We start from the raw sequence: 55658 nt of genomic DNA, 5'->3' as shown, positions 1-55658 counted from the left end.
GGGCAACATCTCCGAGAAGGCGCTGGTGCGCGCCGCCATCACCTGCAACAAGAACGGCATTCCGTTCGATCCCGAGAAGCCGTTCGTGACCTCGGGCCTGCGGCTCGGTACGCCGGCTGCGACCACGCGCGGCTTCGGCGTCGCCGAGTTCAAGCAGGTCGGCGGCATGATCGCGGAAGTCCTGAACGCGCTGGCGCAGTCGCCGGACGGCAAGGCGCCGCTGGTCGAGGCCGCGATCAAGGAGCGCGTCAAGGCGCTGACCGATCGCTTCCCGATCTACCAGTAAGAAAGGGTCGCATGATCCGGAAAAGTGGATACCGGTATTCCGAATAGATCATGCGCAAATAAAATAAAGGTCCCGTCGGATGCGCTGCCCGAGCTGCAATTCTCTCGATACGCAGGTCAAGGACTCGCGTCCGACCGAGGACTCCGCCGTCATCCGCAGGCGGCGTGTGTGCATGGCCTGCAACTTCCGCTTCACGACCTTCGAGCGGGTGCAGCTGCGCGAGCTGACCGTGATCAAGCGCAACGGCCGCCGCGTGCCGTTCGATCGCGACAAGCTGGTGCGCTCGTTGCAGATCTCGCTGCGCAAGCGCCCGGTGGAGTCCGAGCGGGTGGAGAAGATGGTCTCGACCATCGTTCGCGAGCTCGAAAGCGGCGGCGAGGCGGAGGTCTCCTCGGAGGCGATCGGCGAGATCGTGATGGAGCATCTGCGCCAGCTCGACGACGTCGCCTATGTGCGCTTCGCCTCGGTCTATCGCAATTTCCGCGAGGCCAAGGATTTTGAGGCGGTGCTCGACGAGTTGACCGGCGAAGAGGATCCGCGGCTCGCAACGTTGCGAAAATGATCTTTCGCATTCTCGAAGACCAGTTCGCGCAGAAATCCAAAGAGGCCAAAGCCGCCGATCTGCGCTTCATGCAGCTTGCGCTGGCGCTCGGCCGCCGCGGACTCGGGCGCACCTGGCCCAATCCGGCGGTCGGCGCCGTGATCGTCAAGGACGGCGTGATCGTCGGCCGGGGATGGACGCAAGCAGGCGGCCGGCCGCATGCCGAGGTCGAGGCGCTCCGCCGCGCCGGTGACGCTGCCCGCGGCGCCACGCTCTATGTCACGCTCGAGCCCTGCTCGCATTTCGGCCGTTCGCCGCCCTGTGCGGATGCCGTGGTCGCGGCCGGGCTTGCCCGCGTGGTCTCGGCCATCGAGGACCCCAATCCGGACGTCGGCGGCAAGGGGCATGCGAAACTGCGCGCCGCCGGCATCGCGGTCGATGTCGGGCTGTGCCAGGCGGAGGCCGCGCACGACCATGCCGGACATTTCCGCCGCATCACGGACAAGCGCCCGCATGTGATCCTCAAGCTCGCGGTGTCCGCCGACGACAAGATTGCCGCTTACGGCCACAAGCCTGTTGCAATATCAGGCGAGGCCGCGCGGACCCGCGTGCATCTGCTGCGCGCGCAGTGCGATGCGATCCTGGTCGGCATCGGCACGGTCAAGGCCGACGATCCGCTGCTGACCTGCCGGCTGCCCGGCATGGCGGCGCGCTCGCCGGTGCGCGTGGTGCTGGATCGTGCGCTGCGGATCTCGGGCGACAGCCGAATGGTGCATTCCGCGCGCGAGACGCCGCTCTGGGTGATGACGTCTGACTTGGCGGAAGCACCCGCCGCGGTGAAGCTTGGCGCTGCCGGTGCGCAGGTGATCCGCGTCGCCGCCAGCACGCCTCAAGGGCTCGATCTGCCCGCCGTCTTGCATGCGCTGGCGGAGAAGGGGATCACGCGGCTCTTGGTCGAGGGCGGGTCTCGCGTGGCAAATTCTTTCGTGGCAGCGGGCCTTGTCGATGAAATCTGGCTGTTGCGCGGACCTGATGCGATCGGCGCCGATGGCGTTCCCGCGCTGGACGCAATGCCGCTCGACGCAATCAAGCAGTCGCCGGCCTTCCGCCTTCGTGCTAGCGAAGCCCTCGGCAAAGACAATCTCAATATCTACGAGCGTGCGTAATGTTTACCGGAATTGTCACCGATATCGGTGAGATCACCAGCCTGAAGCCCGTGGCGCAGGGGCAGCTGCATCGGATGCGGATCGCCTGCGACTACGACCAGACCACCATCGCCGACGGCGCCTCGATCGCCTGCAACGGCGTCTGCCTCACCGTGGTCGCCTCCGGCACCGCCGACGGCAAGACCTGGTTCGACGTCGACGCCGCGGCCGAGACGCTCGGCATGACCACCGCCAAGCATTGGGGGCAGGGCGGCAAGCTCAACCTCGAGCGCGCGCTCAAGATCGGCGATGAGCTCGGCGGTCACATCGTGGCCGGGCATGCCGACGGCATCGCCACCATCGTCAAGCGCGACGATCTGCCCGACATGGCGCGCTTTGAGCTCAGAACCACCCGCGAACTGGCGCGTTTCATCGCGGCAAAGGGCTCGGTCACGCTGGACGGCGTGTCGCTGACCGTGAACACGGTCGACGACGTGACATTTTCGGTGCTGATCATCCCGCATACGCTCAGCGTTACGACCCTGAGCGGCTGGAAGGCCGGCAGCGAGGTCAATATCGAGGTCGATCTGATGGCCCGCTACGCCGCGCGGCTGTCGGAGATGAAATAGCCTCGATCCGGACATTGCGGCCGAGCCGGACGTCCCTATGTGCCAATTCGGCCCGGGCAACTTCCGGCCGGATGTCCCATGCATTGCTGACGAAGCCGACTTGAAAAATCAGGCCGATCGCGGCGACATCCAGGCCAGTATTGCCCTTGGCTTTACCGCCTGCTGCGCCTAAAACGCTGCACAAATCCTCCCCAAGTTCCGATTGGTTATTGCAATGGCTGACGCGCGGCGCGCACCCCTGAAGGACCAGACCGACATCACAGGCGCTCGCGTGCTAATCGTCGAGGCCCGGTTTTATGACGACATCCAGGATGCGCTGCTGGAAGGCGCGCTGGCCGAGCTGAAGGCGGCCGGTGCCAGCCACGACGTTATCACGGTGCCCGGCGCGCTGGAGATTCCGGCCGCGATCGCGATTGCGATCGATGCGGCTGAAACGAACGGCAAGCCCTATGACGCGGCGATCGCGCTCGGTTGCGTGGTGCGCGGCGACACCATCCATTTCGAGATCGTCTCGATGGAGTCCTCGCGCGGCCTGATGGATCTGGCCGTGAGCCGGAAATTCCCGCTCGGCAACGGCATCATCACCGTCAATACCGAGGCGCAGGCCTGGGCGCGGGCGCGTGCCAGCGAATTGAACAAGGGCGGCGACGCCGCGCGCGCGGCGATCGCGATGCTGCGGATCAAACGCCGTCTGGCAAAGGCCTGACCATGGCTGACAGCAACAAACCCGGCAAAGCCCCTGAAAGAAAAGCCAACCGGCGCGGTGCGGCACGTCTCGCTGCCGTGCAGGCGCTGTACCAGATGGACATCGGCGGCGCCGGGATCAACGACATCTTCGCCGAGTTCGAGAGCCACTGGCTCGGCAACGAGGTCGAGGGCGACAAATATCTGCCGGCGGAAGCCGCGTTCTTCCGCGATGTCGTCTCCGGCGTGGTGCGCGATCAGGCCAAGCTCGATCCCTTGATCGACGAGGCGCTGTCGAAGGGCTGGCCGCTGAAGCGGATCGACGCGATCCTGCGGGCGGTGTTGCGGGCAGGGTCCTATGAGCTCGAACATCGCAAGGACGTGCCCGGCCGCGTCGTGGTTTCCGAATATGTCGACGTCGCACACGCCTTTGTCGAGAAGGACGAGACCGGGATGGTCAACGCCGTGCTCGACCAGATCGCACGCCAGTTCCGCGGCGACGAGTTTGTGCGGAACTGAACCACATATTCCGCCGTCATCACCCGCGAAAGCGGGTGATCCAGTACGCCGCGGCGGTCATTGGCAACAACAGCTGCCGCGGCGTACTGGATCGCCCGGTCAAGCCGGGCGATGACAGTTGAGGGTAAGGCGCACGATATGGCAGAGCGTCACGACAATCCCTCCGGCGAAGACTCCCTGATCGCGCGCTATTTCAAGCCGCTGGCGACCGATCCGGGCGCGTTCGGCCTTGACGACGACGCCGCCGCGCTGCGGGCGGCCGGCGAGGACATCGTGGTCACCACCGATGCCATCGTCGAGGGCGTGCATTTCCTCCCCAATGATCCGCCCGACACGCTGGCGCGCAAGGCGCTGCGGGTGAACCTCTCCGACATCGCGGCCAAGGGCGCGGCGCCAGCGGGCTTCGTGCTGACGCTGGCCGTGCGCAAGGTCGATGAGAACTGGCTGAAGCCGTTCGCCCGGGCGCTTGGCGAGGACGTTGCCGATTTTGGCTGTCCGCTGCTCGGTGGCGATACAGTCTCCACGCCCGGGCCGCTGATGATCTCCATCACCGCGTTCGGCCGGCTGCCGCAGGGCAAGATGGTGCATCGCGCGGGCGCGCAGGCGGGCGACCGCGTGTTCGTCACCGGCACGATCGGCGATGCCGCGCTCGGTCTCGATGTACTCCAAGGAGGTCCGGTCGCAGCGGCGCTGGCGGACGATGCCGCCGGGCGGGATTTTCTCGCCGCCCGCTACCGTGTTCCGCAGCCGCGCAACGCGCTTGCCCGCGCCGTCCGCGCCCACGCCAGCGCAGCGATGGATGTGTCCGACGGTCTCGCCGGCGATCTGGCCAAGCTTTGCGCAGCCAGCGGTGTGACGGCCGTGATCAACGTGCCGAGCATCCCGTTGTCATCAGCGGCCGCGGGGCTCGTCGCACGCAAGGCGATCGGGATCGAGACCCTGGTCGCCGGCGGCGACGACTACGAACTTCTGTGCGCGGTGCCCGGCGATCGCGCAGACGCCTTCCTGCGAGAAGCACGCCAGGCCAAGGTCAATGTGACCGCCATCGGCGGCCTCATTGCCGGTTCGTCGCCACCAAGCTTCCTCGACGGGCAGGGCAGGGAACTGAAGTTGCAGCGGCTGTCCTACAGCCATTTCTAGAATTCCCGGCCGGACGCGCCGATTTTCCTTCTAAATAGCTGCCGATATCGGCGTTTTCGGCCGCAGGTGGCGTTGCACAGCGGTAACGATTTTGGCAAGGTCGCGCCCGATTTGAGGCAATCCGTTTTTGGGGAGGGTTGTCCTCGCAAAATAAGCGCCTGCCGCCCCCTAGCGGCACAAGAAGGCGCGGGGGTTACATCAAGGATCTGAGGCAACATTCAATGACAGCTTTATGGTTGATTGTGCTCTGCGGGGCGCTTTCCATCGTCTACGCGATCTGGGCGACGCAGTCGGTCTTGAACGCGGATGCGGGTAATCCGCGCATGCAGGAAATCGCAGGCGCGGTGCGCGAGGGTGCGCAAGCCTATCTGCGGCGGCAGTACACGACGATCGGCATGGTCGGTATCGTGATCTTCGTGCTGCTGGCCTACTTCCTCGGCCTGCTGGTGGCCCTCGGATTTGCGATCGGCGCGATCCTGTCGGGCGCGGCCGGCTTCATCGGCATGAACGTCTCGGTGCGCGCCAACGTCCGCACCGCGCAGGCAGCGACCACCTCGCTCGCCGGCGGCCTCGAACTCGCCTTCAAGGCGGGTGCGATCACCGGCCTGCTGGTTGCCGGTCTCGCGCTGCTCGGCGTCACCATCTACTTCATGATCCTGGTCAAGTTCATGGGTCTGGAAGCGGGCAGCCGCACCGTGGTCGACGCCATGGTGGCGCTCGGCTTCGGCGCCTCGCTGATCTCGATCTTCGCCCGTCTCGGCGGCGGCATCTTCACCAAGGGTGCTGACGTCGGCGGCGACCTCGTCGGCAAGGTCGAGGCCGGCATCCCCGAGGACGATCCGCGCAACCCGGCCACGATTGCCGACAACGTCGGCGACAATGTCGGCGACTGCGCCGGCATGGCGGCCGACCTGTTCGAGACCTATGCGGTGACCGCGGTCGCCACCATGGTGCTCGCGGCGATCTTCTTCGCCAAGACCTCGATCCTGGTGAACATGATGACGCTGCCGCTCGCGATCGGCGGCGTCTGCATCATCACCTCGATCATCGGCACCTTCTTCGTCAAGCTCGGCGCCAGCCAGTCGATCATGGGCGCCCTGTACAAGGGCCTGATTGCCACCGGCATCCTGTCGCTGGTTGGCGTCGCGGCTGTCATCAACTGGTTGATCGGCTTCGGCACGCTCGAAGGCGCCAAGTTTACCGGCATGGCGCTGTTCGAGTGCGGCGTGGTCGGTCTCGTCGTCACCGGCCTGATCATCTGGATCACCGAATACTACACCGGCACCGACTATCGCCCGGTGAAGTCGATTGCGGCGGCCTCGGTCACCGGTCACGGTACCAACGTGATCCAGGGCCTCGCGGTATCGATGGAGGCGACCGCGCTGCCCGCGATCGTCATCATCGCCGGCATCCTGGTCACCTACAGCCTGGCCGGCCTGTTCGGCATCGCGATTGCGACCGCCACCATGCTGGCGCTGGCCGGCATGATCGTCGCGCTCGACGCCTTTGGCCCGGTCACCGACAACGCCGGCGGCATCGCCGAGATGGCGGGCCTGCCCAAGGAGGTGCGCAAGTCGACCGACGCGCTCGACGCGGTCGGCAACACCACCAAGGCGGTGACCAAGGGCTACGCGATCGGCTCCGCCGGTCTCGGCGCGCTGGTGCTGTTTGCTGCCTACAACGAGGACCTCAAATTCTTCATCAGCGACCCCAGCGCCCATGCCTACTTCCAGGGCGTCGAGCCGAACTTCTCTCTGAACAACCCGTACGTCGTGGTTGGCCTGCTGTTCGGCGGCCTGCTGCCGTATCTGTTCGGTGCGATGGGCATGACCGCGGTCGGCCGCGCCGCCGGTGCGATCGTCGAGGAGGTGCGCCGTCAGTTCCGCGAGAAGCCCGGCATCATGCAGGGCACCGACAAGCCGGACTACGGCAAGGCGGTCGACCTGCTGACCCGGGCGGCGATCAAGGAAATGATCATCCCCTCGCTGCTGCCGGTGCTGTCGCCGATCGTCGTCTACTTCCTGATCTACTTCATTGCGGGCGGCGGTGCGGTCGGCAAGTCGGCGGCATTCTCCGCGGTCGGCGCCATGCTGCTCGGCGTCATCGTCACCGGTCTCTTCGTCGCGATCTCGATGACCTCGGGCGGCGGCGCATGGGACAACGCCAAGAAGTACATCGAGGACGGCCACTACGGCGGCAAGGGCAGTGATGCCCACAAGTCCGCGGTGACCGGCGACACCGTCGGCGATCCCTACAAGGACACGGCGGGCCCGGCGGTCAACCCGATGATCAAGATCACCAACATCGTGGCGCTGCTGCTGCTGGCGATCCTCGCGCACTGAGCCGCGACACGAATAAACGTAACCCCCGCGGTGCAAGCCGCGGGGGTTTTGCTTTAGGGGGACGCGAGATATCGCAGCGTCATTGCGAGCGGAGCGAAGCAATCCATCCCTCCACATGTGGAGAAGTGGATTGCTTCGTCGCTGTCGCTCCTCGCAATGACGGTGGACGTGCCTTCCGCCAAACGATATCCGCCAAGAACCAGACGCCAGCACACGGAGATCAATCGATGTCGCTCTCATCCGCCCGCAACTATGCGCTCCGCGCCTCCAAGTCGCAGGATCAGAAGGAGGCCATCGAGCTGCTGTCGCAGGCAATCATGGAGCTGGCGATGTCGATCGAAGCGACCGACGCCAAGGTCAAGAAGATCAACAAGTCGTCGTAGCATTGAAGGCGGCCGCTACTTGACCTCCATCTGCAAGCCTTCCTTCTCGATGATGGCGGCGAACTTCTTGGTCTCCGCATCGACGAAATCGGAGAATTGCTGCGGCGTGCCGTAGTCGGCGCGGGCGCCCATGCCGGCGATGTTCTTCCTGACGTCGTCGCGTTCCAGCATCGCCTTGATCTGACGGTTCAGCTCGTCGACCACGGGCGCGGGCGCCGTCTTCGGCAGGAATACGCCGAACCATGAGGCGACGTCGAACTTCGCAAGCTCCGGCGCACCCTCGCGCATGACAGGCAGATTGGGCGCGGAGTCGCTGCGGTCGGCCGTGGTGACGCAGAGCCCATTCAGCTTGCCGTCCAGCACCTGCGGCAGCGACGGATAGAGATTGTCGAACAGGATCTGGATGTCGCCGGCGAGCCCGGCCTGCAGCGCGGGGCCGGCGCCGCGGAACGGCACATGCGTCATCTTCAACCCGGTGAGTTGCAGGAACCAGGCGCCGGTGAGGTGAGGGCTCTGGCCGGTGCCGGACGAGCCGTAGGTGAGCTTGTCGGGGTTCTTCTTCAGATAGGCGATCAGTTCGGGGATCGACTTGATGCCGGTCGACGGATGCGCCGAGACGATGTTCGGGATCCGGATCATGTTGGAGACCGCCTGCAACTGGTCGGCCTTGTAGGTCAGATTGCGGAAGATGCTGAAGGCGATCGCGTTGGGGCCGGGATTGCCGATCAGGATGGTGTGGCCGTCGCCCTTGCTGCGCGCGACCTCAGCGGTCCCGATGGTGCCGCCGGCGCCGGAGCGATTCTCCACCACCACCGACTGGCCCCAGAGCGGCTGCAAATGCGCCGCCAGCAGCCGTCCCATCACGTCGGTCGAGCCGCCGGCTGCCGCCGGCACGATGATCCGAACCGTCTCGGTCGGCCGCCAGTCGCCGGCCCCCAGGCTTGCGCGCGGCAGGATCGATGCGGCCGCCAACGCGGCCGTGCCTGACAATACCGTACGACGGGAAAAACTCTTGGCTCTCACGCGCTTACCCCCTGCTCAGGCTCTTGTTTGTGAGCAAGCCTAGGGGACCGCTTGCCGGTCGGGCAAGCGCGACAACTTGGCGCAGTTTCTTTCGCGCTAAAAGCGCGATGCGTCGCGCGCGCTAATTGAAGCTCAGCAGCTTGAACAGCGGTGTCAGGTAGGACATTTCCTGGCCCGACGTCGGCGTGGACCGGCTGACGAAGTCGAAGATCTTGCCGTCCTTCAGGCCGTAATTGGCGAGCCGGCGCACCTGCCGGTTCTTGTCGAAATAGACCGCGATGACGCGCTGGTCGACCACCCGCTGATTCATGAAGGCGACCGGGCGCGAGGTCCGCTGCGAGATGTAATAGAACACCTCGCCGTCCAGCGTTGCGACCGTCGAGGGCGTGCCCAGCACGATCAGCACCTGATCCTGGCTCGCGCCGATCGGAATCTGCTCGAGCGCGCCGTCGGGCAGGATGTAGCCCTTCTGGAATTGCTCACCGGCGCAGCCGCCGAGCGCGGCGGCGCAGAACAGGCCAACGACCGCGAAGGCGCGGAAGCGCGTGAAGAACCCGCGCGCGGAAGCCGCGCGAGACGGTTTGGGAAGAGTGTGGTTCATCGGCGGAACTGATCCGTCCCCTTGCATCGGCCGGAGCATTGACGTACCGGGCAGCTCAATGGATTGCAATCATGCCGAGCTCCAATGGGCGAGCCCTCAACAGGCGTCCTTTGGGGGGCCGGCAGCCGGAACCCGCTATGCTTTGGCCGTTCAATCACTTCAAAAGACCCCGGGTGCCCGCGCGCAGCACCATTGAGACCATCTATGGCATGATCGTGACGCAGGCGCGAGAACCGTTATTTTACCGTGACTTGGGCGTTCCGGACACGGTTAACGGCCGTTTTGACCTGCTTCTGATGCACCTGTGGATGGTGTTGCGGCGATTGAAATCCGTCGAGGGCGGAGCGGAGCTGTCGCAGGCCCTGTTCGACCACTTCTGCATCGACATGGACGACAATCTCAGGGAAATGGGCGTCGGCGACCTCACGGTGCCGAAGCGCATGCAGGCGTTCGGCGAGGCCTTTTATGGCCGCACCGCGGCCTATGACCTGGCGCTGACCGACAGCGACCAGGCCTTGGCCGAGTCGTTCTGCAAGAACATCCTTAATGGTCAGAACATCGACAAGGCCCGCGAACTGGCTGCCTATGCCCGGGCGGCGCTGGCCGAATTGGCTCGCGCCGACCGCGCGGCGCTGACCCAGGGTGAATGGCGCTTTCCGGCGCCACAGACTGTGGGGAGTGCAGCATGAGCGGCAGCACAGGGCGGCCCGAGCGTGATCGCGATCCCTGGCGGGTGCTCGTCAACGTCGCGCAGATTCCCGAGACCGGCCTGCATCGTGCGATCGTAGCCGACGAGGCGGCGCGCAAGGCGATGGCCGATGTCGGGGAGTTGCGGGAGGTCATCTCCGCGCAGGCGGAGTTCGACCTGCAGCCCAAGCGCGACGGCAGCTATCACGTCACCGGCCGAGTTCAGGCGAGGGTCGGGCAGACCTGCGTGGTGACGCTCGATCCGATCGAGAACGAGATCGATGAGCCGATCGACGTGGTGTTCGCGCCGCCCGAGCAGATCCCGCAAATGGCCGACCTGGTCGACGACGCCGAGGAGAGTGACGAGGAGACGCCGGATCCGCCGGAGCCGATCGTCGGCGGCTTGATCGACATCGGCCGGCTCGCCACCGACGCGCTTTTCCTCGGCATCGACCCGTATCCGCGCAAGGTGGATGCGGTCTTTGAACAAGAGGTTGAAGCGCCGGACCCGGAAAATCATCCCTTCGCCGCCCTGAAGGCGCTGAAGGACAAGGCGGACGGCAAGAAGCCCAAGGGCAGTTGAGGGCAGTTAAAGGCAGCCGAGGGGCGGCCGACGTCACATTTGCGGGGATGGCTTGCCTGCGGAACTGCGCGAACAGCGTCCGCGGGCACTTCGAATAAGTGTCACAATACATTGAAATACAATGTATTTCTGATATATCTTAATGCGTTGCGTGACGGTTCGGCCACTGCCTTGTTTGTGGTCAAGAGGTTGTGTCGGACCGCGGACACGCTATTGTCGCGGCCCGGCCGAGACCCGAGTTGGTGTTTCGCCAGGCGCCGTTGACGGCGGTGACTTCAAGCTCGCGGTCTTCGTCTGAAGGGCTGCGGGAGAGCAGGCTTCCGGGACGTTCATGCCTCATAAGGTTCGAATCGCGCTTGACGCCATGGGGGGCGACGTCGGCGCTTCCGTCGTCATTCCCGGCGCCGCGATCTCGTTGAGCCGTCATCCCGACAGCGAATTCCTGTTGGTCGGGGACCAGGCCCAGATCGAGCCGGAGCTCGCGAAACATCCTGCGCTGAAGGCGGTATCGAAGGTGATCCATACCGACGTCGCCGTGAAGAATGACGAGAAGCCGAGCCAGGCGCTGCGGCGGACTCGCCGTGCGTCCTCGATGTGGCTGGCGATCGACGCGGTGAAGCATGGCGAGGCCGATGTCGCGGTCTCCGCCGGCAATACCGGCGCGCTGATGGCGATGGGCGGGCTCAATCTGCGGACACTGCCCGGCGTCGACCGCCCGGCGCTCGCCGCGGTGTGGCCGACCTTGCGCGGCGATTCGGTCGTGCTCGACCTCGGCGCCTCGATCGGCGGCGACGCCCGCCATCTGGCGACGCTGGCGGTGATGGGCAGCGCCATGGCGAGTGTGCTGTTCAACCTCGAACGGCCGACCGTCGGCCTGCTCAATATCGGCTCCGAGGAGATCAAGGGCCACGGCGAAATTCGCGAGGCGGCCGAAATGCTGCGCGCGATGAACTCGAACCAGTTCAACTATATCGGTTTCGTCGAGGGCGACGCGATCGGCAAGGGGCTCGCCGACGTCATCGTCTCGGAAGGGTTCAGCGGCAATATCGCGCTCAAGGCCGCGGAGGGAACCGCGCGCCAGATGTTCACGCTGCTGCGCGAGGCAATGTCGTCGAGCTGGCTGGCGCGGATCGGTTACCTGTTTGCCCGCGGCGCGTTCCAGAAGCTGCGCGACAAGCTCGATCCCAACAAGTCGAATGGCGGCCTGCTGCTCGGCCTGAACGGCGTGGTGGTCAAGAGCCATGGCGGCATCAACGCGGAAGGCTTTGCCTATGCGGTGGATGTTGGCTATGAGATGGCCCACTACGATCTCCTCACCAAGATCAATCAGATGCTCAACCGCGACGGCAGCGCCCTGGTGCAGGCGCAGACCGCGCAGGAGGCTGTCTCGTGACTGCGATACGTTCGGTAGTGCTCGGCTGCGGCTCATATTTGCCGGAGCGGGTTTTGACCAATGCCGAACTGGCTCAGCGAATCGACACGTCGGATGACTGGATCGTGCAGCGCACCGGCATCAGCGAACGGCACATCGCCGCCGATGACGAGTTCACCTCGCATCTTGCGATTAACGCGGCGCGCGCGGCGCTCGCCGATGCCAAGATCGACGCCCAGTCGATCGACCTGATCGTGCTGGCGACCTCGACGCCCGACAACACGTTCCCCGCGACCGCGGTCGCGGTCCAGCACGCGCTCGGCATCAACCATGGCGTCGCCTTCGATCTGCAGGCGGTGTGCTCCGGCTTCGTCTTTGCGCTGACCACGGCCGACAATTTCCTGCGCGCCGGCCATCACAAGCGGGCGCTGGTGATCGGCGCCGAGACCTTCTCGCGCATCCTCGACTGGAACGACCGCGGCACCTGCGTGCTGTTCGGCGATGGCGCCGGCGCGTCGTGCTGGAGGCGCAGCAGCAGTCCGGCACGACCGACGATCGCGGCGTGCTGACGACGCATCTGCGCTCCGACGGGCGTCACAAGTCGAAGCTGTTCGTCGATGGCGGCCCCGGTTCGACCAAGACGGTCGGCTACCTCCGGATGGAGGGCCGCGAGGTGTTCAAGCACGCCGTCGGCATGATCACCGATGTGATCGTCGATGCGTTCAACGCCACCGGCTTCACGGCGGACGACATCACCTGGTTCATTCCGCACCAGGCCAACAAGCGAATCATCGATGCGTCGGCCCACAAGCTGCATATTGCGCCGCAGAAGGTGGTCTTGACGGTCGACAAGCACGGCAACACCTCGGCGGCCTCGATCCCGCTCGCGCTGTCGGTCGCCGTGAAGGACGGACGCGTCAAGAAGGGCGATCTGGTGCTGTTCGAGGCGATGGGCGGCGGCTTCACCTGGGGCTCGGCGCTCGTGCGCTGGTGAGCGCTTCGCTTAAAAGTACGGATATTTCGTAAGGTTCTTTTCCAGCGTGCATGCTGGACGCTGTTGACCATTGCGCGCTAAGCTTTTAATTTCAGTCAAGAAATTGTTCGCCGAGAGTGCGGGGCAGGCGATGACGACGGGAACCGGAAAAACAGTGACGCGCGTCGATTTGTGCGAGGCGGTCTACCAAAAGGTAGGTCTGTCGCGCACCGAATCGTCGGCGTTTGTCGAGTTGGTGCTGAAGGAGATCACCGATTGCCTGGAAAAGGGCGAGACGGTGAAGCTGTCCTCGTTCGGCTCCTTCATGGTGCGCAAGAAGGGCCAGCGTATCGGCCGCAATCCAAAGACCGGCACCGAGGTGCCGATCTCGCCGCGGCGTGTGATGGTGTTCAAGCCGTCGGCGATCCTGAAGCAGCGGATCAACGGCCACGTCGTCACCAATGGCGACGGCAGCAAGGCCGACTAGGGCGTTTTCAAGCGAAGTGGATACCCGGTTCGCGTGAAGAAGACGCGCCAGAACCAGAGTCTGGAGTCCCGTTCCGATTCAACCGGAACGGACGAGGCTCCAGGCATTGAAGCCAGAGGAGCTTGCATTTGGACAAGGCGCCGGATGCGTTCCGTACCATTAGCGAAGTCGCGGACGAGCTCGATATTCCCCAGCATGTGCTGAGATTCTGGGAAACGCGCTTCGCGCAGATCAAGCCGATGAAGCGCAGCGGCGGACGCCGCTATTATCGCCCCGACGACGTCGACCTGCTGAAGGGCATCCGCCGGCTGCTCTACGGCGAGGGCTACACCATCCGCGGCGTGCAGCGGATCCTGAAGGAGCACGGCATCAAGTCGGTGCAGGGCATCGCCGACCAGACCGCGGCCGTCTCGTTCGGCGCGGTCGAGGAGGCGGTCGGCAACAGCATGGCCGAGCCCGACGACCTCGAGAGCAGTGACGGCCTCGATTTCGACGGCGAGGAGGGCGACGGCGACGAGAAGGGGATCGACTACCGATTCGTCGATCCCGACGAGGATCCGATCCTGTCGACCTACAAGGCGCATGCCCAGCCGGGCAAGGCGTCCGCTGCGCCACCGGTGCGGCCTTCCGTTCCGGCCGCGGATCGGGAGCGGCTCGAACGCGTGCTGCAGGAGCTGGTCGCCTGCCGGCAGATGATCGATACGGCGATGAAGGACGGCTGATCCCGGGAACCGGTGCCCGGATTGCAGTCCTTAAGGGCCTGCTGCGCCTTGCGCGAACGCAGGATCGCAGCTAATGGAACGGCATCGGAGCGTGGCGCAGCCCGGTTAGCGCACTAGTCTGGGAGACTAGGGGTCGGAGGTTCAAATCCTCTCGCTCCGACCATTTTTCAAAGCATTCGGCTTTTCAAAACAGCCAGCGGCGTTGATATCGGCCCGATGCGGCCGGCCGTTTCAGGTCTCGAAATCCATCGCCGCGATCAGGCACGCCTTTTCCAGGCGGTTGTTGAGCATCGCGAGCTTGCCGGTGAACTCGGCCAGCTCGTGCTCGCTGAATTCCTCGAACACGGTCTTCTTGAACGCCTTGTGCTGCTCGGCGAGGCCCGCCAGATGCTTTCGGGTCTTGTCGGTCAGCGACAGGCGGACCACGCGCGCGTCGGCCGGCGAGGGCGAGCGGCGCAGCAATTCCTTCTGCTCGAGCAGCTTGGACTGCGTGGTCACGAACGATGGATCGACATGCAGCAGCTTCGACACCACGTTGATCGGCACACCGTCATCCTTGTCGAGATCCGAGGTCGCGATGAGGATCATCCATTGCGGACCGCTGACGCCGAGCGCCTTGCCCCAGAGCTGGCGGACCCGTTCGAGATGCGAGTTGATGGACGAGATCTCGAGCGTAAAGCGCTTGATGATGTCGAGATGCTCGATGGCGCGCAAACGCGCCTGATCCTTCCTGGTCACTGACACAGCTTCCCCTTCCCTAGGTGCCGACTCAGCTTTGTGCTGATTTATTTCTTGTTTCCCGCGTCGACGGGACGTTTTTTTCTAGTAATTCGCTCAGGAAGGCAAGTGAACGTAAAGCAATTATGATGCGTATGTGACGATTGGGCTAAGTTGGGTGCGGCAAATTTGCCCATGTGCGTGAGGCGGTTACGTCGAGCGTTGCTGGCGGGACACAGTGTGGCCGCATTCGCATTCCTGACTTTATAAACTATTTTGTTTGGCGAACTCGCCAATGCATATTGAACCCGGCGGTAGGGGAATCTCGATCGTCCCGTTGCGGTGATCGTTCAAGTCCGTCGCACTCCAGAGATTGGTCTGCGGGTGCGGGGTTTGGGGAAAACGGTCTTGGACAATGCGGGAGGATCACGGGGCGCTCGCGACCCGGACTCTACGCATATGAGCAACTTGGAGGTTTAATATGACATTGGCGAAGAGCCTTATTCTGGGCTCGGCCGCCGCGCTGGTCGCGGTCGGCGGGGCACAGGCGGCCGATCTTCCCGTTAAGGCCAAAGCGGTCGAATACGTGAAGGTTTGCTCGCTTTATGGTCCGGGCTTCTACTACATCCCCGGCACCGACACCTGCATCAAGTTGGGCGGCTTTGTGCGCGCTGACTTGGTTGTCAACGGCAACGGCGTCTACGGCCCGAATACCAACGGCGCCAGCGGCGCCAACAACCGTTTCACCAACGGCTACACTTGGCGTTCGCGTGAAGACCTGAACATCGATACGCGCACCGCGACCGAGTACGGCGTGGTCCGCACCTATTTCGATGCGGTGTTCACCTGGACCTCGGACAGCTACACCGGCCAGGGCAACGGCTCGAGCGTCTATTCGGCGATCGGCAGCTCTGCCGCTCCGAACAACGCTGGTTCGGGCAACGTCGCTGCCGGCACGGTCGGCGTCTACTACGCCTTCATTCAGTTCGCCGGCTTCACCATCGGTAAGTCGGTCTCGCAGTTCGCTGCGCCTTGGACCGCCTATCCGGGCAACAACTACGACGCCCTCGTCGGTGGCATCAACACCACCAACGGCATCAACCAGTTCACCTACACCGCGCAGTTCGGCAACGGCGTGTCGCTCGCTCTGTCGGCGCAGGACCAGGTTGCCTACATGCAGGCTGGCGTGAACAACCTCGGCGTCGGTGGTGCTTACGGCTCCAGCGACTACGCCGGCACGATCGCGCCGGACTTCGTCGCCGCCCTCAAGGTCGATCAGGCCTGGGGTATCTTCCAGGCGTCGGTCGCCGCGCATGACAACCACGCTGCCTACTACGGCGGCACCGAGTTGACCGGCCATCCCGACGACAAGTGGGGCTGGGCTGGTGCACTGGCCCTGTCGATCAAGAACATCCCGACCGGACCTGGTGACACCATCAACCTCCAGGGCGTCTACACCGACGGTGCGACCCGTTACAACATCCAGGATCTGGCCAGCGGCATCAGCTCGGCGACCATCTATGGCGGCTCGAACCTGCCGGGCGTCTACCAGAGCGTTGGCTTCGGCACGGCACCCGACACGGTGTTCGGCCCCGGCGGTCAGCAGCAGACGATCAAGACCTGGGGCTTCCGCGGCGCGTACACCCACAACTGGGATCCCTACTGGAACACCAGCTTGTACGGTGCCTACGCTGCGGTCATGTACAACGACACGGCGAAGTCGCTCATCTGCGGCGTCGGCGGCGTCGGTGGCACGTTCCGCACCGCCTTCGGTGGCGGTGCTGGCGTGACCAGCTGCAACCCCGACTACAACATCGGACAGATCGGCGTGATCACCCGTTGGACCCCGGTCAAGAACCTGACCTTCTCGGCCGACGTGACCTACGTCCATCTCGATCAGAAGTATGCCGGCACGATCACCACCTCGTCGGCTGGTATCGCCAAGCCGACCGCGATCTACGAGCTGAAGGATCAGGACACTGTCCAGATGCTCTTCCGCGCCCAGCGCAACTGGTAATACCGGTTGATCTGATCACGATCCCAGAACCCCGGCAGGCAACTGCCGGGGTTTTTTCTTCCGACCGGAAGAGGTGGTCGTGGAAGCTTGGCTGCGACATTTCGGTCTACGCGAAGAACGAAGACGAGCCATGCGATTCATTGGCGGCAATCTTATTTACTTAGCTGATCTACTAAACTATATACATTACGGCCAACACATTGAATGATGGCTCTTGGCTCCGTGCTAAGCCTCCCAAACCTCCGGCAATGCCCTGCCGGAGGTTTTTGATTCAAGGCCACGAACCGACGCCGGAGATCGCGATGCGCGCGGCACCGCAGATTGCCGCTCGCAAGCAGGCGCGCCCCGCCGCGTCGATTCGATGCCGTCAAGATTTGACGGAATCGATCCGCAGTGCATTCTCGTCATTCATGGGACGCTTCAAGAACAGCCGTCTGGCTCGGATGAGCAGTGGCCATTACTGCCTGATCCGGGATCTCGGGCTGGTGAAGGGCGGCAAGGGGTTGCGGCACCATGAGGTGGTGATCGACTTCTCGTGGCGCGGTCTGCTCAAGCTCATCATGAGCGCTGCCACTGCAGTCCTGCGCCGCGCGCGCCGGTGCGGATCGAAACCGCCGAATAGCGCAGATCAATCCCGGGAGTTGAGCCCGGTCATTCGTGGCGCCACGCACTGCGCGACCAGTGTCGTCGCGACCAATCTGTTCACGATGCGCACGATCATCGTCTCCCGTTGTCGATGTCAGATTGTTCGCAACGCGGAATGATTTCGTTACGTCATCGTCTGCCTCGATCTGCCACACGCGGCTCAACTGCGCGTGAGCAGCGGGCGCCGTTGCTGGGCGATAATTCGGTGATGTACAGTGCCGCAGTCAAACGGCCGGGACTGCGATCCGCGCTCCAGCCGAAAGCAAGAAAAAGCAGGGAAGGAACGGATCTCACATGAAGGATTTCGCCGGAAAGATTGCCGTCATCACGGGTGGCGGCACGGGCATGGGGCGCGAGCTCGCACGGCAGCTCGTTGCCGAGGGCTGCAACGTCGCGATGTGCGACGTCTCGATGGAAGCGATGGCCGAGACCAAGCGGCTCTGCGAGGTCGAGAAGCTGCCGCAGGGCCTGCGCATCACCACCCACGTTGCCGACGTCTCGATCGAGGATCACTACAAGCGCTTCCGCGACGAGCTGATCGAGCAGCAGGCGACCGACAAGATCCACCTGCTGTTCAACAATGCCGGCATCGGTGGCGGCGGCAGCCTGTTCACCAACACCCGCGAGCAATGGGAGCGCACCTTCAACATCTGCTGGGGCGGCGTCTATCTCGGCGTGCGCACCTTCCTGCCGCTGCTGGTGAAGGCCGACGAGGCGCATATCGTCAACACGTCGAGCGTCAACGGCTTCTGGGCCTCGGTCGGCCTCGGCGTGTCGCACACCGCCTACAGCGCCGCGAAATTCGCCGTGAAGGGATTCACCGAGGCGATGATCAACGATCTCCGCCTCAACGCACCGCATGTCAAATGTTCGGTCGTGATGCCCGGTCACATCGGCACCTCGATCGTGTCGAACTCGCGCAAGGTGCAGAACGGCTCCGAGCAGCTCAATCCCGACGAGCTCAAGCAGGCTCGCCAGCGTCTGCAAGGGCAGGGCATCGACGTCGCCAAGATGTCGGATGCCGACATCCAGCAGCTCGCGCTCGATCGTGCGCGCATCTTTCACGACGAGGCGCCGACCTCGGCCGCCGCCGCCGCCAAGATCATCCTCGACGGCGTGAAGGCGGATCGCTGGCGCATCCTGGTCGGCGACGATGCGCACATGCTCGACGAGCGCGTGCGCAAGACGCCGGAGCACGCCTACACGCCGGAGTTTTATCAGGACCTCGTGGCGGCGACCGGCTGGAAGGTCGGCTGATCGCGCAAGACCCGTCATGCTGAGGAGCGCGGAACGCGCGTCTCGAAGCATGCACGGCCCGGCTAGCGGCCGTCGATCCTTCGAGACGGCCGCGTTGCGGCCTCCTCAGGATGACGGGATCGGCGCTTCTAGTGTAAGCTACCCGCGCATCGCGCGCTGGCGGGACCCTGCCTGATAGGCGAGGCGGTAATGCCCCGAGCAATAGGGCATGCCGCCGAGCGGGGTGTTGCCGCAGAAGCAGAAATCATCGGCGCCCGGGCTACTGATCGGCCAGCGGCAGCGCTGCTCGCTCAGTTCGAACAGCGAGCAGCTGTTGACGCTGACGACAGGCGCATCGTCGGGCTCCGGCTCGTAAACCGCCTGTAGCAGCTGGAGCTGCTGCTTCGCGGTCGCGCGTTGCGCGGCGTGCGCGGTGGCTTTCTTCCGCCGCGCCCGGCGTTCGTCCGGCGTCGTGCGGGTGAGGTTCAGCCGCGACAGCTTGCCGATCACCGCATTGCGGCTGACGCCGATATTGACGGCGATGTCGCGGCAGGAGAGGCCGGCTTCAAAGTAGATTTTCAGTTGGTCGACGCGCTCCGGCGTCCAGGTCTCTTGGTTGACAATCATCTGACGGTTCCACGTTCTGTGTTGAACCGCCGCGCCTCCACACACGCCCTTGGTTCCGGAGCATGATCCTTTCGGAAAACCGGTCTCCACTTTTCCGGATCATGCTCTCAGGGCGTGCGGCCGTTATCGCGGATTGCAAGCAACCCGTCCTTGATGGCGAGCCGAATGCCTTCCTCGATCAATGTCCGTGCAACGCCCGGGACGCTCGTGCCGTGGGTGCCCTGTCTCACCAGCTTCTCGAGATAACCAATGGTCGAGAGCGCCAGTGTGACCGGGACGCGGTCGGTTTCGGCCTTTTCCGTAGCCATGAGAAAATGCTTAACCCTGAACGCCTGCACTGAAAAGTATCTATTTAGAGTCTATTTAGGAATGTCGCGGTTCGTCAAGCCGGCGGCCGCAAAATGCGAACAGCCGCGCCGGAGGTCGATTCCGGCGCGGCGTTTTGATTCGATTGTTTAGTTATATGAATAGGTTAGCTGCGTAATTCGACCTTGATCGGGAACTTCTTGAGAAGCCGCTCAGCGGTTTCGGCCTTGTCCGCAGGCGCGGTCACGCTCAGGTACAGCCCGCGGGACGGGTCGGTGATGGCCTCGACACGGACCTCGCCGGACAGTCCTTCCCGGGCCAGCAGCTCGCGCGCAGCCTCGCCGGCGGCGATCTCGCGCAGCTTCGGCTTGAAGATCTTGCCGACCGGCGTGACCGGCATCTCGGGGATCACCGACACCACGCGTGGCCGCGCCGGCGGCTCCAGGATGTTGTCCTGCACGAACGCGGCGAGCGCCTGTGGATCGATATGCGCGCCGGGCTGCGCCGAGACGAACAGCATCGGCACTTCGCCGGCATAGCTGTCGGGTCGTCCGACCGCCGCGGCCAGCGCGACGCCCGGAAACGCCAGCGCGGCGTCCTCGATCGCGCGCGGGTCGATGTTGTGGCCGCCGCGGATGATGACGTCCTTGGCGCGGCCCATGATGTAGACGAAGCCGTCGGCATCGATGCGGCAGATGTCGCCGGTGCGCAGCCAGCCGTCGCTGAACGCCTCTTCGGTCTGCTTCTTGTCGACGTAACCGGCGAACACCTGCGGGCCCCTGGTCAGGAGCTCGCCGACCGGCGAGGGCCACGGCCCGGTGTGCAGCTTGCCGCCCTCGAGGATCGCGAGCTCGACCAGCGGATTGCGGGTGCCGACGCTCTCGGCGCGCGGCTTCACGCCGTGGACGTCATGGGTGATGGCGCCGGCAAGCTCGGTCATGCCGTAGAGCTGCTGGATGCAGGGGCCGCCCCAGGTCGCAAGATAGCGCCGTTCGATTTCCGGCGGGCAGATCGAGGCGCCGGTGGCGGTGACGCGCAGGGTCGAGATGTCGCTGTCGGCGACCGGGATGTCGGCCAGGGCGCCGAGCGTGGTCGGCACGTTGCCGGAGATGTTGACGCGGTATTTCTCGATGATCTTCCAGAAATGCGTGATCAGCGCCGGATCGCGCGCTCCGGCGGGGCCGGGGATGAAGATCGTGGTGCCGGCCGCCAGGCAATTGGCCGTCGTGCAGAACAGGCCGCCGACATGGAACAGCGGCATCGTGATCATCGCACGTTCGCCGCGGTGGAAGTCGAGCGCCATTCGCGAGGATAAGGTGGAGGCGACCATCGCGCGGTTGGTGAGCCGCGCCACCTTGGGATGGCCGGTGGTGCCACCGGTCGGCAGCATCACCGCGACACGGTCGGCCTCGCTCATGTCGCTCGACTTGCCGTAGTCGTCGCGCCAGGCCGGATCAGGCCGCAGCACTTCGCCGTCGAAGGAAATGCTGCCGTCGAGCGGCGCGATCACGATGCGCTTGAGCGAGGGCACCTCGCGCTGCAGCCCCTCGACCCGCTCATAGAGCCCGCCCGGCATTCCCGGCGGCGGCGCGATCAGCAGCTTCGCATTGATGGCATTGAGCTGGGCCGTGATCGCCTCTCGCGTGAACAGCAGGTTGAGCGGCTCGGCGACCCCGCAGGCGGCGGCGCCGAAGATCGCGACGATGCTGGCCGGACAGGCGGGCAGCAGGATCGCCACCGCATCATCCTTGCCGATGCCTTGGCTGCGGAAATAGGTTTCGGCCGCCTTGATGCAGCCCATCAGCTGATCGTTCGAAATCACGACCGGGTTGGGATCGAGCGGCGAGCGCAGATAGATCGCAGCTTCGGCGTCCGGCGCCCCCTGCGGGCCGCGGGCGATGAGATCGAGGATGCGCGGGCAGGCGGCGAGCGTCTCCTGCATCTCCTTGTCGCGCGCAGCCTCGTCGGCCGGCGAAAGCCTGTCCTTCAGCATATCCGTCCCCGTCCATTTTTGTTTCGTTGGGCGGGGGATTGTATCGAGCCGCGCGCGTGGAGCACAAGTGCGGCTATTTGGCCTTCGTCATTCCGGGGCTCGCGAAGCGAGAACGCGGAATCTCGAGAGTCCCCGGTGCGCAATTGCGCCCTGAGGTTCGATGCTGCGCATCGCCCCGGAATGACGGTGCTAACCGTGAACGACCGATTTGGCGATCATGCAGTGAATGCCCTTGGAGCCGTTGACGGTCTGGGTGACCCGCAGGTCGGCGGCCAGGCTGCACAGCGTGTAGGCGTCTTCGCGCGACAGATTGCGCTTCTCGCCAAGCAGCACGATCATGTCGCGCAGCGCCCGCACCGCGCACTGGTCGAGATCGGGATCCATCGCCATGGTGATGTAATGGTCCGCGGTCTCGGCCCGCGGATAGGTGAACTTGAGATCCTTGCGCAGGGTCAGGCGGAAGCGGCCGGTGAGCGCGGTCTCGATCGCGGTGACGCAGACTTCGCCGTCGCCCTGCACGCCGTGGCCGTCGCCGCAGGAGTACAGCGCGCCCGGCACGAACACCGGCAGATAGAGCTTGGCGCCGGCACCGAGCTCCTTGTTGTCGAGATTGCCGCCCATCGCGCGCGGGATCAGCGAGGAGATGCGGCCCCAGGCCGGCGGCGGCGAGACGCCCATCACGCCGAAGAACGGTTTCAGCGGCAGGTCGAGCCCCCATGGCATACGGCCGACCATGCGGTCGCGATCGAGCGGGATGTTGAGGATGCGGGTCTCGTGAAAATCGTCGGGCAGGGTGCCGGACAGCGGCTTGATCAGATTGTAGCCCCAGTCCTGGCGCAGCTGGACGTCGAGAATGTCGACCTCGAGCACGTCGCCGGGTTCGGCGCCGGCAACTGCGATCGGGCCGGTCAGGATATGCCCGGGCACGATCCGCTCGTTCTTCGCGTGGATGTCGTCGAGCTCGGGCGGGACATGGAATTTGCTGCGGTCGGGCACCACGTCGGCGCCGCCGCTGACGGTCTCGATCGTGACTTCGTCGCCGCTCGCAATCGTCAGGACCGGCTTCAGCTTGGCTTCGAAGAAGCCCCAATGGCAGGTTTCGGGACTGGACTTCAGATGATGATGGGTCATGTGACGGCTTTTGATTAGTTTCCCAGCAGCGTATGACGCTGTAGCAGAACTTCGCAGAGGCTTCCCTTGTTTTTTGTGCTCTCCAAGACGGTCGGCATCATGCTGCTGCCGATCAATTTCCTGATCGGGATTGGCGTGATCGGCGCGGTGCTGCTGCTGACGCGGTTTGCCCGCCTCGGCCGCAGGTTGACGGTGGCCTCGCTGCTGCTGCTCGCGATCTGCGGCTTCTCGCCGCTCGGCAATGTCCTGATCTCAACGCTGGAGCAGCGCTTCCCACCATGGGACGCCTCGCGCGGCGCGCCCGACGGCATCATCGTGCTCGGTGGCTCGATCGATGCCGATCTGTCGGTCGAGCACGGCACACCTGTGGTGCGCAGTGCGGCCGATCGCGTCATCGCGGCGGCGGCGCTCGCGCGCAAATATCCGAACGCGCGGCTCGTGTTCACCGGCGGCAGTGCCAACCTGATCTCGAATGATGCGCGCGAGGCCGACTATGCCGCCGAGATGTTCGAGAGCCTCGGCATTGCCAAATCGCGGTTGATCATCGAGCGCCGCTCGCGCAACACCGTGGAGAACGCCGAGTTCTCCAAGGCGCTGGTCGATCCCAAGCCGGGCGAGCGCTGGCTGCTCGTCACCTCGGCCTATCACATGCCGCGCTCGATCGGGCTGTTCCGCAAGGCGGGATTCAACGTCGAGGCCTATCCGGTCGACTGGCGTGTCGGCAATGTCACGAGCTTTGCGACGCTTGCGATCGAGGGCCTGTCGCGCACCGATCTCGGCACCCGGGAGTGGATCGGGCTGCTGGCCTATCATCTGGCTGGAAAAATCGACGATTTGCTGCCGGGACCGGGCCCGCGTTGAGCGACGAGCCGGTCGCTTCCGTCGACCAATCTGATTCTTGTCTAACGCATTTTCTTCACGCGAACCGGTACCCACTTCGCTCGAAAATGCTCTAACATCACACCAACAGGCAGCGCCAAGCCGCCGATCACGGGAGTTCACACCATGCAACAGCAGACACCGCCGGAACAGTTCGACCTTGCCGCGATCGTGGCCGATCTGAACACCCTGCTGCGGCTGAAGACCACGGTCATCGGCATCAAGATGTTCGCCCGCGTCGAGGAGATGGAGGCGATCCCGAAGATCCGCCGTCCGTCGGCGGTTCACACCACGGACCAGATCGTCAGCATGGCCTCGCGGCTCGGCTGGACCGTCGGCATCACCGGCGACGATCTGGTCGGCGCGCAATGCCGCGCGGTGATCGGGCTCGCGCCGCAGGACGAGAAGTGGCTGGCCGGCGAGAACTATGTCGGCGTCTGGCACGGCACCGCCGAGGACGCGCGCAAGCGCCAGGAGGCGCTCGACGTGGTGCCTTACGGCCAGTACCAGGCGATGGTGGTGAGCCCGCTGACCAGCGGCCGCCTCAACCCGCCCGACATCTGCCTCGTCTATGCGACGCCGGGCCAGATGATCATCCTGATCAACGGGCTTCAATACACCGGCTACAAGAAGTTCGAGTGGGGCGTGGTCGGCGAAACCGCGTGCGCGGACTCCTGGGGGCGGGCGCTGAAGACCGGCGAGCCAAGCCTGTCGCTGCCGTGCTTCGCCGAGCGCCGCTATGGCGGCGTGCCCGACGAGGAGATGCTGATGGCGCTGCCGCCGGCCTATCTGGTGAAGGCGATCGCCGGAATGAAGCAGCTCGCCAAGAACGGCCTGCGCTATCCGATAGCGCCCTATGGCATCCAGGCCGACGTGCGCGCCGGCATGGGGGTGTCTTACAAGAAGTAGGGGCATCTTCCGTCATTGCGAGGAGCGGAGCGACGACGCAATCCATGCTCCGCACACGCGGTGAAATGGATTGCTTCGCTGCGCTCGCAATGACAAAACGGGGCAATCTCGTTGTGTGGGAGCCTGATCCATGTCCTCGTCGAAACTCGATATCGTCGTCTACGGTGCGACCGGATTCACCGGTCAGCTCGTGGCCGAATATCTCGCGGCGCATTATCGCGACGGCGGCCTGAAATGGGCGATGGCCGGGCGCAGCAAGGACAAGCTCGCCTCGGTTCGCGATGCGATCGGCGCGCCCGCCGATACGCCCTTGATCGTTGCCGATGCCAGCGATGCCGCATCGCTGAAGACGATGCTGGCGCAGACCAACTCTGTCATCTCGACGGTCGGTCCGTATCAGCTCTATGGCAATGAGTTGATTGCCACCTGCGTGGAAAGCGGCACCGACTATTTCGATCTCTGCGGCGAGCCGGTCTGGATGCGGCAGATGATCGACAAACACGAAGCCGTGGCAAAGGCCAGCGGCGCGCGGATCGTGTTCTCCTGCGGCTTCGACTCGGTGCCGTTCGAGCTCGGCGCGTTCTTCGTGCAGGAGGAAGCCAAGCGCGTGTTCGGTGCGCCGGCGCAGCGCGTCAAGGGCCGCGTGCGCGACATGCGCGGCACGCTGTCCGGCGGCACGGCCGCGAGCGCCAAGGCAACCTTCGATGCGGTCGCCAAGGACTTGAGCCTGGTCGCGATCCTCAACAATCCCTTCGCACTGACCCCGGGCTTCGAGGGGGCGAAGCAGCCGCGCGGCAGCAAGCCGGCTTACGAGGAGGATCTGCACTCCTGGACCGCGCCGTTCATGATGGCGCTGATCAACACGCGCAACGTCCACCGCTCCAACATGCTGATGGGCTTTCCTTACGGGCGCGACTTCGTCTACGACGAGATGGTCCTGACCGGCCCGGGCGAGAAGGGCGAGGCCAATGCAAAGAAGGTGATGGCGCTGAATTCCGAGAAGACCGGTCCCAGCGCACCGAAGCCGGGCGAGGGGCCGTCCAAGGAAGAGCGCGAGAACGGCCGCTACGATCTGCTCTATCTCGCGGTCGCGCCCGACGGCCGCATGGTCCGCGCCGGCGTCAAGGGCGATCGCGATCCCGGCTACGGCTCGACCTCGAAGATGATCTCGGAATGCGCGATCTGCCTGTTGCGCGATACGCCCGATGTCGCACCCGGGTTCTGGACGCCGGGAGCTGCGATGCAAGGTAGGCTGATCAAGCGCCTGGTCGACCACGCTGGGCTGACGTTTGAGGTCGAGAAGTAAGTCGCGCAACGCCCAACGGCTGTCATCGCCCGGCTCGACCGGGCGATCCAGTACGCCGCGGCTTCTCGGCTCAAGCACAAACGTCTCTGGAATGCTGGATGCCCCGCTTTCGCGGGGCATGACAGCCGCGCACTACGCCGCCGCCCGCGGATTATACGCGTACATGAAATCCATGCCCTTGGACGACACCGGCAGCAGCAGCTTCAGCATGTGATCGCGCAGCCACGCGCCGGTCGGGCTGAACTCGCGCTTGCTGTTACCGTTGCGGCGGGCGATCGCCACGATCTTCTCGGCGCGCGGGCGCCGCTCGTGCTCGAACGCCTGGAATGTCAGGCCGAGCTCCTGGCCGTCGCGCATCAGGATGCCGAGCCGCAGCGCGTCTTCCAGCGCGAGCGAAGCGCCCTGGCCGGCATGCGGGCTGGTGGCGTGCGCGGCATCGCCGATCAGGAGCGTCCGCTTGCGCGACCAGGTCGGCAGCGTCGCGACGTCGAGCGTGTCGGTGACTACGATGTTCTCGGCGGCCTCGATGATATCGGGGATCGGCGCGTGCCAGCCGGCGTGGAATTCGCGCAGATGCCGCCTGATGGCGTCCTGGCTCTGCAGGCGATACGCCGCCGCGGTCATGCCGTGTGATGGCTGGGTGCTCCACCACATCCCGCCGGTGTCCGGATCGGGACTGCACAGGCCGTAGCCGAAGAACCCGCTTTGCCCGAACGTGGTCTCCACCTTCTGGCCGATCGAGAGGCGCTCGAACATGGCGCGTGGCACGAATCCGCCGAAACCGATCAGACCGGTATCAAACGGCGTCGGTCCGTCCGGGATCACGTGCCGCCGCACCGCCGAGTGCACGCCGTCGGCGCCGATCACGAAATCGCCCTCGGCGGTGGTGCCGTCGTTGAAATAGGCGATCACCGGCTGGTCGCCGCGATCTTCGATCTTCACCAGCTTCTTCTCGAAGAACACCGAGACGTTGGAGCCCCACGCCTTGTCGATCAGCGTCTCGTTCAACGTCGCGCGGCACATGTTCACTGCGGGCTGGCCGAACCGCTGCTGCATGTTCTGGTTGAGCGAGCCGAGCTTCTTGCCGCTCTGCGAATAGAAGTCGAACGATTCGGCGATCGAGCCGTTGCGGATCAGTTCGTCGGCGAGGCCGAGCTCCGCCAGCACATGCATGCCGTTGGGCGCGATCTGCAGGCCGCCGCCGATCCCGGTGGAATACGGCCAGGCTTCATAAAGCTCGGCCTCGATGCCGGCGCGGGTCAGGAACATCGCGGTCACCGGACCTGCGATGCCGGCGCCAATGATCAGAGCTTTACGGGGACGTGAGGCCATGCCTTGCTCCATGCATCCGTGTGGGCTACGAAAGGTTAGTTGCTAATTATCTTAGTTTATAAGATATTAGGCGAGTAAGATATAGGAGCAGCTTTGTCAAGTGCGAAGTCGCGCGAAGCGCTGGTGCAGGAACTCGAGGAGGCGATGCGCCGGTCATCCGCGCAGGGCGTGATGTATGGCCAAGCCGTTGCGGAAGTTGCCGGAATCTCCAATTCCGACATGGAATGCATGGACATCCTGCTGCTCGAGGGGCGGGTGACTGCCGGCCGTCTTGCCGAGGTGACCGGGCTGACCACGGGCGCCATCACCGGCGTGGTGGATCGGATGGAGAAGGCGGGTTACGTGCGCCGCGAGCGGGACGAGAGCGACCGCCGCAAGGTCTTCATCTCGGTGATCGAGGAAAAGGCCGCCGAGATAGGCAAGTTCTACGTGCCGATGCAGGAGGCGATGCTCAAGGTCTGGAGCAGCTACACCGAAGACGAGTTGCGGCTGCTGCTGCGCTTCGCCAATGACGGCCACAAGGGTGTCCTGGAGGCGACCGCCGCGCTGAAGAGCGTGATCGACACGCCGCCCGAGCAGCGCGCCAAGCTCAAGATGCCGCCGAAGTCTCGTCGCTGACCTCGAGCGATGTCGCACGGTAGCGCTCGGCCGCGGCGTACATGCCCCACATCGTACCCAGCATCATCCAGAAATGCCGCCAATGGTCGGTATCGATGATGAAGCTCTCGCCCGCGATGCCGAGGAAGGCCGAGAAGATCGCCAGATAGTCGCGCTGCCACGGCACCCGCATGTAGATGTAGCGGAAGCCGATGATCGCGCTGACGAACACCAGCGCCGGATAGCAGATGCCAGAGATCCAGCCACCCGACATGAAGGCGTTGAGGAAGGAGTTGTGGGTGTCCTCGGGGAAGTAGGTGTGGAACTGCAGCGGCCCGATGCCGAACGGCAGTTCCAATGCCATCTGGGCGCCGAGGATGTGGCGGCCGAACCGGCCGAAGCGGCCTTCGTCGTAGCTCTGGTCGAAGCTCGCGCGCTGCTTGAACATGTCGGCGACCGTGCCGATCGACAGCAGCACAGCGATCAGCGCAACGGCGAGGATCGCGGCGATCAAGGTCATCACGATAATGCGCGAGCGCTGCGCCTGCGAGCGGCTGGTGAACACCATCAGCGCCAGCATGAATGCCGCGGTGATCACGAGGCCACCCCAGGCGGCGCGGGAGAATGACAGCAGGATCGCGAGCGAGATGATGCCGAAGGCGATGGCGTTGCGAAACGCCTTGCCGAAGCGGTCGGAGACCACGCTCTGCAGTGTGAACAGCGCGGGCAGAATCAGGAACGCGCCGAGCACGTTCGGATCCTTGAAGGTGCCGCGCGCGCGATCATACAGCGTCAGCAGATCATAGCCGCCGGGCACCAGATGGAAGTAGCCGGCGATGCCCGCCAGCGAGGCGATCATCGCGCCGACGATCAGCCCCCGGCGCAGCATGTCGAGCCGCGCCTCGGTATCCTCCGACATCACCATCGCGAAGAAGATGACGGTGACGGCCATGTACCAGGAGGTGAGGACCCAGTTCACCACCTCCGGCTTGTCGAGGAACGGCACCGCGCCGATGCTGTAGCCGACATTGAGCACGATCAGCGCGAACAGCAGCGGCATGAACACGAGCTGCATGCGCAGGCCGGTTGCGAAGAACAGCACGCAGGCGGTCAGGGTGACCAGTTCATACGGGCTCGGCTCGATGAACACGATGGCGATCGACGCGCCGGCGAGCCATACCAGCGCCCGCTGCAGCGCCAGCACGCCTGGCGGCGCCGATGTCAGCGATTGGGACGTCCCGGCTGTCGCCGCATAGGCCATCGGATACTCACGCAACAGATACAGCACTGGCGCTCGTCATTGCGAGGAGCGAAGCGACGAAGCAATCCACCTATCCTCGAGCTGCGAGATGGATTGCTTCGCTGCGCTCGCAATGACGGCAGTTGGTCTCGATTCTCAGTACGCGTTCTCGTTCTTTGTAATCAGCGAGAACGGGGTCTTGAGCAGGATGTAGAGGTCGAACAGCACCGACCAGTTCTCGATGTAATAGAGGTCGTATTCGACGCGCTTCTGGATCTTCTCGTCGGTGTCGACTTCGCCGCGCCAGCCGTTGATCTGTGCCCAGCCGGTGATGCCGGGCTTGACGCGGTGGCGCGCGAAGTAGCCGTCGACCGCCTCGTCGAACAGGCGGTTCTCCAGCTTGCTCTGCACGGCGTGCGGACGCGGGCCGACCAGCGAGAGATTGCCCTTCAGCACGACGTTGAACAGCTGCGGCAATTCGTCGAGCGAGCTCTTGCGGATAAAGCGGCCGACGCGGGTGACGCGCGGATCGTTCTTGGTCACGACCTTGGAGGCGGTCGGATCGGCCTGGTGGTGGTAGAGCGAACGGAACTTGTAGACGTCGATCCGCTCGTTGTTGAAGCCGAACCGCTTCTGGCGAAACAGCACCGGGCCGGGGCTGTCGAGCTTCACCGCAAGCGCCACCAGTCCCAGCACCGGCAGCGCCGCGAGCAAGGCGAGGCCGCCGACCACGCGGTCGAACAGCCATTTCAGCACCAGATCCCAGTCGGTGATCGGCGCCTCGAACACATCAAGCGTCGGCACCTTGCCGAGATAGGAATAGGAGCGGGGCCGGAAGCGCAGCTTGTTGGTATGGGCCGACAGGCGGATGTCGACCGGCAGCACCCACAGCTTCTTGAGCATTTCCAGGATGCGGGTCTCGGCCGAGATCGGCAGCGCGAACAGCACGAGGTCGACGCGGGTGCGGCGGGCGAACTCGACGATATCGTCGACCTTGCCGAGCTTCGGCGAGCCGGCGCATGTCTCCATGGCGCGGGCGTCGTTGCGATCATCGAACACGCCGAGCACGTGGATGTCGGTGTCGTCGTCGGCGTTCAGCGCCTCGATCAGCTTCTCGCCGTTCTGGTCGGCGCCGACGATGATGGTGCGGCGGTCGAGCCGGCCGTCATGCGCCCAGGCCCGCACCATCGAGCGCAGCGCCAGCCGTTCGGCGATCAGGATCGCAAGGCCGAGGCAGAAGAACGACGACAGCCAGACCCGCGACACCTCGCCACCGAGCTTGACCAGGAAGGAGACGCCGATGAACAGCAGGAACACGAAGGCCCATGACGAGATCATCCGCGTCATCTGGCGAAGCTGGCCGCGGAAGATCTGCACCTGGTAGATGTCGGCGGCCTGGAAGCAGACCACGGCCGCAGCCGACATGCCGAGGATCGAGGTGATGTATCCCCAATGGATGCCGCCGCCGGCGAGCGGCCTGACGTAGGCGAGATAGAGCCCGACGCCGACCAGGCTGAGCAGCACGAAATCGGCGAGGCGAACCACGCCGGCGATCACGACCGGCGAGTAAGCGCCGCGAACTTTCTGATTGGTGACGGCGAGCGCGGCCGGCGACAGGCGGCGGCGGCGTTCGGCCTGTGGCTGAGCAGCCGTCGCAGACGTAGCCGCATCCAGCATCGAGCGTGCGTTAAACGGTTCCACGAGTCCACGTCCATTCCTGCGCCTGCAGATGGGCATCCGCGCGCAGCAGCGAAATTCCCCCGGACGCGACTTAAGGGGACAAATCGGAAGAAACGGTTACGTGTGCAAGAAGTGGTTAACGTTTGGCAAATGCGTCGCGATAGCCGGCCAGCACGCCCTCGACCATCGCGCTCTGCGAGAAATGTTCGGAAATCCGCTCGCGCAGATTTTGCGCGCGTGTCGCGGTCGCGGCGGGATTGTCGAGCGCCGCTTTGATCGCATCGGCCATCGCAGCGGCATTACTGGGTGCGAACAGGGCGTCGGTGTGGGTATCGAAGATCTCCGGGATGCCGCCGACATTGGCGGCGATCATCGGAATTCCGGCAGCGCCGGCCTCGATCACCACATAGGGCATCGAATCGCCGCGCGAAGGAACGACCAGCAGGCTGCCCTTGGAGAAGCCGTAGCGTGCCTTGACGTGGCCGATGAAGCGAACGGCATCACCGAGCGACAGCCGCTTCACCTGCTCCTTGAGCCGCTCGAACTCCTCGCCGTCGCCGCCGAGCGTCAGCGTCACCGGCTTGCCGTCAGCGCGCAGCTTGGCGACCGCGTCGATCAGAAGGTCGGCGCCCTTGATGCGGCGGAATTCGCCGACATAGGCGACGTCGGTGGCGTCATCGGCTCTGGCAACCGGTTCGAATTCCTCCGAGGTGACGCCGTTGAACACGCAGCGCACAAGGCCCGCGGGCTTGCCCACCGTGCGCTGATAGGTGTCACGGGCGAACGCGCTCTCGAACAGGAACAGGTCGGTGCTGTTCATCAGCGTGCGCTCAAGCTGGCTGTAGAAGCGGCCCTTCCAGGTGTCGAGCGGATAGTGCAGCGAGCCGCCATGCGGCGTGTAGACCCGGATCACCTTGTTCGAGCGCCGCCGCAGCCGAACGTAAGCGCCGGCCTTGGCGCCATGGCCGTGCACGACATCGGGTTTCAGCTTGCGGATCAGGCCGGCGATATGTGCCCAGACCATGAAGTCGGCGAAGCGCGGCTCGCGGCGGATCGCGACCCGGTGGACGCCGAGCTTGAGGCGCGGCTCGATCTCGGCGAGCACTGCGTCGGCACGGGTGCCGCCGGTCAGGCTGTCGGCGACGATGCCGACATGGTGGCCGCGCTCGATCTGGCCGTTGGCGAGGTCGAGAATGTGACGGATGATGCCGCCGACCGGGGCACGGACGACATGCAGGATGCGGAGCGGCTGGTCCTGATTTTGATCCTGCGCCATCGATCAGAACCAGCGTTCGCCGACGAACACGGTGTCACCGGGGCCGATCGGCGTCCCCAGGGGAGCCACGAAGCGGCCGGCGCCCGATGCATCGGTGTGCGTGAGGGTGACCTCGTCGCGCCGGGCGCGCGGCGAGAAGCCGCCTGCGATCGCCACCGCGCTCTCGACCGTCATGTTGGGCACATAAGGATATTGGCCGGGGGCCTGGACTTCACCAAGAATGAAGAACGGCCGGTAGGATTCGATCTCGACCGCCACCGACGGCTCGCGGATGAAGCCGTTGCGCAGCCGTGCGGTGATCTCGGCGGCAAGCCCGGCCGGCGTGCGGCCGCGCGCCGGCACCGAGCCGATCAGCGGCATCGTGATCGCGCCGGCTGCATCGATCGCATAGGAGTTGGTCAGGCCTTCCTGGCCATAGACTACGACGCGAAGCCTGTCGCCGGGGCCGAGATTATAGGCCTCGCGCGTCGGCGCAGGCTCGGCATAGGCGACCGGCCCGGCAAAGGAGGGCTGCCCATATGCCATCGGATCGAAGGCCGGGTCGCCGGCAACCGGCGAGGTCCGGCCCATGCAGCCCGACAGCGCGAGCGCAGCGATCAGACAAACAAGGGGAGCGCGCAAATCGCGCATGTGAGGAATCCCACGAAATTACCGGCCCCGATTAACGGCACTCATGGTTAACAAAGCATGACGGGGTGGTGGTGGCAGCCGTATCCGTCAACCGCGCCGATTAACCCAGCAGCAACCTTAATGGACTGTAATAGCCCGCATTGAGGTGGAATCGCGGCGTCCGCGGGAGTTCGTTATGCGTTTTGCATTCTGGCGTAGAGGCAAGGAAGAGGCCGTCGTGCAGCGGGCGCTGCCGAAGTCTGCGCCCGTCGCCGACGAGGCCGTTGCGAAGCCGGCTTCGGCGATGTCAGCTCCTGACGAGCCGGCGCGTGCGGCCCCTGCAACCGATCTCGATCTGCATGTGCTCGGAAGCGCGCTGGCGCGCAAGCGAGGCTGGATCGTCGTGCCGACCGTGCTGGTGTTTGCGCTGTCGCTTGCCGCCGTCAACGTCGTGACGCCGCGCTACAAGTCGGAAGCGCGAATCCTGATCGACAACCGCGAGAACGCCTTCCTGCGTCCGAACGGCGAGCGTGACCTCGAACGCACCTCGCTCGATGCCGAGGCCGTCACGAGCCAGGTGCAGCTCGTGATGTCGCGCGATCTCGCGCGCGACATCATCAAGAAGAACAAGCTCGCCGAGCGTCCGGAGTTCGATCCGGTGCTGCGCGGCTTCTCCCCAGTGAAGTCCCTGCTGGCGCTGTTCGGCATCGGCCGCGATCCGTTCAGCCTGACGCCGGAAGAGCGGGTGCTCGACGCCTTCTATGAGCGCTTCCAGGCCTATGCGGTCGACAAGTCGCGCGTCATCGTGGTCGAATTCCAGTCGGAGGATCCCGATCTCGCCGCCCGCGTCGCCAACTCGATCGCGGACGGCTATCTCGTGCTGCAGCAGGCGGCGCGGCAGGACCAGGCCAAGTCCGCCAGCACGTGGTTGCTGGGCGAGATCGACAAGCTGCGCACCAAGGTCGCCGACGCGGATTCGCGTGTCGAGGAATTCCGCTCCAAGTCGAGCCTGTTCGTCGGCACCAACAACATCCCGCTGTCCAACCAGCAGATGGGCGAGCTGAACACGCAGCTCAACAATGCGCGTGCGCTGAAGGCGGATGCCGAGACCAAGGCGCGGCTAATCCGCGAGATGCTTCAGAGCGGCAAGCCGATCGAGGCTTCGGAAGTGCTCAATTCCGAGCTGATCCGCAGGCTCGCCGAGCAGCGCGGCACGCTGCGCGCCCAGCTCGCCGAGCAGTCGTCGACGCTGCTCGACAACCACCCGCGCATCAAGGAATTGAAAGCGCAGATCTCCGATCTCGACCGCCAGTTGCGCGAGGAGGCCGGCAAGATCTCGCGCTCGCTCGACAACGATGCCCGGGTCGCCGATGGACGTGTTCAGGCATTGCAAGCGAGCCTGGACCAGTCGAAGAAGCAGGCCGCATCGAGCAATGGTCAGGATGTGCAGCTGCGCGGGCTGGAGCGCGAGGCCAAGGCGCAGCGCGATCTGCTGGAAGCCTATCTCGCCAAGTATCGCGAGGCGACCGCACGCGAGAACATCGAGGCGGCGCCGACCGACGGCCGCATCATCTCGCGCGCCACGGTCTCCAACACGCCGGCCTATCCGAAGAAACTGCCGATCGTGCTGATCGCAACGCTTGCGACGCTGTTGCTGGCGTCCGGCATCATCATAACAGGCGAATTGCTGCGCATCTCCGCGCCGGGCGCGGTGGGCCGCGCCTTCGCGCCGGCCGCCGCAGTGATCCGGCGCCGCGAACCGGTCATGGAGACCGCAGCTATGGACGAACCGGCGCCGAGGCTGCCGCCTGAGCCCGAGCTCGCTTCGCCGCTCGCGCCCAGCCTTGCGCCGGAGCCTGAACTGTCGCCGGAGCCTGCGATGGCCTACGAGCCCGTCATCAGCGAGCCGCAGCCAACGCCCGCCCAACCGGTCGACGAGATCGATGCGCTGGCCGAGCGTCTTGTCGCGGCCGGTCCCGCCGCCCACAAGGTCACGGTGCTCGGCCCGGCCGCCGGCGAGAGCGTCACGTGGACCGCGCTGACGCTGGCGCGTCTGATGGCGCGGCAGGCCAAGGTCGTGGTGATCGATCTCGTCGCGTCCTCGCCGGTGCTGACGGCGGCGACCGTCGATCCCGCAGCGCCCGGCCTGGCCGAGCTGATGCAGGGCGAGGCCACGTTCGCTCAGATCATCACTAAGGATCGACAGTCGCGCGTGCAGATCGTCAGCGCCGGACGCCCGGGCTTCGATCGCAGCCATCTGCAATCGCCGCGGCTGGCGCTTGCGATCGATGCGCTGCTCCGGGTCTACGATCACGTGCTGCTCGACGCCGGCTCGGCCGTCGACCTGCCGGCCGAGCTGCTGACCGCGAAGGCGCAGGCCGTCGTCGTGCCCGACGCCGGAATGGCACAGGATGCCCGCCATCAGATGGTCGATCAGCTCAGGGCCGTCGGCTTCTCCGAAGTGACGATGCTGAGCAAGCCCTGCGCGCCGTCGGAAGCGGCCGTGACGGGCCCGCGGGTCGTCGCGGCCTGAACCAGACCTCAAAAGCGCGATGAGATCGGGTTGATCGTCATCGCGCTTCCGTTTCCGAAGGCCGCTGCGCGCCTCCCCAGATGACGCGCTAAAGCCTGATGAGATTAGGTTGAGCTGGAACGGCGTCGAAGCTTCACCTCTCCCTTGGGAGAGGTCGATTCGCGCAGCAAATCGGGTGAGGGATTACGGTCTATCGAGAGGGCAAGAGCCCTCACCCGGATTGCTTCGCAATCCGACCTCTCCCCAACGGGGAGAGGTGAACCGAGACCGCGCCAAACCGATTCAACCAAAACTCATCCCGCCTTAGTGCGCCAGCATCGGCTCGCGTGCGGCTCGCTCCAGGACCGGATCGATCCGCAGCCGGATCGTGACGAGCGCGCCGATCAAGCCGACGACCGCGAGCAGCAGCAGGCCTGCGGTGAAGCCACCGGTCAGGTCCTTCAGATAGCCCATGGCGAACGGGCCGGCGAAGCCTGAGAGATTGCCGAGCGAGTTGATCGCAGCGATGCCTGCTGCGGCCGAGGCGCCGTTCAGGATGCTGGCCGGCATCGGCCAGAACATCGGCGGCACCGCCGAAACGCCGATCTGCGCGAGGCAGAGCAGGCCGACGATCAGCACCGGACTGGAGACCAACCCGGCGAGGCCGATGCCGACGGCTGCGAGCACCAGCGCGCCGGCGACGTGGTAGCGCCGCTCCCCGGTCTTGTCGGAATGGCGGCCGAGCAGCACCATGCCGACCGCGCCGAACACGAAGGGCAGGGCTGCGATCAGGCCGGTCTGGGTGTCGGTGACGCCGAACGCCTTGATGATGGTCGGCAGGAAGAACGCGACGCCGTAGCTGGCGGCGTTCAGGCAGAAATAGACGAGGGCGCAGGCGAGGACGCGCGAATCGGTGAGCGACTGCATGACCGAGATGTGCTCCACGGCTTCCTTCTTCTGCCGCTCGATCTCGAGGGTGGTCTGCACCCACTTGATCTCGTCGGGCTGCAACCAGCTCGCCTGACGCGGAAAGTCGGGCAGCATGGCCAGCACGGCGAAGCCGACCAGGACCGAGGGCAGCGCTTCACAGATGAACAGCCATTGCCACCCGGTCAGGCCGGCGCCCGACAGGTTGAGCAGCAGGCCCGAGATCGGCGCTCCGATAATGCTCGAGATCGGGATCGCCAGCATGAACAGGCTGATGACGCGGGCCCGATAGATCGTCGGGAACCAGAGCGTCAGATAGAAGATGATGCCGGGGAAGAAGCCGGCCTCGCAGGCGCCGAGCAAGAGGCGCAGGAAGTAGAAGATCCACTCGCTCGAGAGGCCGCTCGCTGCCGACATCTGCGGGATGAACGCGAATGCCGCCGAGACGATGCCCCAGCTGATCATGATGCGGGCGATCCAGCGCCGCGCGCCGAACCGTTCCAGCAGGATGTTGGAGGGGACTTCGAAGAAGAAGTAGCCGACGAAGAACAGGCCTGCGCCGAGCCCGTAGGCGGCTTCGCTGAGGCCGAGCGCCGTGTTCATGTGCAGCTTGGCGAAGCCGACATTGACGCGATCGAGATAGGCAACGAAGTAACACAGGATGAGGAACGGAATCAGCCGTCGCATCATCTTTCCAATCGCGCGCTTCTCGACATCGTCGCTCATCGTTCCCATCCCTTTCGGTTTTCGATTCGGCACACGCTGACTGTGCTGCCCGGGGTGGCATCTGGTGCACCCGCAGCGGTCCGTTGCCTTGCCCTTGCAAGTCGCCTGGTAAGTCGCCTTGCAATCCTTGCATTCATTGTTGTGTAATCAACGGCCGCGTGACTAATGGCATTTGGGAATGGAGCCACGGCGAAACTGTCATGATGCACCGCGGTATAAGCGCGGGAACCCAGAGCGTTTTTCAGCGAAGCGGAAACCGGTTCGCTTAAGAAAAACGCGTCAAAACAGTATCTGGAGCCCCGTTCCGATTGGTCGGAACGGAACAGGCTCTGGCCGGGCAGGATGGTAGCGGGCCGTGATCAATAACCTGAAACTGCGCCAGTTGCGCCTGCTGGTGGCGCTCGACAGCGAGCGCAAGCTGCAGCTCGCCGCCGAGCAGCTGAATATTACCCAGTCGGCGGCATCGAAGATGCTGGCCGAGATCGAGGCGGTGGCGCGGGTGCCGCTGTTCGAACGGACGGCGCGCGGCGTCGAGCCGACCGCCTATGGTTCGATTCTGATCCGTGGCGGCCGGAGCGTGCTCGCGGATCTTGACCGGGTCACCAATGAGTTCGCCGGTTACCGGTCCGGCGAGCTCGGCACCGTGTCGGTCGGGACGGTCGCCAAGCCCAGCATCGACCTTGTCGTCGACGTCATGCAGTACCTTGGCGAGAAACTGCACCGGGTGAACATTTCGCTCGACGTCAGCACCAGTCCGCCGCTCGTTGCGCGTCTTCTGGCGCTTGAGCTCGACTTCGTCGTTGCGCGAATTCCGGCCGGCGTCGATTCCGGACAGTTCGACTATCACGAGATCGGCGCCGAGCAGGCCGGCTTGCTGGTTCGCGCCGAGCATCCGCTGGCCGGTCTCGACAGCGTCAATCTCGAAGACACGGTCGACCTGCAGTGGATCATCCAGCCGCGGGAATCCTTCATGCGCCAGGGGCTGGAGCGGCTGTTCTACAGCCGGGGCATTGCGCCGCCCCAGCGCATCATCAACACCGAGTCGTTCTTCGCGTCGATCGGAATTGCGGCGGGCATCGATGCGATCGTGCCGGTGCCGCTCTTGATCTTCGATCTGCTCGATCCGCAGCGCTTCAAGATGCTTCGCATCCGCGACCAGCTGATGCTCGAGAGCTACGGGCTGATCAAGCTGCGCAAGCGGGCCTTGTCGCCTGCCGCGACGCTGGTGTTCGATGCGATGATGCGGCTTGGCGTCGCGAGCGGCCGGCCGGCGCCGGATGGCTCGCCGGCGTAGTGTCGCCCGCTCAGCGGAACATGCTGCGCAGGTTCTGCGCGATCTCGAACAGCGCGGGATTTTGCTTCACGGCGCGCTTGGCGCGGCTGATGGCCGAAAGCGCAGTAGCCGCCGGCTTGCCGCGCAGGCTGAGCGGGATGAAGCTGTCGACGATCGTTTCGTCGTCCTTGCAGAACAGCCGCTTGTACTCGTCCGAGCCGATGCCGAGGTCGAGGGCGCGATAGTTCAGGCCGGCATGGCGATCGATGATGTCGCGCATCAGGATCAGGCCGGGGCTGAACTTGGAATTGGCCGATATTGTGTAGGTGTTGAACATCATCGAGAAGCGATGACCGTCGGATACGCCGGCGAAGATCGCGATCACTTCCTCGTCGCACTCCAGCGCGTGGATGTCGATCGCATAGCCCTTGCCGTCGGCGCGCGGCGCGAGGCAGGCGGTGCGGATGAACTGCTCGATGCCCGGCTCGGCGAACACGTTGGGCAGCTTCTGCTCGGCCATGCGCTGCGGCTTGACGCGGAAGAACCAGTCGAGCAGGCGGCAGACGTCGGCGCTGTTATCAGCGACATGATAGCGGTAGCCCGGCAGCGCCTGCAGCTTGCGCTCCTTGCCCTTGAGGCGGCGGCGGAACGAATTGCTGACGAGCGACGCCGGTGCCGCGCCGGGCTCGATGACCAGCAGCGGGCAGTCATTCACCGAAGCCTGATGCGGCAGCAACACCATCGGATTGGGCTGGTCCTGCCAGCGCAGCGGCTGTTGACACAGCATGAGCGCGTCGACGCGGGACCGCTCGGCGATCGAGCCGATCAGGGCCGTGATGTCGGCTTCGGTCGCGTTGGCGGCGAAGTCGCGGTCGTACAGCGCCATGTTGAAGGTCGCGTGCTTGCCGCCCATGAAGCTTGCGCAATTGGCGCCCAGGCGCTGCTCGACGGCGAGCGGCAGCAGCAGCAACGGACGGCGTTCGCTGTCATGGGCCACGACGATGAAGGGCCGCAGGCCTTCCCGCTCGCCGACCTGGCGTTGCCAGGAGGCTAGGAAGTCGAAGCGCTGATAGGGCGTGTAGCTGTGTTGCGGGGTCTCGAGACTGCGCCAGGTCGCCTCGGCCGCAGTGAGATCGTGAAAGATGTCGACGCCGGCGACGCGGATTGCGTTCGGCCATGTTCGCGCGCCAGCCGTCTGGCCTTCAATTGCCGCCGCCATGGTCATCTCGGAGCCTAAATTTTTTAAGGTATTAATTTACAGGTCTCGGCTGCGGCCGACCTTCGCAGGGAAATGTCAACAAAGAGTAATAACAATGCCCTCGGGATATGCTTGGCGGCGTGTGGGAACCGCCGGACGGGCAAGGACGGGTAGCGGGATCTTGGCGCCGGACAATCGGATTTTGCGGCGGGCTCGGGCCGAGCTCGCCTATTTCAGTGGTGCCTTCAGGTTGCGGGAACGCGAGGCCGGCGGCGCCGGGGTGATCCTGCGCTTCGCGCGCGTCCGTCCCGCCCAACGTGGCCGGTTCCAACCGCTGAAATCCCAGGAGATCACGCCGGCGTTCCTCGATCGCACGATCTGCGGGCTGAAGCGCTGGAAGTACGACATCGTCGGGATCGACGAGGCCTGCCGCCGCGCAGTGACCATGCCGGAGCGCCGCCGCTTTGCCTGCCTGAGCTTCGACGGTGCCAGCAAGGACATCGTCACGCATGCCTATCCCGTGCTCGCCAGGCATGGCGTCCCGTTCACGCTCTATCTGCCGACCGCTTTTCCCGACGGCGTGGGCGCGGCGTGGTGGCTGGTGCTCGAGGACATCATTGCCCGCGAGGGCCGCATCAGCCTTGTCATCGATGGCAGGGAGCGGCATTTCGTGGTCTCGGCCCTGTCGGACAAATACGAGCTGTTCGATTTTCTGTCCGGCTGGCTGCGCAAGCTGTCGCCGCCCGATCTGTCCTATGCGGTGAACGATCTCGCGCGGCGCTATTCGGCCGACGCTGCGCACTTGTCACGCAGCGCGTCGCTCGACTGGCAGGATCTGGCGAAGCTTGCCGCGGATCCGAACGTGACGTTCGGCAGCGCCACGGTGAACTACTCCGTCCTTTCGACCCTCAGGGATGCCGACGCGCAGCGCGAGATGGCGATGGGAAAGGCGGTGGCCGAGAGCGCGCTGCGGCGGCCGGTCAGGCATTTCGCCTATCCCTTCGGGGACCGCGACGCGTTCGCCCGTCCGCATGTCGTGATGGCGGAGGAGGCCGGTTTTGCCAGCGCGGTGTCGACCATCTCCGGCATTGTCGAGGCACAGGGGCGCACCAACCTCTATGCGCTGCCGCGAATCGCGTGGGACGGCCGCGTGCGCTCGCTGCGGATCATGCGGGTGCTGCTGTCGGGCGTGATGTTCGCACCGGTGCGGCCGACGCTGAGCGCGCGGGAGCAGGGCGCGCTCTAGGCGCGATCGGGGCGCGACATCCAGGACACGATCGGCATCGCCGGCAGCACCCAGCCGAGGCCGGCGACGACGTAGAAGATCGCCTGCAGCAGGCCGGAATTGGCAAGCCACGGCGTTTGGGCAATCGTCATGCCGAGCAGCGACCACACCACAACCAGGATGAGCAGGAAGATGGTTCCGAGCAGTTTGCGGGTGCGTATGGCCATGGCTTATAGGTGTAACTCGTGATCTCAGCGGCGCTTGCGCCGCGGGCGCGCCGGACTATAAGGGGCTCGAAAATCCAATCAAGTCAGGGCGAAATGGCCGGTATTTCCGCAAAGACATCGCAGCTCCGCGCCGTCAGGGTATGGCTGATCGCGGTCGCCGGCCTGATCGCGCTGATGGTGCTGGTCGGCGGGGCCACGCGGCTGACTGAATCCGGCCTGTCGATCGTCGAATGGAAGCCGATGACCGGCGCGCTGCCGCCACTGACCGAGTCACAGTGGACCCAGGCCTTCGAGGGCTACCAGAAGATTCCGCAATATCGTGAGCTCAACGCCGGGATGACGCTCGCCGAGTTCAAGACGATCTTCTGGTGGGAGTGGAGCCACCGGCTGCTCGGCCGCGTGATCGGCGCCGCCTATCTGCTGCCGTTCCTTTACTTCCTGTGGCGCGGCGCGGTGAGCGGAGAGCTTGGCCGCCGGCTCTGGGTGATCTTCGGCCTCGGCGCACTGCAGGGCGGCGTCGGCTGGTGGATGGTGGCGTCCGGCCTCTCGGAACGGGTCGAGGTGTCGCAATATCGGCTGGCGACGCATCTGGTGCTGGCGCTGCTGATCTTCGCGGCGATCGTCTGGACGCTGCGGCGCCTGACCGACCGCCCAATGGTGATCGCACCGCTCAGGCTGAAGATCACGAGCGCGGTGCTGCTCGTGCTCACCTTCGTGCAGCTCTATTTCGGCGCGCTGGTCGCGGGCCTGCGCGCGGGCAGGGTCTACAACACCTGGCCCGAGATCGACGGTGGCTTGATCCCGTCGGCCGACCGGCTCTGGTTCGAGACGCCGTGGTGGCGCAATCTGTTCGACAACACGCTGACGGTGCAGTTCGAGCATCGCATGACCGCCTATCTGCTGTTTGCGCTGGCGATCGCGCATGCGGTCGATGCCGTGCGTTCGCGCGCGGCGGGCGGTGTGATAGCGGGTGCCTGGTGGCTGGTTGCGGCGATCACTCTGCAGGCGACGCTCGGCATCCTGACGCTGCTGCATCAGGTGCCGATCGATCTGGCGCTGACGCACCAGGCGGTCGCGATCGTCGTGCTGACGCTCGCGGTGCTGCAGGCCGAACGCTTCGCGGCGCGCCGCATCGAACAGGGCAAGCCGAACCTCGTTCCGGCCGGCCAGCCCGGTTGATGTATCGACCGGTTGATCGATCAGGACAGATAGTCGAGCCCGATATCGAGCGCGGCCGAGCTGTGGGTCACCCAGCCGACCGAGATCAGATCGACGCCGGTGGCGGCAATCGCCGCGGCGGTCGCAGCCGTGATGCGGCCGGAGGCTTCGGTGATCGCCTTGCCGCGCGCCATTTGAACCGCCTGGCCGAGCTGCTCCGTTGTCATGTTGTCGAGCAGCACCGCGTCGACGCCGAGCGCCAGCGCTTCCTCGAGCTGCGACAGCGTGTCGACCTCGACCTCGATTTTCACGAGATGTCCGGTATTGGCCTTGGCGCGCTCGATCGCGGTGCGGATGCCGCCGGCGAGCGCGATGTGGTTGTCCTTGATCAGCACGGCGTCGTCGAGGCCGAAGCGGTGATTGCCGCCGCCGCCGGCGCGCACCGCATATTTCTCCAGTGCCCGTAGTCCGGGCGTGGTCTTGCGGGTGCAGACGATCTGCGCGCGCGTGCCCGCGACGGCCTTGACCAGCGTGGCGGTCGCGGTGGCGACGCCGCTCAGATGGCAGAGGAAATTCAGCGCGGTGCGCTCCGCGGTGAGCAGGCTGCGGGCCGGGCCGTCGATGATCGCGATCACCTGGTCGGGCTCGACCGCGCTGCCGTCGGGCCGTTCGGCGCGCAACGTGACGGAAGGCGACACCGTCTGGAAGGCTGACCGCGCGACGTCGAGCCCGGCGATCACGCCGGGCTGCCGCGCCCGCATCACCAGCCGGGCCTGCTGGCTGGCCGGTACGATCGCGTCCGCCGTGATGTCGCCGGCGCGGCCGAGGTCTTCGCGCAGGGCGGTCTGCACGATCGGCTCGTACAACAGCGGCAATAGGGGATTGAGGGTCATGACAGGGCACTCCTGGCTGAAAGCTCGGATTCAACGATGTCGCGCGCGGCGGCGAGCGCCCCTGCACGGGTGAGGGAAGACGGCGCTGCCGATAGAGCGGTGTGCGGGAAATCCGTGCGGAAATGACCGCCGCGGCTTTCTTCGCGCCTGATTGCCGCGACCGCGATCATCAATCCGACCAGCGCCGGGTCGGACGCTGCACCGTAGTTGCGCGCGAGTGGGTAGAGGCTCCGGATTGCGCGTGCGATGCCGTCGCGGTCGCGCAGCACGCCGAGCCCCTGGCTGAGGATCGGCCGCACAGCGGAGGGATCGGAGGCCGGCGGCATCGTCTCGTCGCGCAGCATGGCGCGTGGGCCGGCGCTGACGCTTTCGATGCTCTCGGCGACCCAGCGCGCGCAGACGATCGCTTCCATCAGCGAGTTGCTGGCGAGCCGGTTGGCGCCGTGCAAGCCGGTTCGAGCGACCTCGCCGCAGGCCCACATGCCCTGCACCGTACTGCGGCCAAAGCCGTCAACCGCGATGCCGCCCATGTGGTAGTGAACCGCCGGCCGGATCGGGATCGGATCATGGGCGGGATCGATGCCCGCCATCTTGCAGAACGCAGAGATCACCGGATAGCGCTGCGCGAAATCCGCGCCCGGATGCTTGCGCGCATCGAGGAAGGTGCGATGTCCCGCAGCACGGTGGCGCCAGACGGCGCGCGCCACGATGTCGCGTGGCGCGAGCTCGGCCCCTGGCTGGTCGACCATGAAGCGCTGCCCGGTCTCGTCGATCAGCGTTGCGCCGTCGCCGCGGATCGCCTCGGTTAATAGCGGCATCGGTCGCGACGGCCCGTCGAAGGCGGTCGGATGAAACTGGACGAATTCGATGTCTGACAGTTTCGCGCCGGCATGGACCGCGAGCGCGAGCCCCTGGCCGAAACAGCCGCCCGGATTGGTGCTGTCAGCGAACAGCCCGCCGATGCCGCCGGTCGCGATCACGACGCGGTTGGTCGCGATCGTCAGCGCGCCGCGGTCGCTCGCCGCGAGCACGCCCCTGACCGCATTGTCCACGACCAGCAGCCGGCGCGCCTCGACGCCTTCCAGCAAGGCGATCGACGGCGTCTGCCGGACCGCGGCGATCAGCGCGCGCATGATCTCGCGGCCGGTGCCGTCGCCGGTGGCGTGCACGATGCGGTTGCGGCCATGCGCGGCCTCGAGCCCGAGGCGCCAGCTGCCATCGGCGCGGCGGTCGAAGGCGACGCCGAGTTCGGCGAGATGCTCCACGGCGTCGGGCGCCGCGTACACGATCCGGGATGCTGCCGCTGCATCGCAGAGGCCGGCGCCGGCCGCAAGCGTATCGGCGAGATGCAGGGCAGGGCTGTCATCGGCGCCAACCGGCGCGGCGAGGCCGCCCTGCGCCCACATGCTGGAGGCTTCGGCGCCGAGCGGCGACTTCGAAAGCAGCACGACCGGCTCGGGCGCGAGTTGAAGTGCGGTCATCAGCCCCGCGGCGCCGCCGCCGATGATCACAGGGCGGCCGTGGAGATCGGAGAGATCGATGCTCATATCGCCAGCATCCTTTCAACGCTCCGGCGCGCGCGCTCGGCGATCGCGGGATCGATCGTGACCTCGTGCTGGTTGGTCTCCAGCGCGTGGCGGATGTTCTTCAGCGTGATCCGCTTCATGTGCGGGCAGAGATTGCAGGGGCGGACGAAGTCGACATCGGGGTTTCGCGCCGCGATGTTGTCGCTCATCGAGCATTCCGTCAGCAGCACGACGCGCGGCGGACGCTTGGTCTCGACGAACATCTGCATCGCGGCGGTCGAACCCGCGAAGTCAGCTTCGGCGACGACATCGGGCGGGCATTCCGGATGCGCCAGGACGGTGACATCTGGATAATTCTCGCGCAGCTGGCGCACGTCATCGGCGGTGAACAGCTCGTGCACCTCGCAATGGCCCTTCCAGGCGATGATCTTCTTGCTGCTTTGCTTGGCGATGTTCTGCGCCAGATATTCATCCGGCAGCATGATGACGCGCTCGGCGTCGAGTGACTCCACCACCTTGAGCGCATTGCCCGAGGTGCAGCAGATGTCGGACTCCGCCTTCACCGCGGTCGAGGTGTTGACGTAGGCGACGACCGGCGCGTCCGGATAGCGCGCGCGCATCAGCCGCACGTCCTCGGCCGTGATGGAATCCGCCAGCGAGCAGCCGGCCTTGAGATCGGGGATCAGCACGGTCTTGGCTGGGTTCAGCAGCTTCGCCGTCTCGGCCATGAAGTGGACGCCAGCGAGCACGATGACGTCGGCGTCGACCTTGGTCGCTTCGCGTGCGAGCAGGAGGCTGTCGCCGACGATGTCGGCAACGCCGTGGAAGATCTCCGGCGTCTGGTAGTTGTGCGCGAGCACCACCGCATTGCGGCGGCGCTTCAGCTCCAGGATCGCGTCGACGTCCTCGGCGAAGGTCGCCCATTCGAATGGCGGGATGACGCGTTTGACGCGCTCATAGAGCGGCGCGGTGCGGGTGAGCAGATCGGTATCGAGCAAGGCCATTTATACTCTCCGTGAGCATAAGATGGCTTATACTTATCCTGAGCATAAGGCGTGTCAAGTGCGCGAAAGCGGAAGCTTGGTGCCGGCGACGGCCCGTTCGGCCAATACGGCATGGCGGAAGCGGAACAGCTTGGCCGGCCGTCCGACGGTATCGGCGGCCATTGCGCCAGTCTCTTCAACGAGTTCCTGTTGCTCGATGAGCCGGCGGAAGTTCTGCTTGTGGACCAGCCGGCCTGCGAGCGCCTCAACACTGCGTTGCAGTTGCAGCAGGGTGAACTCGGCCGGCATCAGCTCGAATACCACCGGACGGTATTTGATCTTGGCGCGCAACCGCGCGATCCCGGTCGCCAGGATGCGGCGGTGATCCGCCGTCATCGGCTTGCCCGGCACGACCGATGCTTCGCGGCCGCGCGAGTGGTTGGCCTCCGGGATCAGCGACGCCTCCCAGAGCAGCTCATAGCGCTGCAACACCAGTTCCTCGTTCCAGTCGCGATCGTCGAGGCCGAAGGTGATGGCGCAGCGTTGCCAGCGCTCGCGCTGCAAGGTTGGCGACGGCGCGGCCTTCGCCCATGCTTTCAGCTTCGGCGCGATGATCTTGGCGAGGCAAGCAGGTGCACCGGCGCGATGGTCTTCCCAGGGAAAATAGTCGTACCAGCCGGACCAGTGTGCCTCAAAGCCTTCGCCGACCCGGTCTTCGCGGGTCAGGCCGAGATAGCTGATCGAGACGCTGTGCGGCGACTTGGCATCGCCGGACCGGCCGCGATCGGCAAAGGTGTAGAGCTGCTCGACATAGCCGAGTGGATGCCCCGTCTGCGCCTCGACCCAGGCCCGCAGCGCGGTCTGCAGCGAGCGGTGGGTAAACTCGAACGGGCCGCTCGGCAGCGCGGAGCCGCCGGCGATGGTCATGATCTTGGGTGTGCCGTCGGTGACGGCGACCAGCACCGCGACGAGGTCGGCGGTGACGGCATTGCCCGAAGCCGGTGCGCTGGATTTCTGCGGCGATTTGGCCACGCGATCGTCCTGGGCTAGCAGTAGCCGTAGACGCCGCAGGCGTAGGGCAGGCGGTCCCAATAGGTCACGTAGGCGCCGCCGTAATAGGGGCCTAGATAGCTGTAAGAGCGGTGGTCGCCGTAATAGCCCGGCAGCGCCGCCGATCCGGGCAGAAGCGGTTCGCCGGGCGGGAACACGATGTACGGCTCTGAATTCAGCGGGATCACCGTGGGCTCGACGACCACGAGCTGGCGGCCGCGTCGCACATAGGTCGGCGCTGTGATTGACGTGCGGTAGGTGTAGTGCCGGCGCGGCAGGCCGGCGGGGAGCTGGCGCGCAGCCTTCACGGTCGCGCTCTTCGGAGGGACGGGGCCGTCGGCAGCATCAGCAGGCGACATCGCAGACAGAGCGATCGCAAGCGGCAATATCCAGCGCAGCATCAATGGTCTCCCGAATCATCCGGAGCCTATCACTGCCACTTTAAGCCGGATTGAACGTTAACGAGAGGCCTGTCGGAATTAAGCGTTAACGCGAGACCCGCCATTCCCCGCAAAAAATTCCGGAGCGATGCAGGCGCACCGCTCCGGAACAATGCCGGATCAGGCGCGCAGGGCCTGGTCGAGGTCGGCGATCAGGTCTTCCTTGTCCTCGATGCCGATCGAGAGCCGCACCACCTCGGGCGCCGCGCCCGACTTCACCTTGGCGGCGTCGTCGAGCTGGCTGTGGGTGGTGGAGGCTGGGTGGATCACCAGCGAGCGGGTGTCGCCGACGTTGGCGAGATGCGAGAACAGCTTCAGGTTCGACACCAGGTTGACGCCGGCGTCATAGCCGCCCTTGAGGCTGAAGGTGAACACCGCGCCGGCGCCCTTCGGCGCATATTTGCGCTGCAGGGCGTTGTACCGATCGCCGGGCAGGCCGGCATAGTTCACCGCGGACACGGCCGAATGGGTGGAGAGGAATTCCGCCACCGCCTTGGCATTGTCGCAGTGCTTCTGCATGCGCAGTGGCAGCGTTTCGATGCCGGTGAGGATCATGAAGGCGTTGAACGGCGACAGCGCGGGACCGAGGTCGCGCAAGCCGAGCACGCGGCAGGCGATCGCAAAGGCGAAATTGCCGAACGTCTCCTGGATCCGGATGCCGTGATATTCGGGGCGCGGCTCGCTCAGCATCGGATATTTGTTGTCCTTCGACCAGTCGAAGGTGCCGGCGTCGACGATGATGCCGCCGAGCGAGTTGCCGTGACCGCCGAGGAACTTGGTCAGGGAGTGCACGACGATGTCGGCACCGTGGTCGATCGGCTTGATCAGGTAGGGCGAGGCCAGCGTGTTGTCGACGATCAGCGGCACGCCGGCCTTGCGCGCAACGGCGGCGATCGCCTCGATGTCGGTGATGCTGCCGGCGGGATTGGCGATCGACTCGATGAAGATAGCCTTGGTGTGCGGCGTCACTGCACGCTCGAAACTTTCGATCTCGTCGGGATCGGCCCAGGCCACGTTCCAGCCGAACGCCTTGAAGGCGTGGGTGAACTGGTTGATCGAGCCGCCATAGAGCTTGCGTGCCGCAATGATCTCGTCGCCGGGCTTCAGGAGCTGCTGCAGCACGACGAGCTGCGCCGCGTGGCCGGAGGCGACAGCGAGCGCCGCGGTGCCGCCCTCGAGCGCTGCGACGCGTTCCTCGAGCACGGCGTTGGTCGGGTTGCCGATGCGGGTATAGATATTGCCGAACGCCTGCAGGCCGAACAGCGAAGCCGCGTGGTCGGCATCGTTGAAGACGAATGAGGTGGTCTGGTAGATCGGCGTCGCCCGCGCGCCGGTGGTGGGATCAGGCTGTGCGCCGGCGTGCACGGCGAGGGTGGAAAATCCCGGAAGGCGATCGGTCATTCTTTGGATCCTGTTGTGGCCTGGTCGAAATGCGCGGCATGCTGATGGCGGTAACGCCCGCCGTCAAGCCGCGTTGGCGCGCACGCCACGGTTTGAAACGGGCATGCTGCGCTGTACCGGATGATCGCGACGATTATTCCGCCGAAACGTCAGGTCGTTTCGGTTTTGTTTTTCGCAGCGCGGTCGGATGCCGCAGTCTGGCCACCGCTAAAGCTCGTGCGATTCAGCGACAGCCGCATGCCCTGGGTCGGGATCGGCGCGCGCTTGGAGCTCAGGGTGCGCGAGTTGACGCCCATCCAGGAGATTTCCGACGACAGCCGGCCATACTCGATCTTGGGGCAGCGATTCATCACCACCTTGAGGCCCGCCGCTTCCGCCTTCTCGGCCGCGGCATCGTCGCGTGCGCCAAGCTGCATCCAGATCACCTTTGGTGGCGGCGACAATTTTAGTGCCTCCTCGACGACGGGCATGATGTGGCTCGAATTGCGGAAGATGTCGATCATGTCGATCGGGCGATCGATGTCCGCGAGCGAGGCGACGAACGGCTTGCCCATTAGCTCCTTGCCGACATGGCCGGGATTGACCGGGATCATGTCGTAGCCGCGCTGCGCCAGATATTTGAAGGCGAAATAGCTCGGCCGCACGTTGACCGGCGAGGCGCCGACCATCGCGATCGATTTGACGTTGTTCAGGATGCTGCGGATGTAGTTGTCGTCGTAGGCGTCGTGGTTCATTGCTCATCTATTTCAGTTGCGTCATTGCGAGGAGCCAACGGGGCCGCCTTCGGCCGGCCCGATAATAAACTCTGCGACGAAGCAATCCATACTTCCTTGTGGCGCGATGGATTGCTTCGCTTCGCTCGTAATGACGGAAGTCATCTATCCTGCCACTTCGGATCGCGCTTCTCGATGAAGGCGCCGATGCCTTCCTCGGCGTCGCGCGCCATCATGTTCTCGGTCATCACCTCGGCGGCGAAGCGATAGGCGTCGGCGAGGTTCATCTCGGCCTGGCGATAGAACGCCTCCTTGCCGAGCTTGACGGTGTAGGCCGATTTCAGCGCGACCTTCTCGGCCAGCGCGATCGCGGCGTCGCGCTCGGTGCCTGCTGATACCACGCGGTTGACGAGACCAATGCTCTGCGCCGTTGCCGCGGAGACCGGTTCTCCGGTCAGCAGCATTTCCATCGCCTGCTTGCGCGGCACGTTACGCGACAGCGCCACCATCGGCGTCGAGCAGAACAACCCGATGTCGACGCCCGGCGTCGCAAATGCCGCGGCCTCGGAGGCGACTGCGAGGTCGCAGCTTGCGACGAGCTGGCAGCCGGCTGCGGTCGCGATGCCCTGGACGGATGCCACGACTGGCTTCGGTAAATGCACGATCGCCTGCATCATCGCGCTGCAGGCATTCATGATCTGCGCGAAATAGGCGCGGCCGCGGTCGGCGTCGGTGCGGCGCGCGGTGAGCTCCTTGAGGTCGTGGCCGGCGGAGAACGCCGGGCCGTTGGCGGCGAGCACGACGGCACGGATGCTCTTGTCACCGCTGATATCGTTCAGCGCAGCGTGCAGCTCGCCGATCAGCCCTTCGGAAAGGCTGTTGCGCGCCGCGGGGCGATTGAGCGTCAGTAGCGCGATACTGCCAATGCTCTCGCGCAGCAGGATCGGCTGATGTTGCGGCGCTTCCGCGCGGGCGGCCTGGGCGGACATGACGAAATTCCTCTATCGTGTCTGTGACAATTTAATGTAACAGGCAGGCTGAAGCGAGGGCAGGGACCGCATGGCGATTGCGAAAATGAGCGTAGCTGAACTGGAGGAGTTCCTGCGCAGGGAATTTCCGCAGGCGTTCACCTACGACGACATAAGGATCGAAAGTGCCGATGGCGAGACGGCCTTGCTGCGCCAGGCTTTCAGCGAGCGCATGCTGCGGCCGGGCGGCACGGTGTCGGGACCGACCCTGATGGGTTTGGCGGATTTCGCAATGTACGTGGTGCTGCTGTCGGCGATCGGGCCGATCGGCCTTGCCGTCACCACCAACCTCAACATCAACTTCCTGCGCAAGGGCCAGCCGGGCCAGGACGTGCTCGCGGTGGCAAAACTGCTCAAGCTCGGCAAGCGGCTTGCGGTCGGCGAGGTGAACCTCTTGTCCGGCACCTCTCCGGACCCGATCGCCCATGTCACAGCGACCTATTCCATTCCAAATCAATAGGCTTTTTTACGGTATTATTGCACCATATTTGCAAGCTGCTGTTTTTGCTGATGTAATTCCGGTGCGTCGACGTTGACGCGAGACCGCGGCTTCTCTAGAAAGCCGCCAGTTCGGCGCATACGGCGCCGATTTCTTTTTCACGGATTTCACACATGAGCACGTTCTCGGCCAAGCCCGCCGAAGTGACGAAGAAGTGGGTCGTGATCGACGCCAAGGGTCTGGTGGTCGGTCGTCTCGCCACCCTCGTCGCGATGCGCCTGCGCGGCAAACACCTGCCCACCTACACCCCGCATGTCGATTGCGGCGACAACGTCATCATCGTCAACGCCGCGCATGTGGTGCTGACCGGCCGCAAGCGCGACCAGAAGACCTACTACAAGCACACCGGCTTCATCGGTGGCATCAAGGAGCGCACCGCGAAGCAGATCCTCGAGGGTCGCTTCCCCGAGCGCGTCGTCGAGAAGGCGATCGAGCGCATGATCCCGCGCGGTCCGCTCGGCCGCATGCAGATGGGCAATCTGCGCGTCTATCCGGGTGCCGAGCATCCGCATGAAGCCCAGAGCCCCGAGAAGGTCGATATCGCCTCCCTGAACCGCAAGAACACGAGGGCCGCATAATGTCCGATACGTTGCAGTCCCTCGACCAGCTCTCGCAGGTCAAGCCGGCCGCGCCCGACGCGCCGAAGTACGTCAAGAAGGTCGACAAGTACAACCGCGCCTACGCCACCGGCAAGCGCAAGGACGCGGTCGCCCGCGTCTGGGTCAAGCCGGGCTCCGGCAAGATCTCGGTCAACACCCGCGAGTTCGAAGTCTACTTCGCCCGTCCGGTGCTGCGCATGATGATCCAGCAGCCGCTGGTCGCGGCCGCCCGTAACGGCCAGTATGACGTGATCTGCACCGTCGCCGGCGGCGGTCTCTCCGGCCAGGCCGGCGCGGTTCGTCACGGCATCTCGAAGGCGCTGACCAACTTCGAGCCCGAGCTGCGCGGCGTCCTCAAGAAGGGCGGCTTCCTGACCCGCGACAGCCGCGCGGTCGAGCGTAAGAAGTACGGCAAGGCCAAGGCCCGCAAGTCCTTCCAGTTCTCGAAGCGCTAATTCGAGTTCTAAAATTCGCGGCAATTGCCGCGTGCATCGAGTTGCAGAGGGCGCCGCGAGGCGCCCTTTTTGCTGCGCCCAATGGTGCCTGCTTCGGCGCGAATTAGCGCAGTTTTTCATGAAAACTTGCGTGTGCGTGCAAACGAAATTGGAACTCGAGCCTTCTAGCGTGCGGTCTCGCACTGGCGCTGCATCACCGTATTAATTGCGCCTGCGAACGTTGCATCACACCGGGCTGGGGTGACTTATGTCGTTCGATCCATCGACGCTTTATCTGTTCGCCACCATGGTCGCGGGCATGCTCGGCGCCATGCTCTGGTTGTTTGGCAGGCAGGAGAAAATTCCCGCGCTGAAATGGTGGGGCACCGCCTATCTGCTCGGTGCCGCCTCGGTCGCGCTCTGGACGGTCGGCAGCTCGACGCTCGATCCCATGGTCATGCTGGGCCTCAATGCGATCGGCTTCGCTGCCTGCGGCATGGTCTGGAATGCCGCGCGGATTTTCCATGGCCGCAAGGCGAACCTGCCGGGCCTCGTGCTTGGCCCGATCGCGTGGATTGGCGCCATGACGACGGTGACGGATCCGGCGATGCGCTTGACGATCGGCGCCGGGATCGTCGCGATCTACGCCGCGCTGACTGCATCCGAGCTCTGGAGCGAGCGCCGCCGTGCGATGCAACGGCGCTGGATTGCGATTGCCATCCCGGTCGCCCATGGCTGTGTCCTGATGCTCCCGATCCTGGTCGGCGACCTCATGCGGCTGAACGGCCAGAACTTCGTCAGCAGCTTTTGGGTCACGCTGTTCTCGATCGAGCTCGTGCTGTACGCGATCGGCACGGTGTTCGTGATCTTCATGATGGTGTCGGACCGCGCGGTGGCCGTGCACAAGACCGCTGCCTCGATCGATCCCCTGAGCGGCATGCTCAACCGCCGCGGCTTCTCCGAAGCCTGCGCGCGCGTGATCGAACGCGAAGCCGATGGCGGCCGGCCGGTCACGGTGATGATCTTCGACATCGATCACTTCAAGTCGATCAATGACCGTTTCGGTCATCCGGCAGGCGACGAGATCCTGAAACTGTTCTCAGCCGTGGTGGTCAACAATCTAAGGATCAGCGATCTGTCGGGCCGGATCGGCGGCGAGGAATTCGCGGCGCTGCTGCCGTGCTCGCTGGAGGAGGGCGTGCTGGTCGCCGAGCGCGTGCGTGAGGCGTTCGAGAACAGCAACATCACCTGCGAGGAAGGCGCGGTCGACACCACGGTCAGCATCGGCGTCGCCGGCGGACCCGCGGGGACCGAACTCGAGGTGCTGCTGGCCGCGGCCGACACCGCGCTCTACCAGGCCAAGCGCGGCGGTCGCAACCGCGTCGAGGCGGCAGAGGAATTACCGCTCTCGCTGGAGAATTGGCGGCGCAAGACCGCGGGCCTGCCGGCATCGGCGCGGCAAAAGCCGGTGAACGCGGGCGCATGAGCGCGGTAACGACTGGTTAACCATTCGATCCCATGCTTTCGGGCATGGAGTCGATCCGCACCCGCAATCCGCAATCAGCCCTGATGTCGCTCGAAGCCGACGCGGTTTCGGCGCGCAGCGGCTTCGCCTGCCTGTTCTCGGATTCCGATGAGTACGAGACCGCGCTGATCGCCGAACGGCGCGCGCAAGGGCGATACGAGCAGCCGAAGAGCCGATGGCCGGTCGTGATGCTGGCCGGCGTGATGCTGATGGTCCTGGGGACGGTCTTGCTGTTCGCCTGAGCCACCGTCGTCATTGCGAGGAGCGGTCGCGACGAAGCATCCATGCTTCCGCGTATGCCGCGCGATGGATTGCTTCGCTTCGCTCGCAATGACGGGGATGGAGCATGCATGCGCAGTCCATCATCGTCATCCCGGGGCGAGATCAGGCTGCCTTCGCGGGCGCCTGGTCCTCTGCCTTGAAGTGATCGATCATCACCTTGGCGATCGCCATCAGCGGCAGCGCCAGCGCGAGCCCCCAGATGCCGAACACGACGCCGAGCAGGATCTGGAACGCGAACAGCGTCGCCGGCGGGATGTCGAGCGCCTGGCGCTGGATGATCGGGGTCAGCACGTAGCTCTCGAGCGCGTGGACGCCGAGGAACAGGATGAAGGCCGAAAGCGCCGCGATCCATCCCGTCGCGAGGCTCGCCAGCACCACGATCAGTCCGCCGAGGATCGCGCCGACCGTCGGGATGAAGGCGAGCAGGCCGGCCTGGATGCCGAGGATGAACGAGCTCGGAATGCCGATAATGGCAAGGCCGATCCAGGTCACGAGGAACACTGCGGCCATGGTGATGATCTGTGCGATCAGCCAGCGCTCCAGCGTCTCGCCGATGCGGTCGACGATGATGGTCGCCTGCGGGCGCCATTTGGCCGGCGCGATGAACAACAATCCGGCGCGGTAGATGCTCGGCTGGGCTGCGAAGGCGAGCCCGAGGAACAGCACGATGAAGAAATTGCCGACGACGCTGACGGTGCCGAGCAGCACCTTCAGCGTCTGGCCGATGATGGCGCCGCCGCTCGAGGCCAGCGCGCTGGCGCCGGGAATGCCGTGTGACTGCGACGTCGCGGGCGTCGTCGTTGTCGTGGTCGTCACGGCGGTGCCTTCGCCCTTGGCCTCGCCGGCGGCATTGGTGAAATCGAGATAGCTGGTGTCGACACCATGCTGCTCGAGGAAGTCCTTGACGCTGCCGAGCTGCGATTTGATCGTGTTGCTCAAGACCGTCGCCTGCTGCGCGATGGTGGTGCCGCCGAGGAACACGATCCCGGACAATAGCCCCGCCAGCGCCAGGCAGACGATGGCAAGCCGCAATGCGTGCGGCAGCCCGGTCAGCCGGCCGAGCAGGGTGGTCATTGCGTTCAGGCCGACGCCGAGCAGCATGCCCGAGAACAACAGGAACAGGGTCGCCGCGAATTGCCAGGCGAACAGCAGCAGGGCGGCAAACAGCACGATGCCGATGCCGCCGACGGCGATCGCCCACGCCATGTCGTTGCGGGCCTGCAGGCGATTGTCAGCCGGGTCTGTCACGGGTGATTCCCCCCTTCGCGACGGTCTCCGAGCAGTCTTTGGCGAAAATCCCGCCGGGATCAAGCGGCCGGACCGTGCCGGTTTGCCGCTGACGCGCCGCCGGGCCGGCGTGACCGGAGGGCGCCCGGCCGGATTGGGAGCCTCCGGGGAGCTAATCTGTGCAGGACTGCAAGCCCCCCTGTGCAGAACTAGGCAGTTGATCCCTGGGGAACTCGAAGGCATGATCGTCTCAGCAACGTCGCAAACTTAGAAGAATCATTGCGCGAGACTTCAATAATGAGACGGCCCGTGGTCGGCGTGATCGGAAACGCCCATCGCATCGAAAATCGTTTCACTGTCCAGATGGTCGGAGAGCGCAACCTTCGCGCGGTTGCCGAGGTGTCGGGCGCCGTGCCCCTGATGTTCGCAGGCAGCCCCGAAATCACCGAGGTCGGCGCCTTACTCGACGTGGTCGACGGCGTCGTGCTGACCGGAGCCCGCGCCAACGTTCATCCGACCCGCTTCAACACCGAACCCTGCGCCGCGCACGAGCCCTATGACATCCACCGCGACGATGTCGCGCTGGCGCTGTCGGAGGCCTGCGTCGCGCGCGGCGTGCCGATCTTCGGCATCTGCCGCGGTCTGCAGGAGATGAATGTCGCGTTCGGCGGCTCGCTGCATCCGGAGATCCGCGAGATTCCGGGCCGCATGAATCATCGGATGCCGCGGCTGGAGAACGGCGAGATCCATCCTGATCCCACCGTGGTGTTCGCCGACCGTCACGACGTCGCGTTGACGCCGGGGGGCGCGTTCGCGAAAATCCTTGGCCGCGAGACCATTCGCGTCAATTCGCTGCACGGCCAGGGCATCCTCGAGCCCGGCAGACGCGTCGTGATCGAGGGCATCGCCGAGGACGGCACCATCGAGGCGATCCGCATCGCGGATGCAGCCGGCTTTGCGCTGGGCGTGCAATGGCACGCCGAATACGATCCGCAGCGCAACCCGATCAATCGCGCGCTGTTCGAGGCCTTCGGCGACGCGCTGCGCGAGCGGCGCCGCGCGGCGTAGGGGCCCAGGCACCGCCGTCGTCCCTGCGAAAGCCGTGACCCATACTCCGCGGCGGATATTGTGAATGGGACTCGTCGATCCATCGTCGCGCAACAAGCGGCTTCGGTGGCTATGGGTCCCTGCTTTC

Annotated in this window: 54 protein-coding genes, 1 tRNA gene and 2 pseudogenes (1 of these 57 running past the window's edge); 33 read left to right on the top strand and 24 right to left on the bottom strand. The window is 65.0% G+C overall.

Annotated features, from left to right (window positions below; translation table 11 throughout):
- From glyA to AKN84_RS48110, 9 genes and pseudogenes are all read left to right on the top strand, one after another.
- Positions 1-286, top strand: a pseudogene (gene glyA, locus AKN84_RS21315) (serine hydroxymethyltransferase) (it extends 1015 nt beyond the left edge of the window).
- 79 nt (positions 287-365) lie between these two features.
- Complete coding sequence (nrdR, locus tag AKN84_RS21310; protein ID WP_016844999.1) at positions 366-848, top strand: transcriptional regulator NrdR; 483 nt, start codon at positions 366-368, stop codon at positions 846-848.
- On the top strand, positions 845-1993 hold the full coding sequence (gene ribD / locus AKN84_RS21305) for a bifunctional diaminohydroxyphosphoribosylaminopyrimidine deaminase/5-amino-6-(5-phosphoribosylamino)uracil reductase RibD (protein ID WP_050422589.1): 1149 nt from the start codon (positions 845-847) through the stop codon (positions 1991-1993). Before nrdR ends, ribD begins: the two co-directional genes overlap by 4 nt.
- Positions 1993-2601, top strand: coding sequence for a riboflavin synthase (locus AKN84_RS21300; protein WP_050422588.1), 609 nt, complete (start codon positions 1993-1995; stop codon positions 2599-2601). Before ribD ends, AKN84_RS21300 begins: the two co-directional genes overlap by 1 nt.
- A gap of 214 nt (positions 2602-2815) precedes the next feature.
- The gene (ribH, locus tag AKN84_RS21295) at positions 2816-3307 is read left to right on the top strand and encodes a 6,7-dimethyl-8-ribityllumazine synthase (protein ID WP_050422587.1); all 492 of its coding nucleotides are present in this window, start codon (positions 2816-2818) and stop codon (positions 3305-3307) included.
- A 2-nt stretch (positions 3308-3309) separates the two neighbouring features.
- A complete protein-coding gene (gene nusB, locus AKN84_RS21290) occupies positions 3310-3804 on the top strand; it encodes a transcription antitermination factor NusB (RefSeq protein ID WP_050422586.1) in 495 nt (164 codons plus the stop codon).
- 138 nt (positions 3805-3942) lie between these two features.
- On the top strand, positions 3943-4944 hold the full coding sequence (thiL, locus tag AKN84_RS21285; protein ID WP_050422585.1) for a thiamine-phosphate kinase: 1002 nt from the start codon (positions 3943-3945) through the stop codon (positions 4942-4944).
- Between the two features lie 221 nt (positions 4945-5165).
- The gene (locus AKN84_RS21280; RefSeq protein ID WP_050422584.1) at positions 5166-7286 is read left to right on the top strand and encodes a sodium-translocating pyrophosphatase; all 2121 of its coding nucleotides are present in this window, start codon (positions 5166-5168) and stop codon (positions 7284-7286) included.
- Between the two features lie 227 nt (positions 7287-7513).
- A complete protein-coding gene (locus AKN84_RS48110) occupies positions 7514-7669 on the top strand; it encodes a hypothetical protein (protein ID WP_167351864.1) in 156 nt (51 codons plus the stop codon).
- Positions 7670-7684: 15 nt separating this feature from the next.
- Here AKN84_RS48110 and AKN84_RS21275 read toward each other — a convergent pair whose 3' ends face one another.
- Positions 7685-8692 carry a Bug family tripartite tricarboxylate transporter substrate binding protein gene (locus AKN84_RS21275; protein ID WP_050422583.1) on the bottom strand — a complete coding sequence of 336 codons (1008 nt, stop codon included), beginning with the start codon at positions 8690-8692 and terminating at the stop codon, positions 7685-7687.
- 121 nt (positions 8693-8813) lie between these two features.
- Positions 8814-9293, bottom strand: coding sequence for an outer membrane protein assembly factor BamE (locus AKN84_RS21270; RefSeq protein WP_050422645.1), 480 nt, complete (start codon positions 9291-9293; stop codon positions 8814-8816).
- A gap of 137 nt (positions 9294-9430) precedes the next feature.
- Between AKN84_RS21270 and AKN84_RS21265 the strand changes: the two genes are divergently transcribed.
- From AKN84_RS21265 to AKN84_RS21235, 7 genes and pseudogenes are all read left to right on the top strand, one after another.
- Positions 9431-9982: a ubiquinol-cytochrome C chaperone family protein gene (locus tag AKN84_RS21265; protein WP_050422582.1), complete on the top strand. Its 552-nt coding sequence runs from the start codon at positions 9431-9433 to the stop codon at positions 9980-9982.
- Entirely contained in the window at positions 9979-10563 is a 585-nt protein-coding gene (locus AKN84_RS21260) for a YceD family protein (RefSeq protein WP_050422581.1), read from the top strand. Before AKN84_RS21265 ends, AKN84_RS21260 begins: the two co-directional genes overlap by 4 nt.
- 331 nt (positions 10564-10894) lie before the next feature.
- On the top strand, positions 10895-11956 hold the full coding sequence (plsX, locus tag AKN84_RS21255) for a phosphate acyltransferase PlsX (protein WP_050422580.1): 1062 nt from the start codon (positions 10895-10897) through the stop codon (positions 11954-11956).
- Positions 11953-12929, top strand: a pseudogene (locus tag AKN84_RS21250) (beta-ketoacyl-ACP synthase III). The gene plsX and the pseudogene AKN84_RS21250 overlap by 4 nt, the downstream one beginning before the upstream one ends.
- Before the next feature lie 130 nt (positions 12930-13059).
- On the top strand, positions 13060-13395 hold the full coding sequence (locus AKN84_RS21245) for an integration host factor subunit alpha (protein ID WP_035631661.1): 336 nt from the start codon (positions 13060-13062) through the stop codon (positions 13393-13395).
- Positions 13396-13523: 128 nt separating this feature from the next.
- The gene (locus AKN84_RS21240; RefSeq protein WP_050422579.1) at positions 13524-14117 is read left to right on the top strand and encodes a MerR family transcriptional regulator; all 594 of its coding nucleotides are present in this window, start codon (positions 13524-13526) and stop codon (positions 14115-14117) included.
- Between the two features lie 85 nt (positions 14118-14202).
- Positions 14203-14280: transfer RNA gene (locus tag AKN84_RS21235), tRNA-Pro, on the top strand.
- Positions 14281-14348: 68 nt separating this feature from the next.
- Here the strand turns inward: AKN84_RS21235 and AKN84_RS21230 are convergent.
- The gene (locus tag AKN84_RS21230; protein ID WP_050422578.1) at positions 14349-14861 is read right to left on the bottom strand and encodes a MarR family winged helix-turn-helix transcriptional regulator; all 513 of its coding nucleotides are present in this window, start codon (positions 14859-14861) and stop codon (positions 14349-14351) included.
- 454 nt (positions 14862-15315) lie between these two features.
- Here AKN84_RS21230 and AKN84_RS21225 point away from each other — a divergent pair, with 454 nt between their 5' ends.
- From AKN84_RS21225 to AKN84_RS21215, 3 genes are all read left to right on the top strand, one after another.
- Entirely contained in the window at positions 15316-16851 is a 1536-nt protein-coding gene (locus AKN84_RS21225; protein ID WP_050422577.1) for a porin, read from the top strand.
- 302 nt (positions 16852-17153) lie between these two features.
- Positions 17154-17615 carry a hypothetical protein gene (locus AKN84_RS21220; RefSeq protein ID WP_128971044.1) on the top strand — a complete coding sequence of 154 codons (462 nt, stop codon included), beginning with the start codon at positions 17154-17156 and terminating at the stop codon, positions 17613-17615.
- A gap of 175 nt (positions 17616-17790) precedes the next feature.
- Positions 17791-18753 (top strand): SDR family oxidoreductase, encoded by a 963-nt coding sequence (locus tag AKN84_RS21215; RefSeq protein ID WP_050422575.1) that lies wholly within the window; start codon positions 17791-17793, stop codon positions 18751-18753.
- Between the two features lie 138 nt (positions 18754-18891).
- Here the strand turns inward: AKN84_RS21215 and AKN84_RS21210 are convergent, their stop codons facing one another.
- The 4 genes from AKN84_RS21210 to AKN84_RS21195 all read right to left on the bottom strand — a co-directional run bounded on the left by AKN84_RS21210 (position 18892) and on the right by AKN84_RS21195 (position 22789).
- Positions 18892-19359: a GcrA family cell cycle regulator gene (locus AKN84_RS21210; RefSeq protein WP_050422574.1), complete on the bottom strand. Its 468-nt coding sequence runs from the start codon at positions 19357-19359 to the stop codon at positions 18892-18894.
- Between the two features lie 107 nt (positions 19360-19466).
- Positions 19467-19667, bottom strand: coding sequence for a hypothetical protein (locus tag AKN84_RS21205; protein WP_016844973.1), 201 nt, complete (start codon positions 19665-19667; stop codon positions 19467-19469).
- 164 nt (positions 19668-19831) lie between these two features.
- Entirely contained in the window at positions 19832-21658 is a 1827-nt protein-coding gene (locus tag AKN84_RS21200; protein WP_050422573.1) for an AMP-binding protein, read from the bottom strand.
- Positions 21659-21847: 189 nt separating this feature from the next.
- The gene (locus tag AKN84_RS21195) at positions 21848-22789 is read right to left on the bottom strand and encodes an acetamidase/formamidase family protein (RefSeq protein ID WP_050422572.1); all 942 of its coding nucleotides are present in this window, start codon (positions 22787-22789) and stop codon (positions 21848-21850) included.
- Between the two features lie 66 nt (positions 22790-22855).
- Between AKN84_RS21195 and AKN84_RS21190 the strand changes: the two genes are divergently transcribed.
- The 3 genes from AKN84_RS21190 to AKN84_RS21180 all read left to right on the top strand — a co-directional run bounded on the left by AKN84_RS21190 (position 22856) and on the right by AKN84_RS21180 (position 25883).
- Positions 22856-23650 carry a YdcF family protein gene (locus AKN84_RS21190; RefSeq protein ID WP_128971043.1) on the top strand — a complete coding sequence of 265 codons (795 nt, stop codon included), beginning with the start codon at positions 22856-22858 and terminating at the stop codon, positions 23648-23650.
- 144 nt (positions 23651-23794) lie between these two features.
- Positions 23795-24577, top strand: coding sequence for a DUF169 domain-containing protein (locus AKN84_RS21185; protein WP_050422571.1), 783 nt, complete (start codon positions 23795-23797; stop codon positions 24575-24577).
- Positions 24578-24707: 130 nt separating this feature from the next.
- Entirely contained in the window at positions 24708-25883 is a 1176-nt protein-coding gene (locus AKN84_RS21180; protein WP_050422570.1) for a saccharopine dehydrogenase family protein, read from the top strand.
- A gap of 132 nt (positions 25884-26015) precedes the next feature.
- Here AKN84_RS21180 and AKN84_RS21175 read toward each other — a convergent pair whose 3' ends face one another.
- Positions 26016-27215: an FAD-dependent oxidoreductase gene (locus AKN84_RS21175; RefSeq protein ID WP_050422643.1), complete on the bottom strand. Its 1200-nt coding sequence runs from the start codon at positions 27213-27215 to the stop codon at positions 26016-26018.
- Positions 27216-27359: 144 nt separating this feature from the next.
- Here AKN84_RS21175 and AKN84_RS21170 point away from each other — a divergent pair, with 144 nt between their 5' ends.
- Entirely contained in the window at positions 27360-27833 is a 474-nt protein-coding gene (locus tag AKN84_RS21170) for a MarR family transcriptional regulator (RefSeq protein WP_050422642.1), read from the top strand.
- Here AKN84_RS21170 and AKN84_RS21165 read toward each other — a convergent pair.
- The 4 genes from AKN84_RS21165 to AKN84_RS21150 form a co-directional block, all read right to left on the bottom strand.
- Complete coding sequence (locus AKN84_RS21165; protein ID WP_050422641.1) at positions 27805-29073, bottom strand: O-antigen ligase family protein; 1269 nt, start codon at positions 29071-29073, stop codon at positions 27805-27807. The genes AKN84_RS21170 and AKN84_RS21165 overlap by 29 nt on opposite strands.
- A 135-nt stretch (positions 29074-29208) precedes the next feature.
- On the bottom strand, positions 29209-30753 hold the full coding sequence (locus AKN84_RS21160) for an undecaprenyl-phosphate glucose phosphotransferase (RefSeq protein WP_050422569.1): 1545 nt from the start codon (positions 30751-30753) through the stop codon (positions 29209-29211).
- Between the two features lie 115 nt (positions 30754-30868).
- The gene (locus tag AKN84_RS21155) at positions 30869-32008 is read right to left on the bottom strand and encodes a glycosyltransferase family 4 protein (protein ID WP_050422568.1); all 1140 of its coding nucleotides are present in this window, start codon (positions 32006-32008) and stop codon (positions 30869-30871) included.
- A 3-nt stretch (positions 32009-32011) separates the two neighbouring features.
- A complete protein-coding gene (locus tag AKN84_RS21150) occupies positions 32012-32638 on the bottom strand; it encodes a polysaccharide biosynthesis/export family protein (RefSeq protein WP_050422567.1) in 627 nt (208 codons plus the stop codon).
- Between the two features lie 175 nt (positions 32639-32813).
- Here AKN84_RS21150 and AKN84_RS21145 point away from each other — a divergent pair, with 175 nt between their 5' ends.
- Positions 32814-35150, top strand: a complete 2337-nt coding sequence (locus AKN84_RS21145) for a GumC family protein (RefSeq protein WP_050422566.1) — start codon at positions 32814-32816, stop codon at positions 35148-35150.
- A gap of 303 nt (positions 35151-35453) precedes the next feature.
- Here the strand turns inward: AKN84_RS21145 and AKN84_RS21140 are convergent, their stop codons facing one another.
- Positions 35454-36791 carry an MFS transporter gene (locus AKN84_RS21140; protein WP_050422565.1) on the bottom strand — a complete coding sequence of 446 codons (1338 nt, stop codon included), beginning with the start codon at positions 36789-36791 and terminating at the stop codon, positions 35454-35456.
- A 346-nt stretch (positions 36792-37137) separates the two neighbouring features.
- Between AKN84_RS21140 and AKN84_RS21135 the strand changes: the two genes are divergently transcribed.
- A complete protein-coding gene (locus tag AKN84_RS21135) occupies positions 37138-38076 on the top strand; it encodes a LysR family transcriptional regulator (RefSeq protein ID WP_050422564.1) in 939 nt (312 codons plus the stop codon).
- Between the two features lie 10 nt (positions 38077-38086).
- On the opposite strand, the gene AKN84_RS21130 is transcribed toward AKN84_RS21135, so the two are convergent.
- On the bottom strand, positions 38087-39280 hold the full coding sequence (locus AKN84_RS21130; protein ID WP_050422563.1) for a GNAT family N-acetyltransferase: 1194 nt from the start codon (positions 39278-39280) through the stop codon (positions 38087-38089).
- Positions 39281-39434: 154 nt separating this feature from the next.
- On the opposite strand from AKN84_RS21130, the gene AKN84_RS21125 reads away from it, so the two are divergent.
- On the top strand, positions 39435-40499 hold the full coding sequence (locus tag AKN84_RS21125; protein ID WP_050422562.1) for a polysaccharide deacetylase family protein: 1065 nt from the start codon (positions 39435-39437) through the stop codon (positions 40497-40499).
- Here AKN84_RS21125 and AKN84_RS21120 read toward each other — a convergent pair.
- The gene (locus AKN84_RS21120; protein ID WP_050422561.1) at positions 40496-40705 is read right to left on the bottom strand and encodes a DUF2842 domain-containing protein; all 210 of its coding nucleotides are present in this window, start codon (positions 40703-40705) and stop codon (positions 40496-40498) included. The two genes, AKN84_RS21125 and AKN84_RS21120, sit on opposite strands and share 4 nt — an antisense overlap.
- Before the next feature lie 93 nt (positions 40706-40798).
- Between AKN84_RS21120 and AKN84_RS21115 the strand changes: the two genes are divergently transcribed.
- A complete protein-coding gene (locus AKN84_RS21115; protein WP_050422560.1) occupies positions 40799-41884 on the top strand; it encodes a COX15/CtaA family protein in 1086 nt (361 codons plus the stop codon).
- 20 nt (positions 41885-41904) lie between these two features.
- Here AKN84_RS21115 and nadC read toward each other — a convergent pair whose 3' ends face one another.
- The 8 genes from nadC to AKN84_RS21075 all read right to left on the bottom strand — a co-directional run bounded on the left by nadC (position 41905) and on the right by AKN84_RS21075 (position 49858).
- Positions 41905-42756: a carboxylating nicotinate-nucleotide diphosphorylase gene (gene nadC / locus AKN84_RS21110; RefSeq protein ID WP_050422559.1), complete on the bottom strand. Its 852-nt coding sequence runs from the start codon at positions 42754-42756 to the stop codon at positions 41905-41907.
- Positions 42753-44303 carry an L-aspartate oxidase gene (locus AKN84_RS21105; protein WP_050422558.1) on the bottom strand — a complete coding sequence of 517 codons (1551 nt, stop codon included), beginning with the start codon at positions 44301-44303 and terminating at the stop codon, positions 42753-42755. Before AKN84_RS21105 ends, nadC begins: the two co-directional genes overlap by 4 nt.
- On the bottom strand, positions 44300-45286 hold the full coding sequence (gene nadA, locus AKN84_RS21100; RefSeq protein WP_050422557.1) for a quinolinate synthase NadA: 987 nt from the start codon (positions 45284-45286) through the stop codon (positions 44300-44302). Before nadA ends, AKN84_RS21105 begins: the two co-directional genes overlap by 4 nt.
- A 54-nt stretch (positions 45287-45340) precedes the next feature.
- Positions 45341-46297, bottom strand: a complete 957-nt coding sequence (locus AKN84_RS21095) for an NUDIX hydrolase (protein WP_050422556.1) — start codon at positions 46295-46297, stop codon at positions 45341-45343.
- Between the two features lie 14 nt (positions 46298-46311).
- Entirely contained in the window at positions 46312-46716 is a 405-nt protein-coding gene (locus AKN84_RS21090) for a hypothetical protein (RefSeq protein WP_050422555.1), read from the bottom strand.
- Positions 46717-46875: 159 nt separating this feature from the next.
- On the bottom strand, positions 46876-48156 hold the full coding sequence (locus AKN84_RS21085) for an O-acetylhomoserine aminocarboxypropyltransferase (RefSeq protein ID WP_050422554.1): 1281 nt from the start codon (positions 48154-48156) through the stop codon (positions 46876-46878).
- 149 nt (positions 48157-48305) lie between these two features.
- Positions 48306-48890, bottom strand: a complete 585-nt coding sequence (locus AKN84_RS21080; protein WP_050422553.1) for a CoA-binding protein — start codon at positions 48888-48890, stop codon at positions 48306-48308.
- A gap of 140 nt (positions 48891-49030) precedes the next feature.
- Positions 49031-49858, bottom strand: coding sequence for an enoyl-CoA hydratase (locus tag AKN84_RS21075; RefSeq protein WP_050422552.1), 828 nt, complete (start codon positions 49856-49858; stop codon positions 49031-49033).
- A gap of 70 nt (positions 49859-49928) precedes the next feature.
- Here AKN84_RS21075 and AKN84_RS21070 point away from each other — a divergent pair, with 70 nt between their 5' ends.
- The 5 genes from AKN84_RS21070 (at position 49929) to AKN84_RS21050 (ending at position 53196) form a co-directional block, all read left to right on the top strand.
- Entirely contained in the window at positions 49929-50357 is a 429-nt protein-coding gene (locus tag AKN84_RS21070) for a PaaI family thioesterase (RefSeq protein ID WP_050422551.1), read from the top strand.
- A 152-nt stretch (positions 50358-50509) separates the two neighbouring features.
- Entirely contained in the window at positions 50510-50974 is a 465-nt protein-coding gene (rplM, locus tag AKN84_RS21065; protein WP_021079117.1) for a 50S ribosomal protein L13, read from the top strand.
- Complete coding sequence (gene rpsI, locus AKN84_RS21060; protein WP_050422550.1) at positions 50974-51450, top strand: 30S ribosomal protein S9; 477 nt, start codon at positions 50974-50976, stop codon at positions 51448-51450. The genes rplM and rpsI overlap by 1 nt, the downstream gene beginning before the upstream one ends.
- A gap of 247 nt (positions 51451-51697) precedes the next feature.
- Entirely contained in the window at positions 51698-52915 is a 1218-nt protein-coding gene (locus AKN84_RS21055) for a GGDEF domain-containing protein (RefSeq protein WP_050422549.1), read from the top strand.
- Between the two features lie 44 nt (positions 52916-52959).
- Positions 52960-53196 (top strand): hypothetical protein, encoded by a 237-nt coding sequence (locus AKN84_RS21050; protein ID WP_050422548.1) that lies wholly within the window; start codon positions 52960-52962, stop codon positions 53194-53196.
- A 142-nt stretch (positions 53197-53338) separates the two neighbouring features.
- Here the strand turns inward: AKN84_RS21050 and AKN84_RS21045 are convergent, their stop codons facing one another.
- Positions 53339-54484 carry an AI-2E family transporter gene (locus tag AKN84_RS21045; protein ID WP_050422547.1) on the bottom strand — a complete coding sequence of 382 codons (1146 nt, stop codon included), beginning with the start codon at positions 54482-54484 and terminating at the stop codon, positions 53339-53341.
- A gap of 276 nt (positions 54485-54760) precedes the next feature.
- Here AKN84_RS21045 and AKN84_RS21040 point away from each other — a divergent pair, with 276 nt between their 5' ends.
- Entirely contained in the window at positions 54761-55531 is a 771-nt protein-coding gene (locus tag AKN84_RS21040; RefSeq protein WP_050422546.1) for a gamma-glutamyl-gamma-aminobutyrate hydrolase family protein, read from the top strand.
- Positions 55532-55658 lie beyond the last annotated feature (127 nt).

The organism is Bradyrhizobium tropiciagri, assembly GCF_001189845.1.
GTDB lineage: Bacteria > Pseudomonadota > Alphaproteobacteria > Rhizobiales > Xanthobacteraceae > Bradyrhizobium > Bradyrhizobium tropiciagri.
This window is presented reverse-complemented; position numbering and strand designations above follow the sequence as displayed.

Coding starts and splice junctions, on each gene's coding strand:
- nrdR (WP_016844999.1), top strand. CDS start 366: ATGCGCTGCCCGAGCTGCAATTCTCTCGATACGCAGGTCAAGGACTCG.
- ribD (WP_050422589.1), top strand. CDS start 845: ATGATCTTTCGCATTCTCGAAGACCAGTTCGCGCAGAAATCCAAAGAG.
- AKN84_RS21300 (WP_050422588.1), top strand. CDS start 1,993: ATGTTTACCGGAATTGTCACCGATATCGGTGAGATCACCAGCCTGAAG.
- ribH (WP_050422587.1), top strand. CDS start 2,816: ATGGCTGACGCGCGGCGCGCACCCCTGAAGGACCAGACCGACATCACA.
- nusB (WP_050422586.1), top strand. CDS start 3,310: ATGGCTGACAGCAACAAACCCGGCAAAGCCCCTGAAAGAAAAGCCAAC.
- thiL (WP_050422585.1), top strand. CDS start 3,943: ATGGCAGAGCGTCACGACAATCCCTCCGGCGAAGACTCCCTGATCGCG.
- AKN84_RS21280 (WP_050422584.1), top strand. CDS start 5,166: ATGACAGCTTTATGGTTGATTGTGCTCTGCGGGGCGCTTTCCATCGTC.
- AKN84_RS48110 (WP_167351864.1), top strand. CDS start 7,514: ATGTCGCTCTCATCCGCCCGCAACTATGCGCTCCGCGCCTCCAAGTCG.
- AKN84_RS21270 (WP_050422645.1), bottom strand. CDS start 9,293: ATGAACCACACTCTTCCCAAACCGTCTCGCGCGGCTTCCGCGCGCGGG.
- AKN84_RS21265 (WP_050422582.1), top strand. CDS start 9,431: ATGCTTTGGCCGTTCAATCACTTCAAAAGACCCCGGGTGCCCGCGCGC.
- AKN84_RS21260 (WP_050422581.1), top strand. CDS start 9,979: ATGAGCGGCAGCACAGGGCGGCCCGAGCGTGATCGCGATCCCTGGCGG.
- plsX (WP_050422580.1), top strand. CDS start 10,895: ATGCCTCATAAGGTTCGAATCGCGCTTGACGCCATGGGGGGCGACGTC.
- AKN84_RS21245 (WP_035631661.1), top strand. CDS start 13,060: ATGACGACGGGAACCGGAAAAACAGTGACGCGCGTCGATTTGTGCGAG.
- AKN84_RS21225 (WP_050422577.1), top strand. CDS start 15,316: ATGACATTGGCGAAGAGCCTTATTCTGGGCTCGGCCGCCGCGCTGGTC.
- AKN84_RS21220 (WP_128971044.1), top strand. CDS start 17,154: ATGCGCGCGGCACCGCAGATTGCCGCTCGCAAGCAGGCGCGCCCCGCC.
- AKN84_RS21215 (WP_050422575.1), top strand. CDS start 17,791: ATGAAGGATTTCGCCGGAAAGATTGCCGTCATCACGGGTGGCGGCACG.
- AKN84_RS21210 (WP_050422574.1), bottom strand. CDS start 19,359: ATGATTGTCAACCAAGAGACCTGGACGCCGGAGCGCGTCGACCAACTG.
- AKN84_RS21205 (WP_016844973.1), bottom strand. CDS start 19,667: ATGGCTACGGAAAAGGCCGAAACCGACCGCGTCCCGGTCACACTGGCG.
- AKN84_RS21200 (WP_050422573.1), bottom strand. CDS start 21,658: ATGCTGAAGGACAGGCTTTCGCCGGCCGACGAGGCTGCGCGCGACAAG.
- AKN84_RS21195 (WP_050422572.1), bottom strand. CDS start 22,789: ATGACCCATCATCATCTGAAGTCCAGTCCCGAAACCTGCCATTGGGGC.
- AKN84_RS21185 (WP_050422571.1), top strand. CDS start 23,795: ATGCAACAGCAGACACCGCCGGAACAGTTCGACCTTGCCGCGATCGTG.
- AKN84_RS21180 (WP_050422570.1), top strand. CDS start 24,708: ATGTCCTCGTCGAAACTCGATATCGTCGTCTACGGTGCGACCGGATTC.
- AKN84_RS21175 (WP_050422643.1), bottom strand. CDS start 27,215: ATGGCCTCACGTCCCCGTAAAGCTCTGATCATTGGCGCCGGCATCGCA.
- AKN84_RS21170 (WP_050422642.1), top strand. CDS start 27,360: ATGCGCCGGTCATCCGCGCAGGGCGTGATGTATGGCCAAGCCGTTGCG.
- AKN84_RS21165 (WP_050422641.1), bottom strand. CDS start 29,073: ATGGCCTATGCGGCGACAGCCGGGACGTCCCAATCGCTGACATCGGCG.
- AKN84_RS21155 (WP_050422568.1), bottom strand. CDS start 32,008: ATGGCGCAGGATCAAAATCAGGACCAGCCGCTCCGCATCCTGCATGTC.
- AKN84_RS21150 (WP_050422567.1), bottom strand. CDS start 32,638: ATGCGCGATTTGCGCGCTCCCCTTGTTTGTCTGATCGCTGCGCTCGCG.
- AKN84_RS21145 (WP_050422566.1), top strand. CDS start 32,814: ATGCGTTTTGCATTCTGGCGTAGAGGCAAGGAAGAGGCCGTCGTGCAG.
- AKN84_RS21140 (WP_050422565.1), bottom strand. CDS start 36,791: ATGGGAACGATGAGCGACGATGTCGAGAAGCGCGCGATTGGAAAGATG.
- AKN84_RS21130 (WP_050422563.1), bottom strand. CDS start 39,280: ATGACCATGGCGGCGGCAATTGAAGGCCAGACGGCTGGCGCGCGAACA.
- AKN84_RS21120 (WP_050422561.1), bottom strand. CDS start 40,705: ATGGCCATACGCACCCGCAAACTGCTCGGAACCATCTTCCTGCTCATC.
- AKN84_RS21115 (WP_050422560.1), top strand. CDS start 40,799: ATGGCCGGTATTTCCGCAAAGACATCGCAGCTCCGCGCCGTCAGGGTA.
- nadC (WP_050422559.1), bottom strand. CDS start 42,756: ATGACCCTCAATCCCCTATTGCCGCTGTTGTACGAGCCGATCGTGCAG.
- AKN84_RS21105 (WP_050422558.1), bottom strand. CDS start 44,303: ATGAGCATCGATCTCTCCGATCTCCACGGCCGCCCTGTGATCATCGGC.
- nadA (WP_050422557.1), bottom strand. CDS start 45,286: ATGGCCTTGCTCGATACCGATCTGCTCACCCGCACCGCGCCGCTCTAT.
- AKN84_RS21090 (WP_050422555.1), bottom strand. CDS start 46,716: ATGCTGCGCTGGATATTGCCGCTTGCGATCGCTCTGTCTGCGATGTCG.
- AKN84_RS21085 (WP_050422554.1), bottom strand. CDS start 48,156: ATGACCGATCGCCTTCCGGGATTTTCCACCCTCGCCGTGCACGCCGGC.
- AKN84_RS21080 (WP_050422553.1), bottom strand. CDS start 48,890: ATGAACCACGACGCCTACGACGACAACTACATCCGCAGCATCCTGAAC.
- AKN84_RS21075 (WP_050422552.1), bottom strand. CDS start 49,858: ATGTCCGCCCAGGCCGCCCGCGCGGAAGCGCCGCAACATCAGCCGATC.
- AKN84_RS21070 (WP_050422551.1), top strand. CDS start 49,929: ATGGCGATTGCGAAAATGAGCGTAGCTGAACTGGAGGAGTTCCTGCGC.
- rplM (WP_021079117.1), top strand. CDS start 50,510: ATGAGCACGTTCTCGGCCAAGCCCGCCGAAGTGACGAAGAAGTGGGTC.
- rpsI (WP_050422550.1), top strand. CDS start 50,974: ATGTCCGATACGTTGCAGTCCCTCGACCAGCTCTCGCAGGTCAAGCCG.
- AKN84_RS21055 (WP_050422549.1), top strand. CDS start 51,698: ATGTCGTTCGATCCATCGACGCTTTATCTGTTCGCCACCATGGTCGCG.
- AKN84_RS21050 (WP_050422548.1), top strand. CDS start 52,960: ATGGAGTCGATCCGCACCCGCAATCCGCAATCAGCCCTGATGTCGCTC.
- AKN84_RS21040 (WP_050422546.1), top strand. CDS start 54,761: ATGAGACGGCCCGTGGTCGGCGTGATCGGAAACGCCCATCGCATCGAA.